Origin of the sequence: Vibrio sp. Vf1514 (assembly GCF_052076135.1) — a bacterium.
In the GTDB taxonomy this organism is placed as follows: Bacteria; Pseudomonadota; Gammaproteobacteria; order Enterobacterales; family Vibrionaceae; genus Vibrio; species Vibrio furnissii.
Window position 1 is genome coordinate 747,936 of sequence record NZ_CP197267.1, and the last position, 57,671, is coordinate 805,606.

Genomic DNA, 57,671 nt, shown 5'->3' on the forward strand with positions numbered 1-57,671 from the left:
CCGTCTGGACCGATGTAATAGGAGAGTTGGTTGTTGAGGGTGCCGACACGCAAGACACCGCGCGCGCGGATTTGCTCGAGTTCACTTTTCGGCTCAGAGTCGATTTGGCACCCAGCAAGCAGTAGAGCCAGCGCAGCCAAAAAGAGGGCGCGACTCGCAGCAGCGAAAGAAAGCTTGGTCATTAATTCGGGATCTCTTACATCAAGTAGTGTCTTTATATCAAACCCCACACACTTGGCAAAGTTTTGCGGCTGCATGTGAGGCGTGTTGTTGAATCTTTGAGCAAATGAGTTGTAATTCAAATTTAACGAAAAAAATGACGCAAACGGTTGCTTTTGGTGTTACGTCACAAAAAAAAATCATCTATAATGCGCACGCAATGGAGAGGTGAAATCGGTATAAGTTCGCAAATGACCATATAAATTGCTGTTATTTATGTGAATTTATTCCAATTACATCTTAATCACTTGTATATAGAGACCTAAGCACATGAGAATTTTGCGTGGCTCCCCAGCTCTTTCCGAGTTTCGTGTAAACAAACTACTTGAAACTTGTCGTGAACAACACCTGCCTGTAACCGGCATCTATGCTGAGTTCATGCACTTTGCAGATCTCAAAGCAGACTTGGACAGCCAGGAACTGGAAAAGTTAGAGAAGCTGCTGACTTACGGTCCAACCATTCAAGAACATGAACCTCAGGGATTCCTCCTGCTGGTCACGCCTCGTCCGGGCACCATTTCCCCTTGGTCATCCAAAGCGACTGATATTGCGCACAACTGTGGTCTGGCGTCGATCAAACGTCTGGAACGCGGCACGGCGTACTACGTCGAGAGCGAAACTGCGCTGACGGACGCGCAAGTGACGACTCTGAAAGCTCTGTTGCACGATCGCATGATGGAAGTGGTATTTGCGGAACTTGATGCGGCACAAGCGCTGTTTAGCGTGGCTGAGCCAGCGCCGCTGACGCAAGTGGATATCTTGGCAGGTGGCCGAACTGCGCTAGAAGAAGCAAACGTTTCCCTTGGCCTTGCGCTGGCGGAAGATGAAATTGATTACTTGGTGGAGAGTTTCATCAAGCTGGGTCGCAACCCCAATGACATCGAGCTAATGATGTTTGCTCAGGCGAACTCTGAGCACTGCCGTCACAAAATTTTCAATGCGGATTGGACCATCGACGGTGTGGATCAGGACAAATCGCTGTTCAAGATGATCAAGAACACCTTTGAAACCACACCGGATCACGTGCTGTCTGCCTACAAAGACAACGCGGCAGTCATGACGGGTTCGAAAGTGGGCCGTTTCTTCCCCAATCCAGAGTCTCGTCAATACACCTACCACCACGAAGATGCTCACATTCTGATGAAAGTGGAAACGCACAACCACCCGACGGCGATTTCACCATGGCCTGGTGCGTCAACCGGGAGCGGCGGCGAAATTCGTGATGAAGGCGCAACCGGTATCGGCGGTAAACCAAAAGCGGGTCTGGTTGGCTTTACGGTCTCGAACCTGCGCATTCCAGACTTTGTTCAGCCTTGGGAAAGTGATTTTGGTAAACCCAGCCGCATCGTGAGCGCGCTGGATATTATGCTGGAAGGCCCTCTGGGCGGCGCGGCATTTAACAACGAATTTGGTCGTCCAAATCTGCTGGGTTACTTCCGTACTTATGAAGAGAAAGTGACCTCACACGCGGGTGAAGAGATCCGCGGTTACCACAAGCCCATCATGATTGCTGGCGGCATGGGTAACATTCGTGACGAACACGTCCAGAAAAAAGAAATCCCGGTTGGCGCGAAACTGATCGTGCTGGGCGGCCCGGCGATGAACATCGGTCTGGGCGGTGGCGCAGCGTCTTCTATGGCGTCGGGTCAGTCGGCAGAAGATTTGGATTTTGCTTCCGTGCAGCGTGAAAACCCAGAAATGGAACGCCGCTGTCAAGAAGTGATTGACCGCTGTTGGCAAATGGGCGACGACAACCCGATTGCGTTTATCCACGATGTGGGCGCGGGCGGCATCTCCAACGCGCTGCCTGAGCTGGTGAACGATGGTGATCGCGGTGGTATTTTCCAACTGCGTGACGTGCCAAACGATGAACCGGGCATGAGCCCGCTGGAAATCTGGTGTAATGAATCGCAAGAGCGTTATGTACTGGCGGTTGCGCCGGAGCACATGGCGGAATTTGATGCTATTTGTCAGCGTGAGCGCGCACCTTATGCCGTCGTCGGGGTGGCAACGGAAGAGCGTCATCTGACGCTGGAAGACAGCCACTTTGACAACACGCCAATCGACATGCCGATGGACATTCTGCTTGGCAAGCCGCCGAAAATGCACCGTGAAGCGACCACGCTGAAAGTGACCAGCCCGGCGATTGACCGCAGCGGTATCGAACTCAATGACGCGGTGGATCGCGTGCTGCGTCTGCCGGCTGTGGCGGAGAAAACCTTCCTGATCACCATCGGTGACCGCACCGTGACGGGGCTGGTGGCGCGTGACCAGATGGTGGGTCCTTGGCAGGTGCCTGTAGCCAACTGCGCGGTCACAGCTGCAAGCTACGACACGTACCACGGTGAAGCGATGTCGATGGGCGAGCGCACACCGGTTGCTCTGCTGGACTTCGGCGCATCGGCACGTCTGGCGGTGGGTGAGTCACTGACCAACATCGCGGCCACCGATATCGGCGATATCAAACACATCAAACTGTCAGCGAACTGGATGTCTCCAGCCGGTCACCCGGGTGAAGATGCGGGTCTGTACGAAGCGGTGAAAGCTGTCGGTGAAGAGCTGTGTCCAGCGCTGGGTCTGACTATTCCGGTTGGTAAAGACTCGATGTCGATGAAGACCAAATGGCACGAGAATGGTGAAAACAAAGAAGTGACTTCGCCGCTGTCGCTCGTCATTACCGCGTTTGCGCGTGTGGAAGATGTGCGTAAGACCATCACACCACAACTACGTACGCCAGCGACCATGGAAGGACTGGGTGAAACGTCTCTGGTGCTGGTGGATCTGGGTAACGGTCAGAATCGTCTGGGTGCGACGGCTTTGGCGCAAGTGTACAAGCAGTTGGGTGATAAGCCGGCTGACGTGGATAACGCCGAGCAACTGAAAGGTTTCTTCGATGCGATGCAAACGCTGGTTCGCAACGACAAGCTGTTGGCTTACCACGATAAAGGCGACGGCGGTCTGTTTGTCACGCTGGCTGAAATGGCGTTTGCGGGTCACTGTGGCGTAAAAGCCAACATTGAAACCTTGGGTGATGACGCACTGGCAGCGCTGTTCAACGAAGAGTTGGGCGCGGTGATTCAGGTTAAGAACGATGAACTGAATGCGGTCTTGGCGACACTGGCGGCCCATGGCCTAGCAGCGTGTTCACACGTGATTGGTGACGTTGATGCATCGGATGACTTCGTGGTGACTTCGGGTGAACAAGTTCTTCTGCAGCGTTCACGTACCGAACTGCGTACCCTCTGGGCGGAAACGACGCACAAGATGCAAGCCATGCGCGACAACCCAGCATGTGCCGATCAAGAATTTGCAGCGAAAAAAGACAACTCAGACCCAGGTCTGAACGTGTCACTGAGCTTTGATGTCAACGAAGATGTTGCGGCACCTTACATCGCTGCGCCTATGGTCAATACCGGCGCGAAGCCGAAGATGGCGATTCTGCGTGAGCAGGGCGTGAACTCACACGTTGAAATGGCGGCAGCCTTTGACCGCGCCGGCTTTGACGCAGTCGACATTCACATGAGCGACATTCTGACCGGTCAAGCGGTACTGGATGCCTACCAAGGTCTGGTCGCGTGTGGTGGCTTCTCCTACGGTGACGTGCTGGGCGCGGGTGAAGGTTGGGCGAAATCGGTGCTGTTCAACGTGCAAGCTCGCGAACAGTTCGAGCAGTTCTTCAACCGTCAGGACACCTTCTCGCTGGGTGTGTGTAACGGCTGTCAAATGTTGTCTAACCTGAAAGATCTGATCCCAGGTGCAGACTTGTGGCCACGTTTCGTACGCAACGAATCGGAGCGTTTTGAAGCGCGCTTTAGCCTGGTTGAAGTGCAGAAGTCGGATTCTGTATTCTTCGATGGCATGGCGGGCTCGCGTATGCCGATTGCGGTCTCTCACGGTGAAGGTCGTGTGGAAGTTCGCGATGAAGCGCACCTCAATGCGATTGAACAATCTGGTACGGTTGCCGTGCGTTTCGTGGATAACTTCGGTCAGCCGACGCAGCAATATCCGAACAACCCGAACGGTTCACCAAATGCGATTACCGGTCTGACAACGCAAGATGGCCGTGTCACCATCATGATGCCGCACCCAGAGCGTGTCTTCCGCACTGTGGCGAACTCATGGCACCCAGACCACTGGGGCGAAAATGGTGCTTGGATGCGTATGTTCCAAAACGCGCGTAAGAACTTGGGTTAATCCCAAACCATGACGACACAAAGGCTCTGCTTCGGCAGGGCCTTTTTTATTTATGCATGCCATTTATCAGGCCTCCCTTGAGAGCGAATGAATTCATGTGAAATTTTATTGCTTGATAAACAAGACGTTAAAATTTTTCTTCTGCATGGCGAATTCGCGAATTTCACTTTCTTGCGCAAAGTCAAAGTAATCCGTCCTTGCTGTGCAAGAATGCTCGGATCAAAAAATTTGAGTCTCAGTCTGCATAGCAAATCACATCATGTCTCTCACTATGCAGTTGTTGATGGGAAATACCGAAAAATAACGCCTAAAGGGAGCCATCCCAAGATGAAAAGAAAGGATTCTTGTTCTCGCGAAAATCATATCAGTCCTTAGGTCGATACGGACTGCGGCTGTATTTCCCACTGTCAGTCTAAGTTGAGGATTGTTATGGTCTTAATTACCCTGAATGGAAAGCCTTGCCACGTTGACCCCCATCAAAGCTTATGGCTTGCTGCGCAGCAGTGTGGCGTGATCATTCCCTGTTTATGTGGTTCGGAAGGCATTCAACACCATTGCGGTTTGTGTGACGTCGAGGTGGACGGCGCAGGGATCGTGAGCGCCCGTGACTGCAAGCCGCGTGATGGAATGGTGGTGACCACCAACAGCACGGCACTGGAGCTGCGCCGCAAACATCGCCTCGAAACGTTGTTGGATAACCCCAATATCACTTGTAGTCTGCCGCCGTGTCAGGTGGCGTGCCCAGCCAAAGTCGACGTTCAGTTGTATCTGTCTCTGATTGCCAACAATGAGCTGCAACAGGCTGTTGACGTGATTAAAAACACCTTGCCCATGCCGCTGTCGATAGGCCGCGTGTGTCCGGCGTTTTGCGAGCACAAATGCTTGCGCCGCAATGTGGATGAACCTCTAGCCATTCGCCAGTTAAAACGATATGCCGCCGACTACGATGTCACGGCGGCGCCATCCCTGCAGCCCGAACGCAAACCGGCCAAAGGGCAGAAAATTGCCATTGTCGGTGCTGGCCCGGGGGGGCTGAGCTGCGGTTATTTTCTTGGTCGCGAAGGGTATGAGGTCGATATTTTTGAGGCCATGCCACAAGCGGGCGGGTGGTTGCGTTACGGTATTCCGGAGTTTCGGTTGCCCAAAGCCATTTTGGATCAAGAGATTGAGTTGCTGTGTCAGCATGGGGTGACGCTGCATACCGGCCAAGTGTTGGGCGAGGATTTCACGTTGTCGGCATTAAGTCAGCAGTACAGCGCGGTCTGTTTGGCTGTCGGTGCTTCTCAAGCCAGTGCGATGGCGTATGCAGGCAGCGATTTGGCCGGGTGTTTTCTGGGTGTGGATTTTCTAAAAGACCATGTGCTGGAGCGCAAACTGGCGCTGGGCAAGAAAGTGGCCGTGATTGGCGGTGGGAACACGGCGATCGACTGTGCACGCACTGCGTTGCGTCGTGGCGCGGAGGTGACGTTAATTTATCGCCGCACGCGGGAGGCAATGCCTGCCGAACCTTACGAAGTCGAAGAAGCGGAGCATGAAGGCATCGCGTTTCGTTTTCTCACCAACCCGATTGAAAACATCGCCGATGAGCATGGCCGAGTCAAACAGGTGGTGTTAGAGAAAATGGCCTTGGGTGAACCCGATGCGAGCGGCCGACGTTCACCAACCCCGACTGGCGAAACGGAGACATTGGCGTTTGATACTGTCATCGCTGCTGTCTCGCAGCAGACCGATACTCGCTTTTTAGAAGGCGAGGCGATGGCGTTGAATCTCAGCCGCCACAACACCATTGACGTGGATGAACACACCATGTTTTCAGGCGTGGGGAATATTTTTGCGATTGGTGATGTGCGCCGCGGACCGGCGACGGCGATTGAAGCGATTGCCGATGCGCGCGTGGCTGCGCAGAGCATTGATGCGTCGCTCGGTGGTGACATGGTGCCTTTGTATACGCGCTCTTTCCGCTCACGCAATGCGTCACGCTCCGCACATTTGGTGCGCCCTGATCATGCGCAGCGCGTGAAAGAGAGCTTGAAAACCATGGCACGCGGAAACAGTGATGCGGTCAAAGCGCAGCATTATCAGTGGGCGATGCAGGGGATCTTTCGCGCCAAAATGCCCGAAATCGACATGGCGCGCCGGGTGACCTCGTTCGACGAAGTTGAGACTGGGTTTAGCGCGGAGCAAGCATACCACGAGGCACGGCGCTGTATGAGTTGTGGTTGTCATGAGGGTAATCAGTGTAAATTGCGCCGCTATGCCACCGAGTACGACGTGCATTTGAGCTAAGCCATGAAAGGCGGCAAGTGCTGCGTCTAAATACACAACGAGCCCGTCATGACGGGCTCGTTGCTGTTTCGATGCTTCCCCGCTCGATGAAGCTTGGGGGGATCGGGCGGCTTGGTGGAAAAGCGCGCTTAACGAAATTGGCCAGCTTCTGGCAAAAACTCAAACCCGGCCGTCGCCAAGCGAGCTTCTAGCGCTGCACGATCAATCTCAAAATAGGCCACCAATTGGTTCAGATCGCCGCCGAAATCATCACGCAGCTTCATATTCACGATGCTCATCAGCATCACGGGATCCATGGTGGCAAAGTTCGCCAAATTCATGTTTAGTCCTCGAAATCAGAAATCAATAAGTTCGCCGCGGCAAACGCCGCTTTTTCGCGGGCTTCCTTGGGAAGGGAAGTGTCTGCAGCGATGTCATTGAGCGCACGTACGGCACAAGAAATCGCCTGCGGCACGTACCCTTGGTCGCCACTGCCAATTTGTGCGTACAGCTCACGCACCAAATCACAACACGCATAAACTTGCATGATTTTATCCTCTAAAAAAGTCTCTGCGTCCAATATACACACACCGCTCCCCGCTGACAAAACTGCGGTTTGCGTTGGCGCAAATTCCGCGTGCAATTGGCGATTTATTCTTCGCGGACTTGTTGATGGAGTTTGGCGACCAGCGCGTCGTCCAAGCGAAGCTGTTTCGCTAATTCGCTTAAGTACGCTTTTTCCATAAAGCTCTGCTCATCGACGATTAAGCACGATGCGAGGTAGAGTTCGGCGGCTTGAGCCGGCGTTTGCGCGAGGCGGGCGATGTCCGCCGGATCGAGCGGTTTCTTCAATTCCAGCTCAATCAAGGTTTGCACGCCAGCGTCGGCGCCCAATTGCTGCACGGCTTGATTGATGTGTGCCATTTCGTGCTCATCGACATGGCCGTCGGCTTTGGCCGCCGCGATCATTGCTTTGAGGATCAGTAACTCATGGCGGGGATTGTGTTCATCGAAGGTGGCTGCCGGTGGGGCAGAAGCTGGCTGTTTGGCTTGCCAATCGTTATATACCTTGTACGCCAAGGCACCCAAAGCCGCTGCGCCGCCGATTTTCAGTGCGTTTTTGCCCAACTTCTTGCTTTTCTTCGAGCCCATCAATACGCCAAGCAGGCCGCCACCAAGTGCGCCGGCGCCGAACGTGGCGAGTGTGCTTTTATCGCGGGTGAGGGATTGCGCGTGCTGGGTGCCTTTTTGCCCCCATTCTGAATTCAGCGCTTGATTGAGTAACGCTTTCAGATCCATAAGTCACCTCCTTGAGTGTCTAGACAGTCTAGAAAGGGGCAGATGAACCCACGATTAATCGCATAAAAAAAGCTGCCCGAAGGCAGCTTTTCAAACTCAGTTGGCGATTAAGCCAGTTGCGCTTTGATGTGCTCAACGATCTGGTCGATGGCAATCGCAGTTTTTTCACCGTTGCGACGGTTTTTGTATTCGAAGTTGCCTTCGTCCATGCTGCGGTCACCGATCACGATGGTGTGAGGAACACCGATCAGCTCCATATCTGAGAACATCACGCCTGGGCGCTCTTTACGATCATCAAACAGTACGTCGATGCCAGCGGCACTCAATTCAGCGTACAGTTTTTCTGCTGCTTGTTGAACGCGCTCTGATTTGTGCATGTTCATTGGCACGATCGCCACTTGGAACGGTGCAATCGCATCTGGCCAGATGATGCCGTATTTGTCGTTGTTCTGTTCAATCGCTGCAGCAACCACACGTGAAACACCGATGCCGTAACAGCCCATTTCCAGAATCACGTTTTTGCCGTCTGGACCAAGCACGCTACAGTTCATTTTTTCAGAGTAGTTGGTGCCCAGTTGGAAGATGTGACCCACTTCGATACCACGTTTTAGCATCAGGGTGCCTTTGCCACATGGGCTTGGATCGCCTTCCACGACGTTACGTAGGTCCGCCACTTTACCCAGTGCGACGTCACGACCCCAGTTGATGCCGAAGTAGTGTTTGCCGTCGATGTTGGCGCCAGCGCCAAAGTCGCTCATGACCGCGACAGTGCGGTCAACGATGAATGGCAGTTCCAGACCGACAGGACCCAGTGAACCAGGGCCTGCACCGATCAGGGCGCGAATTTCTTCTTCGCCAGCCATTTCTAGCGGCGCGGCCACTTCAGGCAGATTTTCTGCTTTGATTTCGTTCAGTTCGTGGTCACCGCGTACGATCAACGCAATGATCGCAGCATCGACCTCGTCAGACGCTTTTACAAACAGGGTTTTAACGGTTTTCTCGATTGGCAGACCGTGTTGCTCAACCAATTCCGCGATGGTTTTCGCGTTTGGCGTGTCAACCAGCGTCATCGCTTGGGTTGGTGCGTCAGCTGCGGCGGCTGGCGCTAAGGCTTCTGCTTTTTCGATGTTGGCTGCGTAATCGGATTCTGTTGAGAACACGATCAAATCTTCGCCGCTTTCCGCGAGGACGTGGAATTCTTGCGAACCGTTACCACCAATCGCGCCGCTGTCTGCCAGCACTGGGCGGTAATCCAGACCCATGCGATCAAACGCTTTGCAGTAAGCGGCATGCATGGCGTCGTAAGATTTTTGCAGGCCTTGTTTGTCAAGGTCGAAGCTGTACGCATCCATCATGGAGAATTCACGAGCACGCATCACGCCGAAACGTGGGCGGCGTTCATCACGGAATTTGGTTTGGATTTGGTACAGGTTCAGCGGCAACTGTTTGTAAGAGCTCACTTCGTTACGTACGAGCGCAGTGATCACTTCTTCTGCTGTTGGGCTAAGAACAAACGGACGAACGTGACGGTCAGTAAAGCGAAGCAGCTCAGGACCCATCTTCTCGCTGCGCCCTGTCTCTTCCCAAAGTTCAAACGGCTGAACAACGGGCATCAACGTTTCGATAGCACCTGCGCGATCGATTTCTTGACGAACGATGTTTTCGACTTTACGCAATACGCGCAGACCAGTAGGTAGCCAGGTGTAAAGACCTGAAGCTAGCTTACGGATCATACCTGCACGTAGCATGAGCTGGTGGCTCACGATTTCTGCGTCGTTTGGAGTCTCCTTCAGAGTAGAAAGAAGATAGTTACTGGTACGCATTTAAGTATCCGTTTTTCAAAGTTTTAAGGAATCGCAACGCCTTGGAGTGTTCAAGTCGGCCTTTCGGGCCGCTGAATGGATTCACAAGGGTATCGGTCGCGACTAAAAATAAATTAGCGGCTCATAATATCAGCCTATTGCTTTTGTCAAAAGCGTTCTATTGCGGTCACTGTCACTAAGTTACCGTTCACCGTGAATTTCACGTTCAAATCGTACAAATTGACCGCATATTCCTTCATGTCCGGTTTGTTTTTTTTGTACGCCGGACGTGGATCTTGAGCCAGCACTTCGTGAATCACGGCTTGCTGTTCTACGCCATGAGGCGAGCGATGCAACACCTCTAGCGCGGCCGGGGAAAAGGTCACTTGCGCGAGCTCGGGCTCGGCTTCCGCATAGCCGCCTTGCGCATCAGCAATCGCATCGGCGTAGGGAATATACGGTTTGATGTCGATGATCGGTGTGCCATTCACCAGATCGACGCTGCCGAGATCGAGATAGATCTGATCGCCCTGTTTGCTGACGCCACGCAAGGCAACCGCGGACATGCCAATGCCATTGGGGCGAAATGTTGAGCGTGAGGCCAACACCCCAATACGCTCATTGCCTCCGAGACGCGGCGGGCGTACGGTCGGTTTCCAACCCGCTTGCAGGTTCTGATCAAACAAGAACAACAACCACAGATGGCTGAATTGCTCAATGCCGCGCACGGCTTCTGGGCAGTTGATTTCGCCCAACAGTTTGACGCGGGCACGGGCGCTCGGCACCAAACGTGGCTGACGGGGCACGGCAAACTTTTCTTGATACGGGCTTTCGATAACCGCAATCGGATCGATGGTGTACATAACTTCCTACTTCACGCCGACCGATGATGGGCGGCAAATTTTGCGCGTCACGCGCCGAAAAAAATCACATCGTACCAGCGCGCTAAGTGGCTGTTTTACCGAAGCGGAGGGCTGGTATGCCGATGAACTTGGCAAAAAATAGCATATTCCTCTCGACAAATCGCTTGCAAAACTGCATAGGTGAGAATTACTATTATTTAAAATGTTATAACATAACAATTTAACCAAGGAGAAAAGTATGAAAGCAGGCATTCATCCGAACTATCGACCGGTGGTGTTCCACGACACCAGCATCGATCACTATTTTGTGATTGGTTCTGCGCTGCAAACCGATCAAACCATCGAATGGCAAGGTAAAACCTATCCCTACATGGCGATCGATGTGTCGTCGGAATCGCATTCGTTTTACACCGGTAAACAGCGAGCGGTACAGCAAGAGGGCCGAATCGCTAACTTCAATCGTCGTTTTTCCCGTTTTGGGGCGAAGGAGCAATAAATGAAAGTACTGAGTTCACTCAAAAGCGCAAAAAATCGCCATCCAGATTGCCAGATCGTCAAGCGTCGCGGGCGTTTGTATGTCATTTGCAAAACTAATCCGAGGTTTAAAGCCGTGCAACGCTAAGTGATTGGCATATTTAATAATGACGCCCATTGATATTATTTTATCTTATGTGTTGTTAATGGTTTTATAATCTGATTAATTAGCTTGTTTACGTTACATTATTCTTGTTTTGAAATCATTTGTAACATTTGTGATTTTAATCTGTTCCCTTCCTCAAGTACTCTGCGCCAGCTTTTGACATTTCCGTCACATTTGCTCAGGAATTACTACAAGGAGGGAACGGATGAGTTCATCTGCTTCAATAAACCAACCTGCACCAAAAAAGCCCTTTTTTACCCGCTTCTTAGATGGTGTTGAATATTTGGGGAACCTATTGCCCCATCCCATTACGCTGTTTGCGCTGTTCTGCTTAGCCATTTTGCTGGCATCTGGTGTGGCCGGTTACTTTGAATTGTCAGTCATGGATCCGCGTCCGGAAGGCGCCAAAGGGCGCGCGGCGGATGGCATGATTCACGTGGTCAGCTTGCTCAATGCGGAAGGCTTGCAGCTGATTGTCACCAATCTGGTGAAAAACTTTGTTGGCTTTGCGCCGTTGGGTACTGTGTTGGTGGCCATGTTGGGCGTGGCGATTGCGGAGTACTCTGGTCTGCTTTCTGCGGCCATGCGTGGCTTGGTGATGGGCGCGTCTCAGCGCATGGTCACCGTGACGGTGGTATTTGCCGGTATCATTTCCAATACTGCATCGGAGCTTGGTTATGTGGTGTTGATTCCTCTTGCGGCGATGCTGTTTCACTCTTTGGGTCGCCACCCGTTGGCCGGTTTGGCGGCGGCGTTTGCAGGGGTGTCTGGCGGCTATTCGGCCAACTTGCTGATCGGCACGGTGGATCCGCTGCTGTCGGGGATCACCGAAACCGCGGCGCAGATGATTGACCCGACATACACCGTAGGGCCTGAAGTGAACTGGTACTTCATGTTTGTGTCGACCTTCTTCATTGCCGCGATGGGCGCATTTGTGACCGAGAAAATCGTTGAGCCGAAACTGGGCGCATACAACGATGAAGAAGCGGCGGAAGATCTGTCGCACGACAAAATGGGCACCCTGACAGCGCTAGAGAAAAAAGCGCTGAAGTGGGCTGGCGTGGCGGTATTGGTGGTCAGCGCGTTGCTGGCGTGGACCGTGGTACCAGCCGATGGCATTCTGCGTTCGGCAGAGGGTCAAATTGCCGGTTCTCCGTTTCTGAAAAGTATCGTGGCATTCATCTTCGTCTTCTTCGCGATTCCTGGTTTTGTGTACGGCAAGATTGTGGGCACGATGAAAACCGACCGTGATGTGATTGATGCGATGGCGAAGTCGATGTCATCGATGGGCATGTACATCGTGTTGGTGTTCTTTGCGGCGCAGTTTGTTGCGTTTTTCAAGTGGACCAATTTCGGTCAAGTGTTTGCGGTTGCTGGCGCTGAATTCCTGCAAGACATTGGCTTGACGGGGCCGATGCTGTTCTTTGCTTTCATTTTGATGTGTGGCTTCATTAACTTGATGATTGGTTCTGCGTCGGCCCAGTGGGCGGTGACCGCACCGATCTTCGTGCCGATGCTGATGCTGGTGGGGTACGCACCCGAAGTGATTCAAGCGGCGTACCGCATTGGAGACTCGACCACCAACATCATCACGCCGATGATGAGCTACTTCGGCTTGATTTTGGCGGTCGCTACGCGCTACATGAAGAACTTGGGCATTGGTACGTTGATCGCCACCATGCTGCCGTACTCTGTGATGTTTATTGTTGGCTGGAGTCTGCTGTTCTACGTGTGGGTTTTTGTGTTCGGTTTGCCGGTGGGCCCGGGTGCCGCGACGTACTACACGCCATAAGCGATTGACCATAAACAAATGACGGTCAATGACAACGAAAACCTGCGCTCAGCGCAGGTTTTTTTAATTCCGCTTAGCGCGTCTGGTGCTTGGCCAAAATGCGGTCGAGGTGGTTAGCGAATTCACGTCGTTCCGTTTGCGACAGTGCGGCCGGGCCGCCGGTTTGAATACCGCTGGAGCGCATGGTGTCCATAAAGTCACGAATATTGAGGCGCGCTTTGATGGTTTCGCTGGTATAAAGCTCACCGCGAGGGCTGAGTGCCAGCGCGCCTTTGGTAATCACTTCATCGGCCAGCGGAATGTCGGATGTGATCACCAAATCGCCCGCCGCGACGCGTTGCACGATTTCGTTGTCGGCCACATCAAATCCGCTCGCCACTTGTAGGCTACGAATGTTGTCGCGCTTGGGCACCGGCACCAAATGGTTGGCCACAAACGTACATTCAATCCCCGTGCGTTCTGCGGCGCGAACCAGCGTCTCGCGAATCACTTTCGGACAGGCGTCCGCATCGACCCATAATTTCATCATGATTGACCTGCCAATTGTGCTTCCAACGCGTGCACACGCTGCGTCAGTTCGGCCACTTGTTGTTCCAGTGCGCTAAGACGATCGTTTTCCGCCGTCGACGGTGCAGCCACTTCCACTTTGGGCACGCGATGGGCGCTTTTCCAGCTTTTGATGATGGTGATCAGCGCGGGCATCGGCACCGAGGTCGACAAGCGGGCTTTCACTAAGGCCACGCTGGGCTCTTTGCCTTCGTGGTGGAGACTGGTCAGAATCGCTTCCAGCTCTTGAGTTACGTCTTTGGTGAGCATTGTTTGTCCCTTTTGAGTCATTGGGGTGATCTTACTGATATTTCATGGCGAGCAAAAGAGGGAATGCGTTGTAAGAGATCTCTTACATGATGTGTAAGATAATGGATTTTTGTGACGAGAAAAATGCGATGTAATCGTTTTAAGTGTTTGATTTTTAGTGTTTGTTTTTATGCGCTCTCTTTCAGGATGAAAATAATGTTTTGGGGGGCATTGCGAAAAAAACGCAGTGGCGTAAATTGAACCCTGTCGGAAGGGAACTGACACGGATTTGGATTCACCACTGGACGGTGGTTTCAGGATGAAGATGGCGATAACGGATACATCGTCACACGGATGGCAGGATTTCGAACGGAATCGACGGTTTACACGGAGTAAACTGGCAAGGACTGCACAGGACACCTCGGGATGAGGTCGGAACCCCATCAGGATGATGGCAAGGACACCGCTCAGGGAACAAGTGATGTGTGCTGATCAGGAAGGGTTGGCAATAGGGAATAACGGACACCGCTAGGACGGCGATGCGAGGACGAGGCAGAAGGATTCTGTCACTATTATGGATGATGCATGGAGCAATCATCAGTAGCCGGACTGCTGCGAGTAAGACTTAAGCCCCGATACCTCGTGTATCGGGGCTTTTCTTAATCTTTCCAAGCGTGATGTGCCACGCGCTATCCTGACGGTTGACGTCAGGCCATGCGATTCGTGCGAATCAATTTATAAAATAACGAACAAATCGCAATCCAGATCAATACGATGTCATCTCAGTTGGTTTAATTTTCGGCTACTTTCCTAGGGCTAGGAAGGGCCAATTTGGTTATTCGGAATTGCTGTAAACAAGGATTGTCAGTGACAATAGTGACACGCAGAACGCTTGTTATTCCTTACACAGAATCGTTTGAGTCTGATTTCCTCATGCTCAACTGCTGTGCGAAAAACCGCGCTCAGATGAACGGCCCGAAAACGGTCGCCTCCGCAAAACAACTCTTTCAACGTGTGCTGCACGACCCCACGCTCCATGCCATGGCGGTCCTGGACAATTACAACCGCGAATACATGGGCCATGTGTTTGTTTCCATAGAAGACGGGCAGGCTGAACTGGGGTATATCTTTGACAAAGCGTATTGGGGGCAAGGTTTAGCCAGTGAAGCGCTGTTGGCGTTTTTCCCCAAAATATGTCAACGACTCCATTTAGAGAAAGTCTCTGCGACCGTGAATTTGCAGCATTACCCCTCGATTGCGATTTTACACAAGCTCGGTTTTCACCTGCTGGGGGTGAATGAAGACGCATTTGGCCCGTATTACGAGTTTGCGTGGCTGAAAGAAGAAACGGCTACACCATACGATGCGGTGGCACATGGAATGCCTGCGGCGTAAAACCGCGCATGATCAAATGGCCCTGATAGCAGTCGTCACCGAGCGCTGAAAACTCAAAATAATACACGGTATGCCAACGCCAGCGATGATCGGGCGTTTTCCATTTGTGGTGCCCAAACGAAACACTCAGCAGTTGCAGCTCGAGTTCGTCGCACTTGCGCGCAATGCGGGCTTTGGCGAGTTCGGACTGGCGACGCTGTTGCCAGAATGCAAAGCAGACAAGGCTAAACAGCACAATGCTCAACAGGTCACCAATCATGCATTTACCCTTTCGTCGACTGTTGCAGGTTCATCAAAGCTTGGGCCAGTTCTGGGGACGGGCTGGTGTGCAGCAACGGCAGGAGCACGAGGCGCAGCTCAGGCAGCATCACCAAATCCGCAAACAACTGGTTGAACAACGACTGATTTCCGCTTTGTGCCAAACGCAGTAAAAAGCGCTGAGCGCGGCCGCTGTCGGCAAGCATCGACCAACTGCGGCCAGCAATCCCAATCAGCACTTCTGGGTGGCTCAAGCGCGGACTGTTTAACACTGCATCCAATACTTGACTTTGTATTGCCGCCGGAGCACCGGACAAGGCACGTACGAGGGCTGAAAGCAAAAACAGATCTGGCTCGTGAGCAGCGATTTGTGCCTCGGCATGCTCTTGAAGGCGTGCAGCCAGTTTTTCTGGCAGCGCGATGTGCTCCAACGCACCGAGCAATGCATACAGCGGCTGAGGCGGCAGGTGGTTGAGCGCTTTGCGCAGCAAAACACCATTTTGCTCTTGGCCTAAGCGGGCACAAATATCGGTGATTCCTTGTAAGCCAACGGTTTGCCAATTCTCCCATCCCAAATCGCCAGTAAAATAGTGCTGTGCATGTTCATAGTACTGGCTGCATGGTAGCCCCAATTGGGCGCGAATTTGGCTGTGGAACACCGCCATTTTGTCATCGGCAGGTTTGAAGGTGTAAGGGTTGTTGGCCAGCTTTTGTTGCTGCTCGTCGCTCATCTCCTGATTGAGTCGCGTGCCCATGGCTTCAATCACGTATTTGATGAATTGACCCACATCGGCTTGCGCCAACAAGCCACGCTCATCCAGCGTGAACTTCAAAAACCAGATCCAAGGTTGGTTGGATTCGTTCCAATACACAATCGCCAAATGCGCCGTGCGTTTTAGCGGGTAAGGGTAAGGTTGGTGGCCGAGTTCCACTTGTTCAAATTGCGCGGTATCAATCGCTTGAATGCGGCGTCCTAAGTCGAACACCTGATATTGGCAGCCGCTATTTTTTAGCAGCTCACTGAGAGTATGAATGGTATCCATGGGAGCAAATTGGTCCTAACTTTCTTTGTTCAATAGATGGTATCATTCGCCGCTAATTCAAGGCCAGGAAGTAAAGATAATGACCGCCGCCACAATTTTTACACTGTTGCAGCAACTGGAAGAGGCACTGCGTGCATCCGGAGCTTGGCAAGATTCGGCGCCCGATGTGCAGGCGTTGCAAAGCACTCAGCCGTTTGCGATCGATACGCTGGCGCCGCACGAATGGCTACAGTGGATTTTTGTGCCGCGTATGCAGCAGATGATTGAGCAGCAGATGACGTTGCCCGCAGGTTTTACGTTGTCGCCCTATTTTGAAGAGGCGTGGAAAGAGCGCCAAGAGTTTGCTGCCGTGATGCAGGTCTTATATCAACTCGATAAGGTATCGCAGTAATGCTGGAGATTATTTATCAGGACGACTACATCGTTGCCGTCAACAAGCCTGCGGGTATGTTGGTGCATCGCAGTTGGTTGGATAAACACGAAACGCAATTTGTGATGCAAACGCTGCGCGATCAGATTGGTCAGCATGTGTTCCCGTTGCATCGTTTGGATCGCCCTACCTCTGGGGTGTTGGTGTTTGCCTTGTCCAGTGAGATAGCGGCGAATATGATGCCCATGTTCGCCAACCATGAAATGGAAAAAACCTATCATGCGATTGTGCGTGGCTGGATTGAAGCAGGGGATGTGTTGGATTACCCACTCAAAGAAGAGCTGGATAAAATCGCCGACAAATTTGCCAAGCAAGATAAAGCGCCGCAAGACGCGGTCACAGCCTATCAACCGCTTGCTAAAGTGGAAGTGCCACATTCGACGGGCAAGTTTCCCACCACGCGCTATTGTCTGATGGAAATGAAGCCGAAAACTGGGCGCAAGCACCAGTTGCGTCGCCACATGGCGCATTTGCGTCATCCAATTGTTGGCGATACCACCCATGGTGATGGCAAACACAACCGCCTGTACCGCGAGGTGTATGACGCGCATCGCTTGATGCTACACGCCAGCGAACTGCGTTTCGTGCATCCGTATACCGAACAAGAACTGGTACTGCGCGCGGGGTTTGATGCCACTTGGCAGCGCTTGTTTGCCCTGTTTGACTGGTGTGCGCCGCAGCCATCCGCCTAGCAAGGTTTTGTCAGCGACGTCATTGATGTCGTTTCAGCCATAAAAAAGCCTTCTCTTGGAGAAGGCTTTTTTCATGCAGTCCGCATTTTATTTTGCGAGGTAATCGCGCACCGCGCGTTCAATGCCTTCGGCATCTAAGCCCAGTTCGTGATGCATCTCGTCTTGAGTGCCTTGCGGAACAAATTGATCCGGCAACCCTAAGTTGAGCACAGGCTTGATGAGCTTGTTTTTCATCATCCACTCCACCACGCCAGCACCGGCGCCGCCCGCAACCACGTTCTCTTCCAGCGTGACCAGCACATCGTGCGTGTTGGCCAGTTCGGTGATGAGGGCTTCATCCAGCGGTTTCACAAAACGCATGTCCGCCACGGTAGCATCGAGCGCTTCGGCGGCTTGCAGCGCGTGGGGCAGCAGGGTGCCAAAGCTCAGAATCGCCACTTTTTCACCTTGGCGCATGAGGCGACCTTTGCCCAGCTCAAGCGCGGTGAATGTCTCTTCCAGCGCGACGCCCATGCCATTGCCACGAGGGTAACGCACGGCGCTTGGGCCTTGATGCTGGTGGCCGGTGTAGAGCATTTGACGACACTCATTTTCATCGGCAGGCGCCATGATCACCATATTCGGAATGCAGCGCATAAAGCTCAGATCAAAGGCACCTTGGTGCGTTTGACCATCGGCTCCCACTAGGCCCGCGCGGTCAATGGCAAACATCACCGGCAGGTTCATGATCGCCACATCGTGGATCAGTTGATCATAACCACGTTGTAGGAAGGTGGAGTAAATCGCCACAATGGGGTGATGGCCAGCAATCGCCATGCCAGTCGCTAAGGTCACCGCATGTTGCTCAGCAATCGCCACATCAAAGTATTGCGATGGATACTCTTTTGAGAACCGCACCATGCCCGAGCCTTCGCGCATGGCAGGCGTGATCGCCATCAACTTGGGATCTTGCGCGGCCATGTCGCACAAAAAGTCACCGAAAATTTTCGAAAAAGTCGGTTTAGTACTGGTGCTTTTTGGCAGGCAGTCGTGGCTTGGGTCGAATTTTGGCACGCCATGGTAACCAATCGGATCTTTTTCCGCAGGCTCATACCCTTTGCCTTTTTTGGTCATCACGTGCAGGAACTGCGGGCCTTTCAGCTCACGCATGTTTTTCAGCGTCTTGGTCAGTTCCAGAACGTCATGGCCATCCACTGGGCCAATGTAGTTAAAGCCCAGCTCTTCAAACAGAGTGCCCGGAGCCACCATGCCTTTGAGGTGTTCTTCGGTGCGGCGAACCAACTCTTTGATGGGTGGAACGCCGGAGAGCACTTTCTTGCCGCCTTCGCGAATCGAGGTGTAGAGATTACCCGACAACAATTGCGCCAAATGGTTGTTCAGTGCGCCGACGTTTTCTGAAATCGACATTTCGTTGTCGTTCAGAATCACCAGCATGTCAGGGTGGACATCACCGGCGTGGTTCATGGCTTCAAACGCCATGCCGGCGGTAATCGCGCCATCGCCAATCACGCTCACCACTTTACGGTTTTCACCCTCTTGGCCTGCGCAAATCGCCATGCCCAGTGCCGCGCTGATCGACGTGGAGGAGTGGCCGACCGATAAAGTGTCGTATTCACTCTCTTCACGCCAAGGGAACGGGTGCAGGCCGCCTTTCTGACGAATGGTTGGCATCTGTTCGCGACGCCCCGTCAGAATTTTGTGCGGATAAGCCTGATGGCCGACATCCCAGATCAGTTGATCGAACGGGGTGTTATAGACGTAATGCAACGCAACGGTCAGTTCAACGGTGCCAAGACCAGAAGCCAAGTGGCCGCTGGATTGACTGACTGAGTTGAGCAAATAGGTTCTCAGTTCATCACAAAGCGTCGGCAGCACTTCTTTTGGCATGCTGCGTAATTCATCCGGCGAATTTGCCAGAGCCAGTGTCGGATATTTTGAAATATCAAGAGTCATAGTTATGCGCGCTTATAGTGTTAGTTTTTGCGCTCGATGACGTATCGGGCGAACTCTTCGAGATGCTCAGTGTTGTAAGGAATCGCTTGCAGTGCCTGAAGCGCTTCTTCATACAGCAGTTGAGCTTTATTCATCGCACCTTCTAGGCCCAGGAGCGCTGGGTAGGTGCTTTTATTGAGTTGTTGATCAGAACCTTGCGGTTTGCCCAACGTTTCGGTGTCACTGATGATATCGAGAATGTCATCTTGAACTTGGAAAGCCAGCCCAACCGCGTCAGCGTATCGGTCGAGATGTGGCAGCACATCCAACCCTTTGTGACCGGCAGCCATCGCACCCATTCGAATGGCGCAGCGCATCAGTGCGCCGGTTTTGTTGCGATGAATGTTTTCCAGCTCGTCGAGAGCCACCAAGCGGTTCTCCGCCGCTAAATCTAAAGCCTGACCCAAACACATGCCTTGCGCGCCTGACGCTTCTGCCAGTGCTTGAATCATCTTCACGCGGTTCATCTCACCCGCGTCAGACAACGTGCCTTCGGCGAGAATCGTGAATGCCAGCGTTTGCAGGGCATCGCCGGTTAAAATCGCGGTCGCTTCATCAAACTTGATGTGACAGGTGGGTTTGCCACGGCGCAGCTCATCGTCATCCATGGCCGGCAGATCGTCGTGAATAAGCGAATAGGCGTGAATGCATTCAATGGCCGAAGCCGGGGTATCAAGGTCGCTGGGTTCACAACCGAGCATTTGCCCGGTGATGTACACCAGATACGGGCGAGCGCGTTTGCCACCCAGGAGCAAGCCATACCGCATGGCTTCAATCAGAGGCAGATTCTGGTTGGGCAGACGATTTAACCACAGGTCAAGCTGCTCATTGTTTCGGTGTTGAAAAGAGGATAGAGCCTCAATCATAGGGCACTCTTTAGTCATCATTTATTCAGGCAGATCGGTAAATTCGCTCAGCGGCGCATCGTCGCTGTTGCTTAGCAAAATGCTAACACGTTGTTCCGCTTCATCGAGCTTAGTTTGTCCAGAGCGAGCAAGGGCAATGCCGCGCTCAAATTTTTTGAGGGCGTCATCCAGTGCCAAATCACCATTTTCCAGTTGATCAACCAGTTCATCTAACTCTTGAATGGTTGCTTCGAAGGACATGTTTTCAGGTTTCTTACTCGCCATAATCATTTTGCCTTGGGAAAGATGCACGAAAGTTACCTTAGGGCGTAGTGATGGTCAAATTTAACCAAGCAATTTTGTCAGAAATACGGCGCTTTTTACTGGATACGGATAACGAAACGTAAAAATGGCACCGGAGTCTGAAACTTGACTTGGATTTCTGTGCTGCCCGCAGGTGCATCTTAACAGGATTTGAGTATACACTGGGAAAAGCATATCACTGCCTGACAAGGCATGCAGACGTTTCAAGCGCATTTTTGCGCACCGGATCGGGTCAAGCCGTGGGGGATGGCCGCTTGCGGCTGGCGCGCGCTTTCGGGCAGACGTCGCCGCGGGCTGAGCAATCATCGGCTCATCACCGTTTGGCTCGGGCAGGGTGATGTGTCATCCGGATTGAGAAAAAAGTTAAAGAATTTATTCTCTTGCCGATAACGAGAGTAATCTCTAATCGCGAATGAACAGCAGAGGAGCGCTTCGTGGATTTAGCAACGCTAATAGGTCTGATTGGTGGCTTAGCATTTGTCGTGATGGCGATGGTCTTGGGCGGCAGCATTATGATGTTCGTCGACGTCACCTCTATTTTGATCGTAGTGGGTGGTTCACTGTTCGTTGTCCTGATGAAATTCACCATGGGACAGTTCTTCGGCGCCGCTAAAATTGCGGGGAAAGCGTTCATGTTCAAAGCCGATGAGCCGGAAGATTTGATCGCGAAAATCGTGGAAATGGCGGATGCAGCGCGTAAAGGTGGTTTCCTCGCCCTTGAAGAGATGGAGATCTCCAACTCCTTCATGCAAAAAGGCATCGATTTGCTGGTGGATGGTCACGACGCCGATGTGGTACGTGCAACACTACAAAAAGATATTTCCCTGACCGATGAACGTCATGAAGCCGGGACGGGCGTCTTTCGTGCGTTTGGTGACGTGGCTCCCGCGATGGGGATGATCGGGACACTGGTTGGTCTGGTGGCGATGCTGTCGAACATGGACGATCCAAAAGCGATCGGTCCGGCGATGGCGGTGGCGTTGTTGACGACCTTGTACGGTGCGGTGCTTTCCAACATGGTGTTTTTCCCGATTGCCGACAAGCTGTCGCTGCGCCGTGAACAAGAAACATTGAACCGTCGCCTGATCATGGACGGCGTCTTGGCCATTCAAGATGGTCAGAACCCACGTGTCATTGATAGTTACCTGAAAAACTACCTCAATGAAGGTAAACGTGTGCTTGATGTCGACAACGAATAAGCGGAGTGAGTGATGGAAGAGCAAAAGTGCAAATGTCCGCCACCTGGGCTTCCCGCCTGGTTAGGGACTTTTGCTGACCTGATGTCGCTCCTGATGTGCTTCTTCGTCCTGCTGCTGTCGTTTTCGGAAATGGACGTTCTGAAGTTCAAGCAGATCGCCGGGTCGATGAAATTTGCATTCGGGGTACAAAACCGCCTTGAGGTCAAAGACATTCCCAAAGGCACCAGCATCATTGCGCAAGAATTTCGTCCCGGTCGCCCTGAGCCGACCCCGATTGACGTCATCATGCAGCAAACCATGGACATCACTCAGCAAACGCTGGAATTTCATGAAGGCGATGCCGATCGCGCCGGGGGCACGCAGCGTGATGCGGGCCAGTTGACGGGCGGTCAATCGCCAGAAACCGCGACGCAAGATAACCAAAATACCGAAACGGAAATGCAACAGCAGCAGGCCCAATCTCAATCGATGTCGGAAGAGATGGAAACTGTGCTGGAAAGCATCAAGAAAGCGCTACAACGAGAAATTGAGCAAGGGGCGATTGAAGTTGAAAACCTCGGCCAGCAAATCGTCATTCGCATTCGTGAGAAGGGCGCTTTCCCTGAAGGCTCGGCGTTCTTGCAACCGAAATTCCGCCCATTGGTGCGCCAGATTGCTGATTTAGTGAAAGATGTGCCGGGGATCGTGCGCGTCTCGGGTCACACCGATAACCAACGTCTGGATTCTGAACTGTATCGTTCAAACTGGGATTTATCGGCGCAGCGGGCGGTGTCCGTGGCGCAAGAGATGGAAAAAGTGAAAGGCTTCAATCACCAACGCCTGCAAGTGCGTGGCATGGCCGATACCGATCCGCTCGGGCCGAACGATACCGAAGCGCAACGCTCGCGCAACCGCCGTGTTGAAATCAGCATTATGCAGGGCGAACCGCTGTACAGCGATGAAGTGCCGTCCGCGCAGCCTGCGAACGTCCAATAACGCGCCGTCGAAGTGACTCCCAAGGCAAGCCAACCGGCTTGCCTTTTTCATAAGCTTTTCTCTGTGGCGAGAGATCGTGTATAATCCCGCCCCCTTAGCGGTGCTGAGCGCCACACAGTCGTGCCTGCCAGTGAATGTTCTAATTAAATTGCGAATAACCTTATGAAATTTATAGTTAAGCCCCATCCAGAAATTTTCATTAAAAGTGAATCGGTGCGTAAGCGCTTCACTAAAATTCTTGAAAGCAACATTCGCAATATCATCAAAAGTCGCACGACAGGCGTCGCGGTGTTCAACCGTCGCGATCACATTGAAGTGTCGGCCAACAGCCGCGACTTCTTTGCCGAAACGCTTGAGATTCTGACCACCACACCGGGCATTCAACAAGTGCTGGAAGTGAAGCAGTCTGAATTTAAAGATCTGCATGATATTTACGAACAGGTGCTGCTGCAAAGCCGTCATCTGATCGAAGACAAAACCTTCGTTGTGCGCGCAAAACGTCGCGGTAAACACGAATTTACCTCGATTGAATTGGAACGTTATGTGGGTGGCGGCCTCAACCAAGCGGTTGCCAGCGCAAAAGTGCGCCTGAAAAACCCAGACGTGACCATTAACGTCGAAGTGAACGATGGCTTGCTGAACCAAGTGATCGCGCGCCACAAAGGCTTAGGCGGCTTCCCATTGGGAACGCAAGAAGATGTGTTGAGCCTGATTTCCGGTGGTTTCGATTCGGGCGTGTCCAGCTACCTGCACATCAAACGGGGTTCAAAGGTGCATTACTGCTTCTTTAACCTCGGCGGTCCGGCACACGAAATCGGCGTTAAACAGGTCGCTTACTACTTGTGGCACAAATACGGTTCTTCGGCCAAAGTGCGCTTTATCTCAGTTGATTTCGCTCCTGTGGTGGCAGAAATCCTTGAGAAAGTTGACGACGGCCAAATGGGCGTGATCCTCAAGCGCATGTTTATGCGTGCTGCGGGTCAGGTTGCGGAGAAATTTGGCATTCAAGCTTTGGTGACGGGCGAAGCGCTCGGCCAGGTGTCTAGCCAAACGCTGACCAACCTGCGTCATATCGACAACGTGACGGATACGCTGATCTTGCGTCCACTGATCAACTGGGACAAAGATGACATCATCAACGTCGCTCGTGAAATCGGTACGGAAGATTTTGCCAAGACCATGCCGGAATACTGCGGCGTGATCTCAAAGAGTCCAACCGTAAAAGCGGTCAAAGGCAAACTGGAAGCAGAAGAAGCCAAGTTCGACTTCTCGATTCTGGATCAAGTGGTGTACGACGCGCGTCAGATGGACATTCGTGATATCGAAAAAGAATCACAGCAACAAGCACCAGAAGTGGAACTGGTGACCGCGGTGCAAGACCAAGCGGTGGTGCTGGATATTCGTAGCCCGGATGAAGAAGATGAAAAGCCGCTGGTGATTGACGGCGTGGAAGTGAAACACGTGCCGTTCTACAAACTGGCGACTCAGTTTGGCGATCTGGATCAGTCAAAGACCTACTTGTTGTACTGCGAACGCGGTGTGATGAGCCGACTACAAGCGCTGTATCTGAAAGAGCAGGGCTTCGATAACATTAAAGTGTATCGCCCATAATTGAGCGCGCACTGAATGAAGAAACGCAAATCGCTGGTCGGTTTGCGTTTTTTTTTGCCTCGGCGCAGCATTAGATTTATTTACCTTTTGTTACACACTTGCGGCGCGTGTTCGAGAATGCGAGCAAGGTCACAATGCGCAATCGCAGGCATAAAAAAACACCGCCCTTGGGCGGTGCTAAAAATTTGACAGACAGGTCAAAAAATAAATACAGGAAGTATATGTTTTGCGGCAGGGGATAACTGCACAAAACAGGATGGTAGAAAAACTACCTCACTCGAAAATCGAGTTTGCAAACACAACATCGCAATAACTAAGCCCATTGATTCTCAATGAGAATCAAGCCGTTCAGGCCCGCATTGCGGGGTGAAATATAGATTTTCTCTGGCTGGTTAGCAACGGACAATTTATAATGTTTCAGATTAAAAAAACTAATCTGTTATAGAGTGTGCTCATGTCCAGAAGATTGCCACCCTTAAACTCGCTGAAAGTCTTTGAAGCCGCGGCTCGCCACCTGAGTTTTACTCGGGCGGCAGAAGAGCTGTTCGTGACTCAGGCTGCGGTGAGTCACCAAATTAAAGCGTTGGAAGAGTTTCTCGGGTTGAAACTATTTCGTCGTCGAAACCGTTCGCTGCTGCTCACTGAAGAGGGGCAAAGCTACTTCCTCGACATCAAAGACATCTTTGGTTCGTTGGCGGAAGCGACCGACAAGTTATTGGAACGCAGCGAGAAAGGTGCGTTAACCATCAGTTTGCCACCCAGCTTTGCGATTCAATGGTTGGTGCCGCGCTTGGCGGACTTTAACCAGCAAGAGCCAGATATCGATGTGCGCATCAAAGCGGTTGATATGGAAGAAGGCTCGCTGACGGATGATGTCGATGTCGCCATTTACTACGGCCGAGGCAATTGGCCGGGGCTGCGCGCCGACAAGTTGTATCAAGAGTTTTTGATCCCGCTCTGTTCGCCGTCGTTGCTGCTGGGCAGTAAACCGCTGGCGACGCTGAGTGACTTGTCGTATCACACGTTGCTGCACGACACCTCGCGCAAAGACTGGAAACAGTTCGCCAAAGAAAATGGCTTAGAGAGTGTCAATGTGAATCACGGGCCGATCTTCAGTCACTCGACCATGGTGTTGCAAGCTGCCGCGCATGGTCAAGGCGTCGCGCTGGGCAATAACGTGTTGGCACAACCCGAGCTTGATGCGGGGCGTTTGGTCGCGCCGTTCGATGAAGTGCTGATGACTAAAAATGCGTTCTACGTGGTGTGCCACGAGAAACAGGCGGACATGGGACGGATTGCAACGTTTCGTGATTGGATGCTGAAAAAAGCTCGCCGCGAACAGGAGGATATACTGGATGACAACAGTCTCAACCCCCGTGCGCATTGATGGCGGCTCGCAGCCGCTGACGTTTATTTTTGCCCATGGTGCCGGAGCTGATATGGACCACGAGTTTATGGCGGCGGTCGCCAAGGGCGTGGCTGAGCGCGGCATTCGTGTGGTGCGATTTAACTTTCCGTACATGGTCAAGCGTGCCGAAGATGGCAAGCGCCGTCCGCCGGATCGCGCGCCGAAACTGCTGGAAGCGTTTGAAGCGGTGATTGCCGAACACGTAACGGGGCCGGTGGTCATTGGGGGCAAATCGATGGGCGGGCGAATGGCGTCGCTGCTGAGTGCGCACCCGCAAGTGGCGGGTATTGCGTGTTTGGGCTTTCCCTTTCACCCGCCCGGCAAGCCGGAAAAATTCAAAGGGGATCACTTGGCAGACATCGACACGCCCACGCTGATCCTGCAAGGCGAACGTGACACGTTTGGTACGCAGTTGGAGTGTGCCACATTCTCATTCAGCCCAAGCGTTTCGCTTGCATTTTTGCCAGATGGCGATCACAGCTTCAAACCGCGCAAATCGTCAGGGCATGCCGAAACACAAAACATCGCCTTGGCGGTGGAACAATTGAGTCAGTTTATTCTCGAGGTGTACGATGCAAAGTAAGTTATTACTTACCTTAGGCGGCCTGTTTTCCGGGGTTGCCGTGGCGCTCGGCGCGTTTGCGGCGCACGGTTTAAAAGCCACGTTGAGTCCCTATTTGCTGGGTGTCTTTCAAACGGGTGTGCAGTATCAATTCATTCATGCGGCAGCGCTGATTGCCTGTGGCATTTTATTGCAGCTGTCGGGGACAGAAAAAGCGCGAAACTATTTTAGCCGCGCGGCGATTTGCTTTATCATCGGCATCTTTTGTTTTAGCGGCAGCCTGTACGCCTTAGCACTGACGGGTGTGAAATGGTTTGGTCCCATCACGCCGATGGGCGGTCTGCTGTTTATGATCGGCTGGGGATTATTTACCTTCGCGGCCATGAATATTAAAGAGGTCAAGCAGTGAAACAAGTCATGCTCTATTGCCGCGCAGGCTTTGAAAAAGAGTGCGCCGGTGAGATTCAGGACAAAGCCACGCAACTGGAAGTGTATGGTTTCCCGCGGATGCAGAAGAACAGCGGCTATGTACTGTTTGAATGCTATCAGGAAGGCGATGCGCAAAAGCTGATCAAAGAGCTGGATTTTCAGGCCTTGATTTTTGCCCGCCAGATGTTTGCGGTGGCGGCAGAGTTCACTGAACTGCCAAAAGATGACCGTATTTCGCCGATTTTGGCGCAGTTGTCTGAATACGAAGATTTTCCGCGCTGCGGCGATCTGCGCGTGGAAACGCCGGATACTAACGAAGCGAAAGAGCTGCTCAAGTTCTGCCGTAAATTCACCGTGCCATTGCGTCAAGCGCTGCGTGGCAAAGGGGTGTTGTTTGCGAAAGAGCATCCGAAAAAACCTGTGCTGCACGTGTGCTTTGTCGCGCCGGGCCACTGTTTTGCCGGTTACTCACTGAGTTCCAATAACTCGCAGTTCTTTATGGGCATTCCACGCCTGAAGTTTCCTACCGATGCGCCAAGCCGTTCAACCCTCAAACTGGAAGAAGCGTTCCACGTGTTTATTCCGCGCGAGGAGTGGGACACGCGTTTGGCGTCTGGCATGTGGGCGGTCGATCTGGGTGCTTGTCCGGGCGGTTGGACGTATCAGTTGGTGAAACGCTCGATGTTCGTGCACGCGATTGATAACGGCATGATGGCAGACAGCCTGATGGAAACCGGTCAGGTGAAACACCACATGGTCGACGGGTTTAAGTTTGAACCGCCGCGTAAGAACGTGACCTGGCTGGTGTGTGACATGATTGAAAAGCCATCACGCGTGGCACAACTGATGGGCGAATGGATCATCAGTGGCTGGGCGAAAGAGGCGATTTTCAACCTGAAACTGCCGATGAAAGGCCGCTACGATGAAGTGTTGGAAGATATCGAAAACCTGAAGGTTTTCCTCAAAGAGAATCACGTCAAGTTCCGTCTGCAAGCAAAACATTTGTACCACGATCGCGAAGAGATCACGGTGCACGTTCAATCACTGAGTAACATCTCGCCGCACTAAATGTGCCACGCGATGAACCGTGACCGATGTGATGTCGAAAAAAACGCTCCTTAAGGAGCGTTTTTTTATGCCGGCGATCCGCTGAAACGAATGTCCTGCAGATTAAAACCGAGTTCGATGTCGGTTTTCAGTCCGGCTACCTGCTTACACACCCGCGCCAGTTCAATGTGTTCATCGAGCTTTTTGCGATATTTCGCTGGCAGGTCGTCACTGGCGTATGCGCTGTCGATGTCCGGATATTGCGTCAGTATCTCTTTGGCCGCTTTGGGGCCAATCCCCGGGACACCCGGCACTTGGCTGGAGCTGATCCCCGTTAATCCCCAGTAATCGGCCAGCTGTGTCGGTTTGACGCCAAACTCATTTTCGATAAATGGTGCATCCAACCAACGCTGTTGGAAGTAATCGCGAATTTGTAGCGTGGGCGAGAGCAGTTGGCAGTAGCCTTTGTCGGTGGAAATGATGGTGACCTTTTCCTGATGCGCGGCCACTTTGGTGGCCAGTGTCGCGACCAAGTCATCGGCTTCATCGCCCTCGGAGAGCAGGGAATCGATGCCCAATTCCCACCATGCTTGCTGAATCTGGTCGAGCCCTTGTTGTAGCGGCTGCGGCATGGGTTTACGTCCGGCTTTGTAGCCAGGCAGCACCTCGGCGCGCCAGCCTCGATCTTGCAGGTGGTGATCAAACACCGCGATGATGTGGGTGGGGTCGGCTTCACCAATGATACGTTGCAGCGTACGGCTGGTGGTGTCTATGGTTCGGGCAATATCGGTTTCATCCGGCTGAGCGGAATGCACGCGGCGAATGAGGTTCAGAGCATCGATAATGACGAGATGGATAGACATAGCAATTCAAAAAATAAGGGCTGTTAGGCCCTTATTGTAATGAAATTCAATGGGATTGCTACCAAGCGTCAGGTGACGATGCGATAACACGGCACATAAGCCGAGCCGCCCGGTAGTTTCATGCGATGCTGTTCAACGAAATCTTTCAGCAGGCGGTCCATTTTCTTCATCAAGATCGGGTCGCCATGAATCTCAAACGGGCCATTGCGTTCAATCTCATGAATGCCTTCGGCTTTCACGTTCCCGGCCACAATGCCTGAGAAGGCGCGGCGCAGGTTCGCGGCCAGCACTTCCGGACGCTGATTGAGATGCAAGTCCAAATTGGCCATGCTTTCGTGGTTCGGCTCAAACGGCAGTTGGAATTCCGGCTCGATTTTGAGTGACCAGTTGAAGCTGTAGGCGTCATCGTTGTCTTTGCGATGCTGACGAACCGCTGGCATGGCATTTTTCATGATGCGCGCTGCTTCAGCGGGGTTGTCGATTACGATGGTGTAATGCTGACGCGCTTCGTCACCGAGTGTGTCGGCAATGAATTGATCGATGGAGCGGAAGTACGCTTCGCTCTCTTTCGGCCCGGTCAGGACGATTGGCATCGGTTGGTTGGCATTTTCTGGGTGCATCTTAATGCCCAGAATGTACAGCAACTCTTCTGCAGTCCCCGGACCGCCCGGGAAAATGATGATGCCGTGCGCCAAGCGGACAAACGCTTCCAGACGTTTTTCGATGTCGGGCATGATCACCAATTCGTTCACGATTGGGTTTGGCGGCTCAGCGGCAATGATCGACGGTTCGGTCAGGCCAAGGTAGCGCTGCTCGTGGTAGCGCTGTTTCGCGTGACCAATCGCTGCCCCTTTCATTGGGCCTTCCATCGCGCCCGGGCCACAGCCGGTACAGATATTGAGTTCACGCAGGCCCAGTTCGTGGCCCACTTCGCGGGTGTATTGGTACTCGATTTCATTGATCGAGTGACCTCCCCAGCACACCACCAAATTCGGAATGATGCCCGGGATCAGTGTGCCTGCGTTACGCAAAATGCCAAACACCAAGTTGGTAATGTGTGTGGCGTTGGTCAGATTCAGGCGTTGGCTGTCTGCCAAGTGCATATTGACGTAGACGATGTCACGCAATACCGAAAACAGGTGTTCCTGAATCCCTTTGATGATGTGTCCATCGACAAATGCATGCTCGGGTGGGTTGGTCAGTTCCAGCTTAATGCCGCGTTCACGGCGCAGCACGGTGACGTCAAAATTCTTATATAAATCGAGCAACTCTTTGGAGTTGTCGGTATGGCTGCCTGAGTTCAGCACCGCGAGGGTGCAGTTGCGGTACAGCTGATATAGATCACTGGACGCGGTTTTTTTCAATCGTTCGACTTCGAGCTGCGACAACAGATCCATACTGCCGGCAGGGCTGACTTGAGTGATCATGCTGACCTCCTTGCTTGAGAGGTTAATGATAGTCCACCTGCGCGGTTGGTTGATGAATGGTTGGCGTTATTGGTCGCTCGCGTCGCAGAGGTGGGGCAATCGTCCGGCGTGAACACAGATTCTGATGGGATGAACCTGAGGCAAAACCGGATGCATCAGGCTCGTGCGTTGCGGGCATGTTTGGCGCAACGTTCACGAGTCTGAACGTTTAACTAATTGATATTCCAGTTTCAATCTTGTTCGGTTCTGCTGAAATGGGAAATGTTGTGCGACATCAGATGTGAGATGAGTCACTAAAAACAGGTGTGTCAGATTAAAAAATAACCGAATGAGGCATGGGAAACGGACCGCGGGGCCGCGATCCGGCGGGGTTACTTCCAAGCGATTTGGTTTGGCCCGTATTTTTTCACTTCGACCAAGGCGCGGTGAACGCGCTCCAGCACCGTTTCTGGCGTGTCTGATTCTTTGAAACAGGTACTGGCTGCCGTCATGGTGATGGTGATGCTTTTATCGCGGAACTTGAACGGCAGTTTGGAGATATTCCGTTGGATTTGTTGAATGATTTGATAACACGCGTTGTCGGCGTGTTCTGGCAGCAGCAGAATGAACTCTTCACCGGAAAAACGCGCCACAGTGTCGGTGTCTTCAATCTCTTTACTGATGGTGCGCGCGATGATTTTCAGCGCTTTATCACCGGCCATGTAGCCGAAGCTGTCGTTGATGGTTTTGAACTTATCGATATCCAGCATCACCACACGCAGCGTGTGCTGAGTACGGATCCAACGGCGGTATTCGAGTTCCAACCGATCATTAAACGCGGTGCGGTTGTACACTTTGGTCAGTGGATCTTGCAGCATGCGCTGCGCCTGATCTTCCAAACGACGGCGGTAATCTTGGGTGAGTTCAAACAGGGCTTCCATTTGAGTGCGCGTGTATTGCATGCGTTCAATCAGCGCCTGTTCACGCTGCTCAGCGTGCGTGAGTCGCTCCGACAGCGAGGCCAGATCCGCCAACATCGGTTCAAGCTTGGCTTTGGTGCTGCTGAGCTCTTCACCATCTTTCAGGGCGGTTTGGCTACGACCCACCAGGGTGTTTAGCTCTTGATGCATCTCTTGACGATGCGTTTGATAATTGAGGCTTTGGTCGACGTTTTGATTGACGCTTTTGATGTTGTTCGCCAAGGAGCTGTTGACTTGCTCCAGGAATTTTTCTGAACTTTTGCGCTCGAAGTGAGTGCCGGCAATCACCAGCTTTAACACGTCCAGCGTCAGTTCCAATAAGGTCTGAGTCGTCACGCCGTTTAACAGCTTGGTGCGAATATCGGTCAGCAGATCGCCCGATTCCCCATCGAAATCCAGTTCGCAAATCAAGTTTTGCAGATCGTCACTCAGGCGTGCCAACAATTCGTTGTCGGCGCTTTGGCTGAGTTCGTCGGTCACCGACTGCGGATTGGCGGTGATGATTTTTACCGAGCGTTCGTAAATGCCCAGTAAGCGCATGGCTTGGTCCGCTTTGGGTAGTTGTTGGGCCGCAGAAAAACTGAGTAAATCACGCAGATCGCGTTTTAATTTTGAAGGCAGGCCGGGAACACGCAGCAATATTTCGCCACTGTGTTTGATTTGTGAGTCCAAATGGGAACTCTGCTTTTCCTTAATCAACGTGTGTTGCTTCAACATGCGCTCCAGTACGGCCAGACGAGGTATGAGCGAGCTTACATCTTTTTGTTGCTCGATGGCTTGACGCAGTTCAGCTAAATACCCATTCAATCGATGGTTCTCGCCTTGGCAAGCAAGACTTAAAGATGCGACGATACGTTTCAGGACTTTCTGTTCTCGATTAAATTTGAACGAAGTATCCCGTTGTGTCAAACGTGTCTGTTCCAACTGACTACGCAGCTGGTTTAACTGATTTTGGATATCTTGCTCGAGAACGCCCATCGACAACAAACTACAGCTTCGGATCAACCCTGATCCTATTTAGTGATTTATCGATAATAACAAAAAAAAATTATTCGTCACGATTTCAGTGCGTTAACCGTATAGCTTTTACCCATCTTTTAAAAGTTTTTTGATGTTCTCCTCATTCTTGTATGAGGAATGCACCTTGATCAATCCCTGATTGATGGCATGTTTGCACGATTTGCGAATGTTGTTGGACGCAAAACTGGCCGCTGGCGCATTGTCGATCGCGCGCAGGTAAACCCAGTGGCTGCTGTTCTCTTTGATGCTCAGATCGCGCGCCACACTGGCGGCCATGAGCAGAATGTCCAGTAACTCTTTGTCGTTGATTGCCGTGTATGCGCGAGGCAGGAACGGATAATCAGCGATGCCCATGCGAATGATGCGGTTGAGGCGACGTTCGGGCTGAAACTCTTCAATCCATGACTGTACTTTATTGAACAGATCTTCTGGCGGACGTTCGCGATCCGGACACGGTTCAATGTAGAGCAGGTTGGCATCGGAGAAATGGTACAGACGCGCTTTGTCGTCATCGATTTTCGATTTGAGGAAGGCGCCAAAGTCGTGTTCCAGTTCCAGACCAGCGCTGTAGCCGTGTTGCAAGTACATGTTGCGCAGGAACGGAATGTCGATCATCGCAAAGCGCAATCGATCGTTGAGTGGTTCATGGATCAATTCCCCCACGTGCCACTGTTCGTAGTTTTGACTGCTGCGTTCTAGTGAAGAGAGCAGCTTGGAGTTGAGCATACGCAGGTTGTGTAGGCGCGAGCGCGAGTGAGTGTAAAGGTTACTGCTGAGTTCATCGATTTCATCGCGCTGGCGCTGAATCACGTAACCGCGACGCAGTAGCAGTAAGAAGAAGATCGAACTGGCCACGAACAGCGCAAACGCGATTTTTTGGAACTTGCTGTATTCACGCTGAGTCTCTTGCAGCTCTTTTTCCTGACCGACCAAATGCAGTGTCTGCTCTACGAACTCTTTTTGCTGGCGGAATGCATCTTCACTGATCTGATTGAGTTTTTCTTGGCGGATCTGCGCAATGGCATTGCTCTGTTTGACGTTTTCCAGCGCATTGGCATAACGGCCTGTCTGTTCATAGCCGAGCGACAGCAGCCGGTAGGCGTTCTCTTCAATTGCTAAATCGCCCGTTGCTTGGCCGATGCTGAGGGCTTGTTGCGCTTGGGAAATCACTTGCTGGCCCTGATTCTGATGGTAAGCCAATCCAGCGTTCAACAAGCTAGCTCGCCCTTTGAGACGCGGAATGTCGGTGTAGCTGAGCAGCTCTTCTGCGCGCGCCAAATACTGCTCGGTCAGTGGGTAGTTGAACAGTTGCAAATAGGTCGCGGCAAGGCTGAGGCGCACTTCGATCACGCTTTCAATGTCGTTGCTGCTGCTCTCGTGGTCAATCACGTTGAAGTAGTGTACCAGCGCCAAATTGTACTTGCCTTGCTGGTAATAGACATCGCCCATGCGTTTTAACACCGCTGCCAGTGCCGGTGACTTGTCGTAGTTATCGTAAAAATCGGCGGCCTGCGAGAGATGAACCAGCGCTTTGTCCAGCACGCGGCGTTCAAAGAACAGTTGGGCCAGCAGGGTATTGGTTTTGGCCAGCAGGGCGCTGGCGTTACTTTCCACCGCGCCCCAGTAAGACATCAAAAGTTCGGACAAGGCAAGGTTGTAGAGTTCGTGATTGAGGTAATGTTTGCCGACCACCAAGTGGTATTCAATTTGCGGCTTTTTCGATTGCAAGGCATCGATGTAGGGTTTGACTTGCGCAAATAGGCGATTGGCCAATTCGAGGTCATTGGCTTGGGAGGCAATCTCGGCGCGCAGCATCGTCATTTTGTAATCGATGCCTTTGGCGAGGTGGTCGGAATTTTTGATCGCTTCGTATTCTTTGGCAATGTTGCGTAGCGCTTCGCGTGCTTCGCTGGTGTTGCCGTTGTAGCGCCATTGCAAGCGCACATCAAGGATCTCGACTTCCAGTTCCAAATACGGCAACTGGTATTTCTCCGCCAATTCCTGCGCTTCATCCAGCAACTTGAACGCTGTTTGTTGATACCCGAGGTTAAACTCGGCTTTGGCAAGAATCTTCAACGCATCAATCGTACTGCCGGGCGTGCGCACCCGGCTGTCGGTTTCATCGCGTGAAATGGTGGTTGGACTGGTCTCGGCTTTATCGGCCAACTTGCGTTGGGAGAGATATTCCGTGGCCAGCGCTTTGGCTTGCGCTGGAGAAATCTCAATCAAACCATCGGCTTCGTTCAGGGTAGGTGACGAATAGATGGTGGCGTAGGTCCAGGTTGAAAATGAGAGCAGAGCCAAACCAAGCCAGTGCTTCCAGCGAAGAAATGTCATCCTGTCGAGCATCCTTGTTATTGACGAGCCATACGTTGATTGTGGCTCGGAGCCGCCTGCTCAGTTGAGCGATACGGGTTGATATCCAGACCGCCGCGACGGGTGTAGCGAGCCAGCACCGTTAAGTGCTCTGGGTGGCAGTAGCGGGTGATGTCGGTAAAGATACGCTCAACGCACTGCTCATGGAACTCGTTGTGCTCACGGAATGACACAATGTAGCGCAGCAGCGCTTCGCGATTAATTTTCGGCCCACGGTAAGTGATTTCTACGCTGCCCCAGTCGGGCTGATTGGTTATCAGGCAGTTGGACTTCAGCAGGTGGCTGTGCAGCGTCTCTTCAACAACGTCATCGCTGGTGGCATCGGCAAGTAAGGTGTCGTCAAATGCGTAGCTGGTGATGGTGATGTCCTGATCGTCGATGCAGTCTCCTTGCATGGTCACAATCGGCTGCGCGGTATAGGCCGCTAGCGGCTTGACCTCGACATGCACGGTTTCACCGGCGCACGCGGACAAATCGTGTTGCAGGCGAGCCTGAACGTCTGCCCAGGTTGAGAAGCGCGTCTGGTTAAAACTATTGAGGTAAAGTTTGAACGATTTCGACTCGATCAGGTTGGCGCTGGTGGCTGGAATCGCGACTTCGCCGATCGCCACTTGTGGCAGGCCATTGTCGTTGAGCCACGACAGCTCATACAGCGTCCAGAGGTCACAGCCCAAAAACGGCAATGTGTCTCCCAAGTGCAGATCGTTGCGGTTTAGGCTACGTGGAACCGGCTGCAAAAGGGAAGGATCGTACTGGTTTGCGTACTCGGTTTTTTTCCCCAGGGTTAAACCCGCCAGCTCTTTTGCGTCAGAATATTTGCTCATACTTTACAGTGAATTCGATTAGAATAACCGGAATTCTACGCAATACCGTCGCGTGTGTCATCTGGCAGGCGCGACTAACCTAACTATGGAGAACGTCATGGCTCACTCAGTGGTTGAAGCCTTATTCTCATTCAGCCAGCGCTACTTAGATGCGGTTCAGCATGCCCATCAACAATTGCCGTATAACGATGAGTTGATCGACTGGCCATCACCATGTGTGGTCGAGGCGCTGGAGGACCGCGTGTTTTGGCAATCTGTGCCGCGTACCCCTGCTGCTGATTTGGCCAATGTGGAACAAGGGATTGAGCTGACGTTGCAGCAAGACATTGCCCCGTTTTATGGCGCACAATTTTCGGCAGACATGCCCGCGCGTTGGCGCGGCCGTGAGTTGACCTTGTTACAAGTGTGGAGTGATGCGGATTTTCAACGCCTGCAAGAGAACATTCTTGGCCATTTGGTGATGCAGCGCCGCCTCAAACACAAACCCACCGTGTTTATTGCGACAACGGCCGATGAGATGACGGTGATCTCGATCTGCAACCTGACGGGCAACGTGATTCTGGAAAAATTAGGCACCACGCAACGTGAAGTGCTGACCGCCGATGTGGTCGAGTTTTTGAATCAATTGGAACCGGTGGTGTAATCGATGTACGTGGTTGAACTTCAATTTGAGTGTTTTGACAACACCACCATCAGTGCCGTCGACAAAGCCATCAATGGGTTGATGGACGCGCTGCGTTACAACGGTCAAGTACTGGGACGCGAGTTTCCGATCATTTTGGGGGAGGGCGAGTTTTATGTGCGCGCTGTGTGCCCGGAAAAAGAGAGCTTGCACCCAAGCCATCACTCCGATTTTGTTCAGGTGTGCATCAATCGTTTAGCCGATGCGAGTCTGCTGGCGCCGAAAGTGCGTTTGCTGGGGCGTGATATTAACTCTGAAGAAGCGGCTGAAGTGGAAACACCAAGCTGGCAAGTGCTGTACACCACTTACGTGCACACCTGTTCGCCGCTGCGCAGTGGTGAGACGCTGCTGCCTATTCCGCTCTATCGCAATGAACCGACGCTCAACGGCGACCATAAATCCGTTATTAAATGGCAAACCGAGTGGCAAGCCTGTGACGAAATTCAGATGGCGGGCGGCTGCAAGGCCGAGTTCGCGGCGCTGCATGAAATTTGCGATGTCGATAGCGACTTGTTTCGTCGTGGCTGGGACTTGCGTGGTCGGGTGGAATATTTGACCAAGATTCCGACCTACTACTATCAATACCGCGTCGGCGGTACCAGCTTGGCGGATGAGCAAGCGCGCAAATGCCCGAAATGCGGTGGTGAATGGTTACTAGATGAGCCGCTGCATGACATCTTCCATTTCAAATGCGATACGTGCCGAATTGTCTCAAACATCTCTTGGGATCATTTGAAATAGCCGCGGTATTCGGCAGGGCATACGCCTAAAATGACCGCAACAAAAAAGGTTGGCCTAAGCCAACCTTTTTTATGGGTTTCACCGTGTCAAGGATGGGATTACCAACCTTTAACTGCGCCACCTTGGAAGATGTCTGCCGCGGCATTTGCCACTTCATCCGTTTGGTACGCTTTCAGGAAGTTTTGTACGTTTTCGGCGTTCACGTTGTCTTGACGCGCAACCAGCAGGTTCACGTATGGTGACTCTTTGTCTTCAACGAAGATGCCGTCTTTTTCTGGCGTCAGGTTGAGTGAGCTGGCGTACGTGGTGTTGATGATTGATAGAGCAACGTCATCCAGAGAACGTGGCAGTTGCGCTGCATCCAGTTCAACAATTTGGATTTTCTTTGGGTTTTCGACGATGTCACGAACGGTAGCCAGCAGGCCAGCATCAGCACGCAGTTTGATCAGGCCTTGTTTTTCCAGCAGGATCAGAGAACGACCAAGGTTGGTTGGATCGTTTGGTACTGCGATGCGCGCGCCATCTTGCAGCTCATCAACTGATTTGATCTGTTTGGAGTAACCTGCGATTGGGTACACGAAGGTGTTGCCCACGATCGCCAGTTTGTAGCCACGGTCAACGATTTGCTGATCGAGGTAAGGTTTGTGTTGGAATGCGTTAGCATCAATTGAACCATCATCCAGCGCGGCGTTCGGTGTAACGTAATCCGTGAACGTCACCAGTTCCACATTCAGGTTGTATTTCTCTTTCGCAACTTTCGCTGCGACTTCAGCAACCTGCGCTTCAGCACCGGCGATCACACCAATTTTTACTTTGCTGTTGTCAACGGCTTTGTCACCACAGCCAGCCAGCACAAGTGCAGAGGCAGCAGCGGCAATGGTTAGTAAACCTTTCAGGCTCAATTTCATGATATTCTCCTTGTTATCAAACTTCTAACGTATCTGTGTTGTATTTTTTAAAGATAATGAACGGGTTATTTGTGATCGACGCGACGAACAAACGCATCGCCGATCGATTGAATAATTTGTACCAGTACAATCAGCATCACCACGGTCACAGCCATGATGGTGACATCATAACGGTGGAAACCGTAACGAATTGCCACATCCCCTAGGCCGCCGCCACCAACGGTTCCCGCCATGGCTGAGTAACTCACGAGGGTCACCAAGGTGATGGTTACGGAGTTCAAAATGGTTGGCATTGCTTCTGGGAGCAGCACTTTGGTGATGATTTGCATTGGGGTTGCGCCCATCGATTGCGCCGCTTCAATCAAGCCGGTTGGGACTTCCAACAACGCCCCTTCAATGAGACGCGCCACAAATGGGATGGCGCCAATAGTCAGCGGTACGATCGCGGCGGTTGTCCCGATAAAGGTGCCCACCAACATTTTGGTGACAGGAATAATGGCCACCATCAAAACCAGGAACGGCACGGAGCGACCAATGTTCACAATCGCGCCCAATACGTTATTCAGTTGAGTGTTCTCCAACAAGCCACCTTTTTTGGTGGTGTGTAGAATCACGCCCAACGGAATGCCTAACGCAAAGCCGACAATACCAGCGACGGCAACCATGTAAACGGTTTGCCATGTGGCCATCAAAAGTAGGTCGCTGTTGAGTGATAACCAGCTGCTGATCGTATTAAAGGACATAACCAAGCACCTCGACTTTTACATTGTGGTCACGGAGATATTGCATTGCTGCGACGTCATCATTTTGATTGCCGTAGATTTCGGCCACCATCATCCCGAATTTCACGCCGCCGGCGTAATCGAGATCAGAACTCAGAATGCTGACATCAATATTGAATTTACGCGCGATTTGCGACATGAGCGGCGCATCAACGGTGGCGCCAGTAAACTCAAGGCGCACCAGCGGGTAGCTGCCTTCGACACGTTCTGCATTCAGGCGCGCTTGGTAATCATCGGGAATCGACAGATCCAAGGTTGAACGAATGAATTGATGCGCCAGTTGTGTTTTCGGGTGCGCAAAAATGTCGCCTACGCTGCCTTTTTCCACCAACTCACCGTCACCGATGATCGCCACTTCGTGACAGATGCTCTTCACCACGTCCATTTCGTGCGTGATCAACAGCATGGTGATGTTCAGCTTGCGGTTGATCTCTTTGAGCAGTTCCAAAATCGATTGTGTGGTTGCAGGATCCAGCGCACTGGTGGCTTCATCACACAGCAACACTTTGGGGTCAGACGCCAAGGCGCGCGCAATCGCCACGCGTTGTTTCTGGCCGCCACTCAAATTGGCCGGGTAGGTGTCGCGTTTGTCGGTCAGGCCTACCAGCGTTAGCAGCTCAGAGACTTTACGTTCAATGTGTTGATCATCTTTGCCTGCCAATTCCAATGGCAGCGCAATATTGCCAAATACGGTGCGAGACGAGAGCAAGTTAAAGTGTTGGAAAATCATGCCAATATTACGGCGAGTTTCCGACAATTGTTTGGACGTCAGTTGCGTCAGGTCAACCCCATCAACAATCACGCTACCGCTGGTTGGCGTTTCCAACATGTTGACACAACGAATGAGCGTACTTTTCCCTGCACCAGAAGAACCGATAACACCGAAAATCGTACCTTGTGGAATATGAAGATTGATGTCTTTCAGGGCATGAATTTCTTTGTGGCCTTGCAAGAACACCTTATTGACGTGACTAATTTCAATCATGTAATAACCTGTGCAGGGATAGCAGTATAAAATTTTGAACTCTCTCTCACTTAGTAGAGGATGCTATGGGTTATCGATGGGCAAGTCAATAGATATTTTTACGTCTAGACGTCTAAACGGGTTAAGTGATGAGGCGGTTAAGTAATTAGATAGTGATGAAAGAAATAAAGCGTGCAATAATTCTCGGCACACTACGTTATTTGAGAGCATTATTTTGGCTAAACCTGCTGTGTTTTTGGACCGTGACGGCGTGATCAACGTTGACCACGGCTATGTGCACGATGAGCACGATTTTGAGTTTATCGAAGGCGTTTTTGAAGCGACGAAAAAGCTGCAGGAGATGGGTTACCTGTTGGTTCTGGTGACCAACCAATCCGGCATTGCTCGCGGCATTTTCAGTGAGGATCGCTTTCTATCTCTGACACAATGGATGGACTGGAATTTTGAAGACAATGGCGTTGAGTTTGATGGCATTTACTATTGTCCGCACCACGCAGAGCACGGTGTGGGCAAGTACAAAGAAGATTGTGACTGCCGTAAGCCAAAACCGGGGATGTTTATCTCGGCGCGTGACTTCCTCAAAATCGACATGGCCAAATCGGTGATGGTCGGTGATAAAGCCGAAGATTTGATGGCGGCAGACGCTGCGGGCGTGGGCACCAAGATTCTGGTTCGTACTGGCAAACCGATCACCGAAAAAGGCGAAGCGCTGGCGACGACGATATTAGAGAGCCTGCGTGATGTGCCCGCCTATTTGAGCGCACATCGTTAATGTCTTCAAAAGGTCGCCATCGGCGGCCTTTTTCCTTTCTATCAATCGGCTGTCTATGCTTGTAAGAACGACTTAACCACCTGTGCGTCAGAAGCACCGCGCCACCTGCGCGCGACTGACGTATGGCCTCACGTGATGAAAAGGAGAGGGATATGTTGGTTCGATTGACGTTCGTATTACTTGGTTTGAGTGCGCTGCTGACCGGATGTTCTTCCTCAAGCGGCAGGGCAAACGATGACACCTATGGGGCTTTCTTTCATTATCAATGTGATGACGCCGCATCGTTTGATGTGGCTTACGCCGCCAAACAAAGTGCCATGTTGCGGTTGTCGGATCACAGTTATCGTCTGATGGAGGTTGCGGCAGGCTCCGGCACCAAGTACATTCTGGATGACCATTCGACCGAGGCCAACCCCATCACGCTGTTTACCAAAGGTGATGCGGCAAGGTTAGAGGCCAATGGGGTCATATACAAAAACTGCTGGCGATAACGCTCGCTGGTCAGTGCCACTTTTCGGTGTGCGGCGACGCTGCCGCACCCGCTCTCAACATTAGTAGTCGTTATGGGTAAGAAACTCACTATTCTGGATATTGCAAAGCTCTCGGGAGTCGGTAAATCGACGGTTTCACGGGTGCTGACCAACGATCCCAAAGTCAAACCAGAAACGCGCGCCAGAGTCGAGCAAGTGATTGCCGAGCATGGCTACGTGCCATCGAAATCGGCCCAGTCGATGCGCGGGGGCAGCCAGAAAGTGGTGGGCGTCATCATCTCACGTCTTGATTCTCCCTCAGAAAACCGTTCGGTCAGCAGCATGCTGCAAGTGCTCTACAGCCAGGGGTATGACGTGGTGATCATGGAGAGCCAGTTTGATCGCGATAAAACTCGCGATCACCTCGATGTGTTGGCGAAACGCCATGTCGATGGGGTGATTGTGTTCGGTTTTACTGGCCTTGATATGGCGGCGTTGGTGCCGTGGCAACACCGCGCGGTGGTGATTGCGATGGACTCGGCGTCGGTGTCATCCATCAACTACGATAACCGAGGGGTGATTCGTCAGGCGATTGCGTTTTTGCAGCAGCAACATCGAGTGAATATCGCGTTTATCGGCGTCAATCCGAGAGATAAAACCACCGGTGAGATGCGCCTGCAAGCCTACTTAGATTGGTGTGAGGAACAAGGAAAAACGCCGATTTATCAAACGGGTGAACTGCACCATGAGAGCGCCTATCGTTTGGTGGACGAGGTGCTGACCGACAGCACTCAAGCGATTGTGTGTGCCAGCGATACCATCGCTATGGGCGTCATCAAACGATTACAGGAACGCCAACGCGAAGATGTGATGGTGACTGGTGTCGGCGGTAATGAACTGTTGTCGTTTCTGTTTCCCAATGTCTACAGTGTCGATCCCGGATATCGCCAAGCGGGCGAACAGGCCGCGAAACTCCTTATTCAGCATTTGTGCGGTGAAATTGACGAATGCGTGCATCTGACCCAAAGCCCCGCGACTGCGGGTTAATCCGCGATGCGGTTGTGCTCGCGTCGTGAGCGGGCGAGCACAACCTAGATAAGTAAGGTCGCAAACCGCGGCGTTCTTTCGTCTTCCTTTCTGTCTTGGTCGTCCGTGGGTTGTTTCATTCAGCGGACGTTGCCAAGATCGCATTTTTCACTCGGATCACTGCGCGCTTTGTGATCATTTTCAACTTGTGGGACTGTTCCCATTTTTCGTCATGATGAAGTATGTCAGTATGCTCGCAATTGTATGGGAATGTTCCCATTTTAAATGAACTATGATAATAAATGGATCAATAGGGTGGACGAGGATATGAGTAAGATAGCGAAGCAAGACGTTGCGCGTCTTATTGAGCTGGTCGGTGGCAATGAGAACATTGCCAGCGTAACGCACTGCCTGACACGGCTGCGTTTTGTGCTGAATGAGCCGAGCAAAGCAGACATCAAGCAACTGGAAGCGATGAGTTTGGTGAAAGGCTGCTTTACCAATGCTGGCCAGTTTCAGGTGGTGATTGGCACCGAAGTCGATGCCGTCTACAAGGTACTGCTTGAACTGACGGGGAAAAGTGGTGCGTCTAAAGATGAAGCCAAGCTCGCGGCGCGTCAGAACATGAACATGCTGGAGCGTGGCATTTCCCATTTGGCTGAAATTTTTGTGCCGCTGCTGCCTGCCATCATTACCGGGGGGTTGATTCTCGGTTTTCGGAACGTCATCGGCGACATTCGCATGTTCGATGGCAAAACGCTGGTGGAAATCAGCCAGTTTTGGGCCAGTGTCCATTCCTTCCTGTGGTTGATTGGGGAAGCGATCTTCTTCTTCCTGCCGGTCGGCGTGTGTTGGTCGACGGTGAAAAAGCTCGGCGGAACGCCCATTCTGGGTATCACGCTGGGGATTACTTTGGTGTCACCACAACTGATGAATGCTTACCTGATTGGTAAGCAGGTGCCAGAAGCGTGGGATTTCGGCTGGTTCGTGATTGAAAAAGTCGGCTATCAGGCGCAGGTGATTCCGGCCATTTTGGCGGGTGTGGTATTGGCGTTTATCGAGACCAACCTGAAGCGCATCGTTCCGGCCTATTTATATCTGGTGGTGGTGCCGTTTGTGTCCATCATTCTTTCAGTCATTCTCGCCCATGCTTTTATCGGGCCATTTGGTCGCGTGCTGGGTGATGGCGTGGCGTTTGCGGCGAAAGCGGCCATGACCGGTGACTTTGCGGTGCTGGGTTCGATGGTGTTTGGTTTCCTGTATGCGCCACTGGTCATTACCGGGATTCACCACACCACCAACGCGGTGGATCTGCAATTGATGCAGGATTTGGGCGGCACGCCGATTTGGCCACTGATTGCGCTGTCGAATATTGCGCAGGCATCGGCGGTGGTTGGCATCATCTTGATCAGTAAAAAGGCAGGCGAGCGCGATATCTCGGTTCCGGCGGCGATTTCTGCGTATTTAGGCGTGACGGAACCGGCGATGTACGGCATCAACCTCAAATACAAATTCCCGATGCTGAGCGCCATGATTGGTAGCGCGCTGGCGGCGGCCATCTGTGGCAGCTTTGGCGTGATGGCGAACGGGATCGGGGTCGGTGGTCTGCCGGGGATTTTGTCGATTCAACCGCAGTACTGGATGGTGTTTTTGATGGCGATGTTGGTGGCGATGGTTGTACCGATTGTGCTGACGCTGTTCATGTACAAGCGCGCGCAAGCCAAAGGCCAGCTGACCGCGGCTGAAGCCTAACCCTTTCTTTTTCAGAGTGGCCGTTGGCCGCTCTGCGATTTCTGATTTCAGGTAAGTGAGTTTACGTCATGACGACACAATTAACGGACGCCAACTGGTGGAAGACCGCGGCGATTTATCAAATTTATCCGAAAAGTTTCTGTGACAGTGCAGACAAAGGCACGGGTGATCTTCCGGGCATCATCAGCAAGCTGGATTACCTCAAAACGCTGGGCATTGACGCGATTTGGCTGACGCCGGTATACCAGTCGCCGATGATCGACAATGGCTATGATATTTCCGACTATTACGCGATTAATCCTGAGTTTGGCACCATGGCGGATTTTGACTGCCTGCTGGCGCAAGCGCACGCTCGTGGCATTCGCATCATCATGGACATTGTGGTCAACCACACGTCAACCGAGCACGCCTGGTTCCAGTCGGCGCTGGGGGATAAAGCCAGTCCGTATCGCGATTACTACATTTGGAAATCACCGGTCAATGGTGCCGAGCCGAACAATTGGCAGTCCAAGTTTGGCGGCAGTGCTTGGGCGCTGGATGAAGCGACCAACGAATATTATCTGCATCTGTTTGCCAAAGAGCAGGCGGATCTGAACTGGGAAAACCCGCAAGTTCGTCAGGAAGTGAAAGACATTATTTCATTCTGGGCGGAAAAAGGCGTGGACGGGTTTCGCCTCGATGTGATTAACCTGATTTCCAAGCAACAAGATTTTGCCAACGATGACCTTGGTGATGGCCGCCGTTTTTACACCGATGGCCCGCGCGTACATGAGTATCTGCAAGAGATCAGCCGCGATGTGTTCCAGCGTTACGGCAGCGTGACGGTGGGAGAAATGTCGTCAACCACCTTAGCACACTGCCAGCAATATTCGTCGCTGGACGGCAAAGAGCTGTCGATGGTGTTTAACTTCCACCATCTCAAAGTCGACTATACCCACGGTGATAAGTGGACTCGTGCGCCATTTGATTTTCTGCAGCTTAAGCAGATTTTCAATCATTGGCAGACGGGCCTTCATGGGAAAGGGTGGGGCGCATTGTTCTGGTGTAACCACGATCAGCCTCGTGTGGTCAGCCGCTTGGGCAATGACAAAGCCTACCGTGAACTGTCGGCCAAAATGCTGGCAGCGTCCGTGCACATGATGCAAGGCACGCCATACATCTATCAGGGGGAAGAAATTGGCATGACCAACCCCGGTTACACGTCCATTGAGCAGTATCGCGATGTGGAAAGCATCAACATGTACGACATCATGGTCAATCAGGGCACGACTTCCCATGAAGAGATGATGGCGATTTTGGCGCAGAAATCGCGGGATAATTCACGCACGCCGATGCAGTGGAATGCCAAGTCTCAAGCGGGCTTTACGCAAGGCACGCCTTGGCTTGCGGTGGCAGACAACTATCGCGACATTAACGCTGAGCAGGCGGTCGCTGATCCCGAATCGGTATTTTATTTTTACCAACGCCTGATTGCGTTGAGAAAAGAAGTGGCGGTGATTACGCACGGTGATTATCGCGATCTGTTGCCCGAGCATCGCGAGATCTTTGCCTATCAGCGCCAATCCGCGACGCAAACTTTAGTCTGTCTGAACAACTATTACGGACAAGAGAGTGAATGCGTGCTGCCCGCTGAGCTGGATGTCAGCCAAGCCCGTTATCTACTCGGCAACTATGCCGGCATCACAGAGCAACATGTGTCAGTTCATCAGATCCTTCGGCCGTACGAAACCCGCATCATCCTGATTGAATCTTCTCAATAAAATGTAACCGAGATACGCCCCGCAATGCGGGGCTTTTTAGTGAGGATGTTCGGGGGTTGCCGAGGTGCTTTCCTTGGGAAACTGCGCTTGAAGGAAAGGCAGCAGCAGTAAGCCGATGATGGCTGCGCAGACGGAAATCACAATGAAGAATCCTTTCCAATGAAAGGCCTCGAGCACTAAGGCCAGTGGGTAACCCGCCAACGCTGCGCCCATATAAGCAAACAGGCCTACAAATCCGGTTGCTGCGCCCGCAGAGTCTTTATGCGAGCACTCTGCCGCCGCCATGCCGATCAGCATTTGTGGTCCAAACACAAAGAAGCCGATCGCAAACAAGCCCGCCGCCTGAAATGCAAAATTGGTCACGGGCATCAGCCATAAGGCGGCGACCGATAAAAAAATGCCGATAGCAAACAACAGGTTCATGGGGCCACGGTTTCCGGCAAATAAACGGTCTGACCCCCATCCCGCGACTAGTGAACCGATAAACCCGCCGACTTCAAACAGTGATACGGCCGTATTGGCATCAATCAATGTGTAATGGTGTTGTTCGGTGAGATAGAGGTTGCCCCAGTCATTGATGGCGGTACGCACGATGTAAACCAGTACATAACTGAAGGCGAGTAACCAGATGTATTTGTTGTTGAATACATAGGTTTTGAGTATCTCGCGATAACTGAGACCACGGCCTTCGTTTTCCTGAGCTTTCTCTAGCGGATCATTGCGCCACTGACCAATACTTGGCAGCCCCAATGTGGTCGGGCGATCTCGCAGCCGCCAACAGAGAAACAGACCGATCACCACGCCGGTGATGCCAGGAACAACAAAGCCATGTCGCCAACTGTAATGCAGCGTAAGATAACCGACCACGATGGGAATCAGCGCGCCACCCACGTTATGGGCGGTATTCCACAGCGCCCAGCAAAAGCCGCGTTCTGAGCGGGAATACCAAGTGGTCAACAATTTGGAGCACGAGGGCCATCCCCAACCTTGAAACCAAGCGTTGAGGATCCACAGCAGCATAAATATTGTCACTGAACTGGCAAAGCCAAAGGCGATGTTAATCAGACCTGTTGCAATTAAGCCCAATCCCATAAAAAAACGTGGGTTGGAACGGTCAGAGATCGTGCCGGACAGAAACTTAGAGCAGCCGTATGTGATGTAAAACAGCGTGCCAATGAGGCCTAAATCGCCTTTATCCAGTCCCAAATCGGCAACAATCGCCGGTGCCGCATAGTTGAAGGTCTTTCGTGTGAAGTAGAAACCAGCATAGCCGATATACATCCCCAGCATGATATGCCATCGCCAATAGTGATAGGTTTGGTTCACCTGCGTTTGGCTCAGGGGGCGCGGTGATGTTTTAGCACTTAAAAATCCGAACATAGAACCTCACAATACCGGCAATTGAATATCGATACGGGTGCCTCGATATTGTTCGTGAATCGACTGAAGCTGGAATCGGCCTCCAAGGGCTTGGACTCGTTCTTTCATACCACGCAGCCCCATGCCCTTCATGCACTCTTCGAGTTTGAAGCCAACACCATTGTCTGCAATGGTCAACTTGACATGCTCATGGACTTCCAAACGTATTTGAATGCGAGTTGCGTGAGCATATTTGCAAGCATTGTTGAGCGATTCCTGACACAGTCGAAACAGTGTGACATTGAGGGTGTCGCTAAGGGTGTGAATGTCACCTTGCCAGTCAAAGCGAATGTCCACGCCTTGCACATCAAACTCCATCTCGCGTACCAGTTGCTCGACGGCATCTGTAAGGTTTAAATCATCGAGTGTTTTGGGCCTGAGTTTGGTCAGCAAGCTTTTGGTGGTGTCATACACATTGAGTGATAAGTTTTCAATCGTGTCAGCGCAATGAAAGCTGAGCGCTTCTGGCTCGCTGCGCTTGATGATGCTGGCTTGCGTGCGAATTGCAGTAATGTTTTGACCGATTTCATCGTGCAATTCACGTGCAATCTCTTTACGTACGGACTCTTCAGCAGTAATTAATTGACGGGCCAAATTTTGGTTGCGAGTCAACTCACTGCGTAGCTTCAGGTTAAGATCTTTTTGCCTTTGAACGGCCATGCCAAGCAGGATACCGGTCAGGCTTTGAGCGGTTAACGACAACAATAGATCGGTAATCTCCAAATTGGACACACCGCTTCTTGCTGCGATCAGTGCCACACTGTTGAGTAGGGTTGCCAACAGCGCGCCTTGCCAACCGTATCGAAACGCGAGCAGGATAATCGGTATGGCGAGGCAAAACGGTGCGAAGCGCCGCAGTTCATCGGGTAAGCTGGTTTGAAGCAAAATACTGGCAATAAACAACGAGCTATACAGTAGAATATGACGAACTTTAAATTCGATTTTGCGCGTCACCAAATTGGAGGTCAGTGGCATCCAGACACTCTGAAAGAGGTAGTTCCAGAGCAGATAACAACTGGGGACTAGCATCAATCCCCCCGTGATGCTGACGAGTCCAGTCATGTAAATCGAGCTCACATGCGCACTGATGGCAAGCACGTTAATCAGGCTCGTGAGTAGGATCAACGCGCCCATGACGCTCAAACGACGCCACTGTTCGCCATAATAATAGCGTTTGAAAAACCAAGTGACGGGCAGGCTAGATACACTGGCAAATAGAACCATCGACCATTGAGGTTGTTCCAATAACACGGCCAGAGCAATGGTTAACACCCATTCCGAAGCGTACAGCGCGGGCCAATATGAATTGCGAGTGTGCAGGGCTAAACCCAAACGCAGCGCGAAGGGGAAAAAGACAATTGCCAGTTCAGGGTCGTTGACAAAGTAGTAAGCGATCACCCACAAACAGAACCAAGCACAGCAGCTCATGAAAAAGCCGCATAGTGAAGTCAGCAGATAGTGACGCATTAAACGAGTTCATCCGGGAATAGTTTGGCCAACTCGACATTGTTTTTGACCCCAAGCTTGTCCATGGCATTGGCGCGATGAACGTGAACCGTTTTGTAGCTGAGTCCCAATTGAGCGGCGACTGTTTTAACGTCCAATCCTTCAGCCAGCATGCGGCAGACTTCTTTTTCGCGTTTGGTCAATTGATCGGCTTGGACGGCGGCTTTCTTCGGGGTGGCAAGACGAAGGGCAATGTCTGGGGTGAGATAGCAGCCGCCATTGGCACTGGTTCTGACGGCTTGTACCAACTCTTCTGGGCTGCAGCGTTTGCTAAGGTAACCTCGGGCGCCAAGTTCCAATGCTTTTTCCACCATCGCTGGCGAATCATGCACGCTAAGCATCACCACAGCTATGGCGGATGGGATCTCGGCCATCAGCGTTAAACCGCTCTCGTCGGGCATTGATATATCCAGAATGACAACATCAGCATGGCATCCGGGAAGGTGGCGACGCGCTTCTGCGACAGAGCCATATTCACCGACGATCTGAATGTCACTTTCCAAATTGAGAAGCTGAGCAAAGCCAGAACGAACGATGACGTGATCATCAACAAGCACAACATTAATCATGGTAGCCACCAGTGTGGGTCAGAACAGAGAGGCGGGTAAGTTTACGAGAAATGACAAGAAGCACAATGAGTATGCTTTTTTACGATAAAAAGAAGAGTTGTTATGCGCGCCCATTGTGAGCGCGCATGATGTCGTTAAGCGTCGGCGTTCGCTAGAGATAGTTTTTTCTGCTTGCGGATTTTCTTTTCTTCCGCAATGGCAACGAAGACCAGCAACGCAATACAGATAAAGGCTGATGTATCCAAAGCGGCGAAGGTACCTTTCCAGCCCGTCAGGCCAAAAATGGGGGTGCCATCGGCGATCATGCCCAAACCTAGTTTCGCGAAGCTGTCACCGATCAGGTAAGCAAATGTCCCTTTCACGCCATCGGCGACAGAGATGGCTTTCTTCGGTACGAAGCCCACTGCAGCAACACCAATCAGAAGTTGAGGGCCAAAGACCAAGAAGCCAAGCACAAACAGCGATGCCAGATACATAAACTCGCTGGTGGCGTGTTGGTAGAATTCCAACGAGACGATGATTAATCCCAATGAAATACAGGCAACCAAAGCGCGACGTCCATTGGCGAGATCAGACAGATAACCCCACATCAAGGTGCCGACCAAAGCACCGACTTCGAACAACGTAAAACCGGAAATAGCCGCTTCTTTGGACAAGCCCAGCTCTTGATAAGCGTACACGGTTGACCACTGGTCTATACCGATACGTACGATGTAGAGGAAAATGTTGGCAAAGCACAGTAACCAGATCACTTTGTTTTTCAGGACGTATTCCACAAAGATTTCGCGCTTGGTCATGTGGTTTTCTTCTGCAGCGGTGTCTTCTTCGCTGATCGCTTCATCAAATAACTCTTCTACTTTACCCAAACCATAAGACTCTGGTGAGTCACTACCGTAGCGTAAACCGATGAAGCCGACGATCAATGCAATGATTGATGGGAAAATAAACATGCCGATCACGTGGCCATTAAACAGATAGTTGGCACCGAATAAGGCGACACCTGCTGCGCCTGCGCCCCCAACGTTGTGTGACATGTTCCACAAGCCAAGGTAGGAGCCACGCTTGTTACGCGGGGTCCATTTGGTGATGGTTGAGTAACTTGATGGGCCGCCAGTACTTTGGAAAAAGCCACTTAAGCCGTAAAACGCGATCATCAAGAAGAGACTGACGCTGCCGCCACCCATGCTGAAGCTAAAGCCCAGCATCGCAAGGCCAGATAAGATCAGCATGAACGGCAGGAACTGTTTGGTGTTTTTGCCATCGGCGTAATAGGACACCACAGTTTTACCAATGCCGTATGTGATGGAGAAGCCCAAACCGATCAACCCCAGCTCAGTCATGGAGAGACCGTAGGTTGAAATCATGTCGTTTTGTGCAACGTTGAAGTTTTTACGAATCAGATACATGGTCATGTAACCGATAAATACAACCAGATAAGATTGCATGAACGGTTTGAACCACATTTTTCTTCTGACGTCGACGGGTAAGTCCAAAGTTGGCTTACGTACCTGTTCGAGGAAATTTAGCATAGAAGATTCTCGTTTCAGAAAGTACAAAAATAAAAAGGGGGTAGTACAGGAACTGACTGTCTGAAAATCATTCTAGGGATTGCCTTGGTGTGTCACATGAGAGCTTGTCTTAAGCCGAATAGGAAATATTCCTAGATTAGCTAATATGACTATCAAAACGTGAATGTAATCACACAGGAGCGGCAGGGGTAATGGGGCGGTTGCTATGACGTTGGAGACATCTCAAGCGTTTGAAATGGTCAAATCACAGGCAACAAAAAAGCCAGCTCAATGAGCTGGCTTTTCGTGTATGGTGGAGGGGGACGGATTCGAACCATCGAAGGCGGAGCCGGCAGATTTACAGTCTGCTCCCTTTGGCCACTCGGGAACCCCTCCAGGGGATTTTTATACTTAGAAAGTGTTTTCCCAACACGGCTTTCCAAGTGCTTTCTTATGAGAATGTCACAAGAAATAATATGGTGGAGGGGGACGGATTCGAACCATCGAAGGCGGAGCCGGCAGATTTACAGTCTGCTCCCTTTGGCCACTCGGGAACCCCTCCAGGGGATTTTTATACTTAGAAAGTGTTTTCCCAACACAGCTTTCCAAGTGCTTTCTTATGAGCATGTCACAAGAAATAATATGGTGGAGGGGGACGGATTCGAACCATCGAAGGCGGAGCCGGCAGATTTACAGTCTGCTCCCTTTGGCCACTCGGGAACCCCTCCAAGGGGTTTTTATACTTAACTGACGTTTTCCCAACGCATCAATCAAGTGTTTCTCACGACAGCTAATGCTCTCACGAGAAGAATATGGTGGAGGGGGACGGATTCGAACCATCGAAGGCGGAGCCGGCAGATTTACAGTCTGCTCCCTTTGGCCACTCGGGAACCCCTCCAGGGCTTTTTATACTTAACTGATGTTTTCCCAACGCATCACTCAAGTGCGGAGCGCATCTTATCAAACTCGCTCCCTCTGTAAACCCTTTTTTTGTCTTTTTGAATTGAATGCTGTCTTTTTCGTCAAAGAAGCCAATAAATTACCGTTTTGTAGGAATAAATCACAGTGTTACTTACAGTTTCATTCTGATCTTTACGTTCCTTGACGTTCAAAAAAATGATTAACGGTTACAATGTAAAAAGTGACCTATTCTCTGACCCTTATTATGAAAAAAACGACTCTTCTTTGTTTGACGCTGGCGGCAACGTTCTATTATCCGTCGGCGTTTGCCGCTGGTGCTGCGAAAGCGATTCCCGTGGTGATCGAACCTGTACAAAATCATCAAGTTTCGCAAACCCTGTCTTTGGTGGGCAAATTGAAAGCCGATCAATCGGTTTATATCGCTTCGGAAGTTTCCGGTAAAGTGGATGTGATTGCGGTCAAGGCCAATCAACAGGTGAAAAAAGGCCAACTGCTCGTGCAGTTAAATGATGACAAAATTCGCGCCGCGGTGAATGAGGCCAATGCTTATCTGCGAGATGAGCAGCGCAAGCTGACTGAGTTTGAACGGTTGGTGAAACGCAACGCGATCACGCAAACTGAAATCGACGCACAAAAAGCCAGTGTGGAAATTGCCCAAGCCCGTCTCGATGCTGCCAAAGCCAATCTAGGCGATTTACGGATTACCGCACCATTTGATGGCACGGTCGGATTCATCGATTTTAGCCGCGGCAAAATGGTCAGCGCGGGCAATGACTTGCTGACACTAGATAACCTGTCTTTAATGCAGTTGGATTTGCAAGTGCCAGAGCGCTATCTATCAAAGATTAAACGCGGCATGACGGTGATCGGCCAAACCGGTGCATGGCCCGGTCGTAGCTTTGAAGGCAAAGTGGTTGGCATCGATTCGCGCATCAATCAAGAAACGCTCAACTTGCGCGTCCGTATTCACTTTAGTAATCAAGAGCGTTTGCTCAAACCGGGCATGTTGATTTCCGCCAAACTCGACTTTGAGCCGATCAGCGCGCCCATCATTCCCGTGCAAGCGTTGGAATACTCAGGCACCAAGCGTTTTGTTTATGTGGTCAATGACGATCGTATCGCCCAGCGAACGGAAGTGCATTTGGGCGCCCGGATTGAGAACGAAGTTGTGATTGAGGATGGCCTCGCAATTGGTCAACGTATTGTGGTGCAGGGCATTGTGAATATGCGCGACGGTGTGGCTGTGACAGAAGTGAACGCGTCGGGTCAGCCGATTGAACAAGGTGCGCAATAATGTGGTTGTCTGATGTCTCGGTCAAAAGGCCGGTGGCCGCTGTCGTGCTCAGTTTGTTGCTGTGTGTGTTTGGCTTCGTCTCTTTTTCTAAATTGTCGGTACGCGAAATGCCGGACATTGAAAGTCCGGTGGTCTCGGTCACCACGCGTTACGATGGTGCATCCGCAACCATCATCGAAAACCAGATCACCTCGGTGTTGGAAGACCAACTGGCCGGGATCAGTGGCATTGATGAGATCACCTCCGTCACTCGAAACGGCAGTTCGCGGATCACCATTACCTTTGAGCTCGGTTATGACCTTAATACAGGGGTGAGTGATGTGCGTGATGCGGTCGCAAGAGCGCAGCGCAACCTGCCTGATGCGGCGGACGATCCGCAGGTATTCAAAAACAATGGATCGGGTGAAGCGTCGGTGTACATCAACCTCAGCTCTTCGGTCATGGACCGCACGCAGCTCACCGATTACATCGAACGTGTGCTTTCAGACCGGTTTAGCCTGATTTCCGGCGTGAGCTCGGTTGATATTTCTGGCGGTTTGTACAAAGTGATGTACGTGCGCCTCAAGCCGGAGTTGATGGCGGGGCGGGGCGTGACCACATCGGATATTTCCGATGCGTTGCGCCGTGAAAACATCGAAAGCCCAGGCGGAGAAGTGCGCAACGATTCCACCGTGATGTCCGTGCGCACCGCACGCACCTATCGCACACCTGAGGATTTTCAATATCTGGTGGTGAAACACGCCAGCGATCGCACGCCGATTTATCTCAAAGATGTGGCTGATGTCTTCATTGGGGCTGAGAACGAGAACTCGACCTTCAAAAGTGATGGCGTGGTCAACGTGAGCATGGGCATTGTGCCGCAGTCGGATGCAAACCCATTGGATGTGGCGAAACGCGTGCATCAGGAAGTGGATCAGATTCAAAAATTCTTGCCTGAGGGGACGCGTCTGGCGATCGACTACGATTCCACTGTGTTTATTGAACGTTCGATCAAAGAGGTCTACAGCACGCTGTTTATCACTGGCGGTCTGGTGATTTTGGTGTTGTATATTTTTATCGGTCAAGCCCGCGCCACCATCATCCCGGCGATTACGGTGCCGGTGTCCCTGATTTCCTCCTTTATTGCCGCGTATTACCTTGGATTTTCCATCAACCTGATCACGCTGATGGCGTTGATCCTGTCGATTGGTTTGGTGGTCGATGATGCCATTGTGGTGATGGAAAACATTTATCACCATATCGAACACGGTGAAAAGCCACTGATGGCAGCCTATAAAGGCGCGCGCGAAGTAGGCTTTGCCGTGATTGCCACCACCTTGGTGTTGGTGATGGTGTTTCTGCCGATTTCGTTTATGGACGGCATGGTCGGCTTGTTGTTTACCGAGTTCTCGGTATTGCTGGCGATGGCGGTGATTTTCTCATCCTTGATTGCGCTGACGCTAACGCCTGTGCTGAGTAGCAAAATTCTCAAAGCCCATGTGAAACCGAACCGTTTCAACAACGCGGTCGATTTTCTATTCGGCAAATTAGAAAGCGGCTATCGCGCGGCGCTGAAAAAAGCGCTGCATTGGAAATGGGCGGCGCCCGTGGTGATTTTGGCATGTATCGGTGGCAGTTACGGTTTGAATCAAAGTGTGCCGGCGCAACTTACGCCATCGGAAGACCGCGGCGTGATCTTTGCGTTTGTGCGTGGCGCTGATGCAACCAGTTACAACCGCATGTCGGCCAATATGGATTTGGTGGAAGAGCGTTTGATGCCGCTGCTGGGGCAAGGCTTTTTGAAGTCGTTCAGCATTCAGTCGCCTGCGTTTGGAGGCAGTGCGGGCGACCAAACCGGCTTTGTGATCATGATTCTCGACGACTGGAACGATCGCAGCATCACCGCTCAGGATGCGCTGGGACAAGTGCGCAAAGTGCTGACGGGCATTCCTGATGTGCGTGTGATTCCGTTTATGCCCGGTTTCCGTGGCGGATCCAATGAACCGGTGCAGTTTGTGCTGGGGGGCTCGGATTATGCGGAGTTGAGACATTGGGCAGAACTGTTGGAAGCGGAAGCCGCTCAATCGCCGATGATGACGGGTGTGGATATCAACTACTCGGAAAAAACGCCAGAGTTGGTGGTGACGGTGGACCGTCAGCGCGCAGCGGAACTCGGCATCAGCGTGCAAGATATCTCTGATACGTTGGAAGTGATGCTAGGCGGTAAAAGCGTGACGACATTCGTTGACCGAGGGGAAGAGTACGATGTGTACCTGCGCGGAGATGAAAACAGCTTTAATAATGCTGCGGATCTGACGCAGATATACATGCGCACGTCGTCTGGCGATCTGGTGACGCTTGATACGGTAACCAAGATTGAGGAAGTGGCCTCGTCGATTCGTTTGGCACACTACAACAAGCAAAAGGCGATCACCATTACCGCCAGCCTTGCGGATGGGTACACCTTAGGGCAAGCGCTGGATTTCTTGGATCAGAAAGCGCTGGAGATGCTGCCGAGTGATGTGTCGGTGAGCTATTCCGGTGAGTCGAAAGATTTCAAAGAGAACCAGTCGAGTGTGGCGATTGTGTTTGCGCTCGCATTGCTGGTGGCTTATTTGGTGTTGGCGGCGCAGTTTGAAAGCTTCATTAACCCTTTGGTGGTGATGTTTACCGTACCCATGGGTGTATTTGGCGGGTTTATTGGCTTGTACTTGATGGGGCAAGGCATGAACATCTACAGCCAAATTGGCATGATCATGTTGATTGGGATGGTGACCAAAAACGGCATTTTGATCGTCGAGTTTGCCAACCAGTTACGTGACCGCGGCTTGGCGTTTGAAACTGCGATTGTCGATGCGTCCGCGCGCCGGTTGCGTCCGATTCTGATGACGGCGTTTACCACGCTGGCCGGGTCAGTGCCGCTGATCCTCTCCACGGGCGCGGGCTATGAAAGCCGCGTGTCAGTCGGGACAGTGATTTTCTTTGGCATGGGCTTTTCGACCTTGGTCACGCTGTTTGTGATTCCGGCGATGTATCAGTTGATCTCGCGCTCGACGCAGGCGCCGGGTCACGTCGAAGCCGAGCTGCATCGCGAACTGGGCTACGATGTTCAGTCGCGACAGACTCACGAATAGCAAAAAGCCCGCTTCGGCGGGCTTTTTTGTGTCTTGTTCGCGGCTCAGCGATGATAGGTGACGGTATAGCGGGTGGGTTTATGGTTCATCGCCAATACCAGATTGAGCGCGATGGCCCCAAAAATCGACAGCAGAATCGTCCACGGGGATACAAAAAAGAACGACACCAACAGGATCAAGCAATCGATGGCCATTTGGCTTTTGCCCACGGAGAGGCCGAATTTGTCCTGAATGAACAGACACAATACGTTGAAACCGCCTAAACTGGAGCGATGGCGGAATAGGATCAGCATCCCTAATCCCATCAACAGACCTCCGGCCAACGCGCAATACACGTCATTGACGTTGTCAAAAGTGATGAACATCGCCAGATGATCGGTAAACAGCGAGACTAAAGCGCCGGAAATTGCACTGTTGATCGCGAAATGATGCCCAAAGCGTTTCCACGCCAATAAATAGAACGGGCAGTTGGCAATAAAATAGAGCCAACCAAAAGACCAAGGCAGAAAATGAGTCATCAGCAGCGCGAGGCCCGCTGTACCGCCCGTCAGTAATTGACCGGCCTGAAGAAAGAAGACGCCTTGTGCGACTAAGAAGGTTCCGGTCAGGATCGCAATCCAGTCCTCTTTGCGTGTGTGTTTTTCCATCAATCAATATTTTAAAGGCTGAGAATGGCGCGCATAGTAATGAAAAGCGGACATTTTCGGTAGCTCGCGAGGCGAATTTGAGGTAAACCTATGTAATTGCCGCTTTACAGGGTGTAAAGCATCAAATTGACACCAAGATGAGGTCGGATCAGCCTGAACCCTTCGGGATGAAATACTTCGTCAGTCACTATGAAAAAACTGCATGATATTTTCTTCAATTTGGGCTTTATGATAAAGATCAAATTATGTAGAATGCGCGCCAAAGAGGTGACGAAAACGTTTGCGTTGGGTCATTGTGTGGTTTTTTGCTAATTTCAGATAAATCTGAGTCAGGAGATACAGATGCTAAAGCGTGATATGAACATCGCTGATTACGATGCGGAGCTATTCGCAGCAATCCAAGAAGAAACTCTTCGCCAAGAGGAACACATTGAGCTTATCGCTTCAGAAAACTACACCAGCCCACGTGTGATGGAAGCGCAAGGCTCTCAGCTGACCAACAAATACGCTGAAGGTTACCCAGGCAAGCGTTACTACGGCGGCTGTGAGTACGTCGACAAAGCTGAATCTCTGGCAATCGACCGTGCGTGCCAACTGTTTGGTTGTGAATACGCAAACGTACAGCCACACTCTGGCTCTCAAGCAAACAGCGCTGTGTACATGGCACTGCTGAATCCTGGCGACACGGTTCTGGGTATGAGCCTGGCACACGGTGGTCACCTGACGCACGGTTCACCAGTGAACTTCTCTGGTAAACACTACAATGTGATTCCTTACGGCATCGATGAAGCGGGCCAAATCAACTACGACGAAATGGAAGCGCTGGCACTTGAGCACAAACCAAAGATGATCATCGGTGGTTTCTCAGCGTACTCGCAAATCGTTGATTGGAAACGCATGCGTGAAATCGCAGACAAAGTAGACGCGTACCTGTTCGTTGACATGGCGCACGTTGCGGGCCTGATCGCTGCGGGTGTTTACCCAACGCCAATCCCACACGCACACGTTGTTACGACAACCACGCACAAAACGTTGGCCGGTCCACGCGGTGGCCTGATCCTGTCGAACGCTGGCGAAGAGATGTACAAAAAGCTGAACTCAGCTGTATTCCCTGGCGGCCAAGGTGGTCCTCTGATGCACGTGATCGCGGGTAAAGCGGTGGCGTTCAAAGAAGCGATGGAGCCTGAATTCAAAGCGTATCAAGAGCGCGTGGTGAAGAACGCCAAAGCGATGGTGGCTCAGTTCCAAGAACGCGGCTACAAAATTGT

Annotated in this window: 51 protein-coding genes and 4 tRNA genes (2 of these 55 cut by a window edge); 25 read left to right on the forward strand and 30 right to left on the reverse strand. The window is 51.8% G+C overall.

Annotation, left to right across the window (positions count from 1 at the left end; all coding sequences use genetic code 11):
- Positions 1–182, reverse strand: partial view of a membrane-bound lytic murein transglycosylase MltF gene (mltF, locus tag ACS18Q_RS03520; RefSeq protein WP_004729238.1) — the beginning only. Its footprint begins 1,378 nt before the window's first position; only the first 182 of its 1,560 coding nucleotides appear in the window; the start codon lies at positions 180–182; the stop codon falls past the left edge of the window.
- A gap of 307 nt (positions 183–489) precedes the next feature.
- Between mltF and purL the strand changes: the two genes are divergently transcribed.
- A complete protein-coding gene (purL, locus tag ACS18Q_RS03525) occupies positions 490–4,413 on the forward strand; it encodes a phosphoribosylformylglycinamidine synthase (RefSeq protein ID WP_441257387.1) in 3,924 nt (1,307 codons plus the stop codon).
- 429 nt (positions 4,414–4,842) lie between these two features.
- On the forward strand, positions 4,843–6,699 hold the full coding sequence (locus ACS18Q_RS03530; protein ID WP_441257388.1) for an FAD-dependent oxidoreductase: 1,857 nt from the start codon (positions 4,843–4,845) through the stop codon (positions 6,697–6,699).
- Positions 6,700–6,827: 128 nt separating this feature from the next.
- Here the strand turns inward: ACS18Q_RS03530 and ACS18Q_RS03535 are convergent, their stop codons facing one another.
- The 5 genes from ACS18Q_RS03535 to tsaA all read right to left on the reverse strand — a co-directional run bounded on the left by ACS18Q_RS03535 (position 6,828) and on the right by tsaA (position 10,642).
- Positions 6,828–7,019, reverse strand: a complete 192-nt coding sequence (locus tag ACS18Q_RS03535) for a DUF4250 domain-containing protein (RefSeq protein WP_004729232.1) — start codon at positions 7,017–7,019, stop codon at positions 6,828–6,830.
- 2 nt (positions 7,020–7,021) lie between these two features.
- Positions 7,022–7,225: a YaeP family protein gene (locus ACS18Q_RS03540; RefSeq protein WP_004729231.1), complete on the reverse strand. Its 204-nt coding sequence runs from the start codon at positions 7,223–7,225 to the stop codon at positions 7,022–7,024.
- Between the two features lie 104 nt (positions 7,226–7,329).
- Positions 7,330–7,977 carry a tellurite resistance TerB family protein gene (locus tag ACS18Q_RS03545; RefSeq protein WP_014205599.1) on the reverse strand — a complete coding sequence of 216 codons (648 nt, stop codon included), beginning with the start codon at positions 7,975–7,977 and terminating at the stop codon, positions 7,330–7,332.
- A 107-nt stretch (positions 7,978–8,084) separates the two neighbouring features.
- Positions 8,085–9,800 carry a proline--tRNA ligase gene (locus tag ACS18Q_RS03550; RefSeq protein WP_038152724.1) on the reverse strand — a complete coding sequence of 572 codons (1,716 nt, stop codon included), beginning with the start codon at positions 9,798–9,800 and terminating at the stop codon, positions 8,085–8,087.
- A 146-nt stretch (positions 9,801–9,946) separates the two neighbouring features.
- Positions 9,947–10,642 carry a tRNA (N6-threonylcarbamoyladenosine(37)-N6)-methyltransferase TrmO gene (gene tsaA, locus ACS18Q_RS03555; protein ID WP_154180845.1) on the reverse strand — a complete coding sequence of 232 codons (696 nt, stop codon included), beginning with the start codon at positions 10,640–10,642 and terminating at the stop codon, positions 9,947–9,949.
- A 238-nt stretch (positions 10,643–10,880) separates the two neighbouring features.
- On the opposite strand from tsaA, the gene ACS18Q_RS03560 reads away from it, so the two are divergent.
- The 3 genes from ACS18Q_RS03560 (at position 10,881) to ACS18Q_RS03570 (ending at position 13,074) form a co-directional block, all read left to right on the forward strand.
- A complete protein-coding gene (locus ACS18Q_RS03560) occupies positions 10,881–11,138 on the forward strand; it encodes a type B 50S ribosomal protein L31 (RefSeq protein WP_004729223.1) in 258 nt (85 codons plus the stop codon).
- The gene (gene ykgO, locus ACS18Q_RS03565) at positions 11,139–11,264 is read left to right on the forward strand and encodes a type B 50S ribosomal protein L36 (RefSeq protein WP_038152722.1); all 126 of its coding nucleotides are present in this window, start codon (positions 11,139–11,141) and stop codon (positions 11,262–11,264) included.
- Between the two features lie 223 nt (positions 11,265–11,487).
- The gene (locus ACS18Q_RS03570; protein ID WP_143679307.1) at positions 11,488–13,074 is read left to right on the forward strand and encodes an AbgT family transporter; all 1,587 of its coding nucleotides are present in this window, start codon (positions 11,488–11,490) and stop codon (positions 13,072–13,074) included.
- A gap of 73 nt (positions 13,075–13,147) precedes the next feature.
- Here the strand turns inward: ACS18Q_RS03570 and ACS18Q_RS03575 are convergent, their stop codons facing one another.
- Both ACS18Q_RS03575 and ACS18Q_RS03580 read right to left on the reverse strand, forming a co-directional pair.
- On the reverse strand, positions 13,148–13,600 hold the full coding sequence (locus ACS18Q_RS03575; protein ID WP_143679386.1) for a YaiI/YqxD family protein: 453 nt from the start codon (positions 13,598–13,600) through the stop codon (positions 13,148–13,150).
- The gene (locus tag ACS18Q_RS03580) at positions 13,600–13,890 is read right to left on the reverse strand and encodes a hypothetical protein (protein WP_014205595.1); all 291 of its coding nucleotides are present in this window, start codon (positions 13,888–13,890) and stop codon (positions 13,600–13,602) included. Before ACS18Q_RS03580 ends, ACS18Q_RS03575 begins: the two co-directional genes overlap by 1 nt.
- Positions 13,891–14,736: 846 nt before the next feature.
- Here ACS18Q_RS03580 and ACS18Q_RS03585 point away from each other — a divergent pair.
- Entirely contained in the window at positions 14,737–15,264 is a 528-nt protein-coding gene (locus ACS18Q_RS03585; protein WP_172475402.1) for a GNAT family N-acetyltransferase, read from the forward strand.
- Here the strand turns inward: ACS18Q_RS03585 and ACS18Q_RS03590 are convergent.
- Positions 15,221–15,523 (reverse strand): DUF3301 domain-containing protein, encoded by a 303-nt coding sequence (locus ACS18Q_RS03590; RefSeq protein WP_041942608.1) that lies wholly within the window; start codon positions 15,521–15,523, stop codon positions 15,221–15,223. The two genes, ACS18Q_RS03585 and ACS18Q_RS03590, sit on opposite strands and share 44 nt — an antisense overlap.
- A gap of 4 nt (positions 15,524–15,527) precedes the next feature.
- The gene (locus ACS18Q_RS03595; protein WP_004723997.1) at positions 15,528–16,565 is read right to left on the reverse strand and encodes a DUF3549 family protein; all 1,038 of its coding nucleotides are present in this window, start codon (positions 16,563–16,565) and stop codon (positions 15,528–15,530) included.
- Between the two features lie 79 nt (positions 16,566–16,644).
- Here ACS18Q_RS03595 and ACS18Q_RS03600 point away from each other — a divergent pair, with 79 nt between their 5' ends.
- Together ACS18Q_RS03600 and truC are read left to right on the forward strand one after the other, a co-directional pair.
- Positions 16,645–16,956, forward strand: a complete 312-nt coding sequence (locus tag ACS18Q_RS03600) for a YqcC family protein (protein WP_143679305.1) — start codon at positions 16,645–16,647, stop codon at positions 16,954–16,956.
- Positions 16,956–17,687 (forward strand): tRNA pseudouridine(65) synthase TruC, encoded by a 732-nt coding sequence (gene truC, locus ACS18Q_RS03605; protein WP_143679304.1) that lies wholly within the window; start codon positions 16,956–16,958, stop codon positions 17,685–17,687. The genes ACS18Q_RS03600 and truC overlap by 1 nt, the downstream gene beginning before the upstream one ends.
- An 87-nt stretch (positions 17,688–17,774) precedes the next feature.
- Here the strand turns inward: truC and dxs are convergent, their stop codons facing one another.
- Genes dxs through xseB form a run of 3 tightly spaced genes read right to left on the reverse strand, consistent with a single transcriptional unit; the run spans position 17,775 to position 20,809 of the window.
- Entirely contained in the window at positions 17,775–19,640 is a 1,866-nt protein-coding gene (gene dxs / locus ACS18Q_RS03610) for a 1-deoxy-D-xylulose-5-phosphate synthase (protein ID WP_004723992.1), read from the reverse strand.
- Positions 19,641–19,660: 20 nt separating this feature from the next.
- Positions 19,661–20,545, reverse strand: a complete 885-nt coding sequence (gene ispA, locus ACS18Q_RS03615; RefSeq protein ID WP_004723990.1) for a (2E,6E)-farnesyl diphosphate synthase — start codon at positions 20,543–20,545, stop codon at positions 19,661–19,663.
- Between the two features lie 21 nt (positions 20,546–20,566).
- On the reverse strand, positions 20,567–20,809 hold the full coding sequence (gene xseB, locus ACS18Q_RS03620) for an exodeoxyribonuclease VII small subunit (RefSeq protein ID WP_004723988.1): 243 nt from the start codon (positions 20,807–20,809) through the stop codon (positions 20,567–20,569).
- Between the two features lie 473 nt (positions 20,810–21,282).
- Between xseB and pomA the strand changes: the two genes are divergently transcribed.
- The 7 genes from pomA (at position 21,283) to rlmM (ending at position 28,100) form a co-directional block, all read left to right on the forward strand.
- A complete protein-coding gene (pomA, locus tag ACS18Q_RS03625) occupies positions 21,283–22,047 on the forward strand; it encodes a flagellar motor protein PomA (RefSeq protein WP_004723987.1) in 765 nt (254 codons plus the stop codon).
- Positions 22,048–22,059: 12 nt separating this feature from the next.
- Positions 22,060–23,022 carry a flagellar motor protein MotB gene (locus ACS18Q_RS03630; RefSeq protein ID WP_242536224.1) on the forward strand — a complete coding sequence of 321 codons (963 nt, stop codon included), beginning with the start codon at positions 22,060–22,062 and terminating at the stop codon, positions 23,020–23,022.
- A gap of 162 nt (positions 23,023–23,184) precedes the next feature.
- Positions 23,185–24,633, forward strand: coding sequence for a tRNA uracil 4-sulfurtransferase ThiI (gene thiI / locus ACS18Q_RS03635; protein ID WP_004723983.1), 1,449 nt, complete (start codon positions 23,185–23,187; stop codon positions 24,631–24,633).
- 454 nt (positions 24,634–25,087) lie between these two features.
- Complete coding sequence (locus ACS18Q_RS03640) at positions 25,088–26,020, forward strand: transcriptional regulator GcvA (RefSeq protein WP_004723982.1); 933 nt, start codon at positions 25,088–25,090, stop codon at positions 26,018–26,020.
- On the forward strand, positions 25,989–26,624 hold the full coding sequence (locus tag ACS18Q_RS03645; RefSeq protein ID WP_441257389.1) for an alpha/beta fold hydrolase: 636 nt from the start codon (positions 25,989–25,991) through the stop codon (positions 26,622–26,624). Before ACS18Q_RS03640 ends, ACS18Q_RS03645 begins: the two co-directional genes overlap by 32 nt.
- Positions 26,614–27,012, forward strand: a complete 399-nt coding sequence (locus ACS18Q_RS03650) for a DUF423 domain-containing protein (RefSeq protein ID WP_441257390.1) — start codon at positions 26,614–26,616, stop codon at positions 27,010–27,012. The genes ACS18Q_RS03645 and ACS18Q_RS03650 overlap by 11 nt, the downstream gene beginning before the upstream one ends.
- Positions 27,009–28,100: a 23S rRNA (cytidine(2498)-2'-O)-methyltransferase RlmM gene (gene rlmM, locus ACS18Q_RS03655; RefSeq protein WP_441257391.1), complete on the forward strand. Its 1,092-nt coding sequence runs from the start codon at positions 27,009–27,011 to the stop codon at positions 28,098–28,100. The genes ACS18Q_RS03650 and rlmM overlap by 4 nt, the downstream gene beginning before the upstream one ends.
- A gap of 65 nt (positions 28,101–28,165) precedes the next feature.
- Here the strand turns inward: rlmM and xni are convergent, their stop codons facing one another.
- The 5 genes from xni to queF all read right to left on the reverse strand — a co-directional run bounded on the left by xni (position 28,166) and on the right by queF (position 35,548).
- Positions 28,166–28,942: a flap endonuclease Xni gene (gene xni / locus ACS18Q_RS03660; RefSeq protein ID WP_004723972.1), complete on the reverse strand. Its 777-nt coding sequence runs from the start codon at positions 28,940–28,942 to the stop codon at positions 28,166–28,168.
- A 68-nt stretch (positions 28,943–29,010) separates the two neighbouring features.
- Positions 29,011–30,369 carry a nucleotide 5'-monophosphate nucleosidase PpnN gene (gene ppnN / locus ACS18Q_RS03665; RefSeq protein WP_004723970.1) on the reverse strand — a complete coding sequence of 453 codons (1,359 nt, stop codon included), beginning with the start codon at positions 30,367–30,369 and terminating at the stop codon, positions 29,011–29,013.
- Positions 30,370–30,740: 371 nt separating this feature from the next.
- Positions 30,741–32,306, reverse strand: a complete 1,566-nt coding sequence (locus ACS18Q_RS03670; RefSeq protein ID WP_041942605.1) for a GGDEF domain-containing protein — start codon at positions 32,304–32,306, stop codon at positions 30,741–30,743.
- Positions 32,307–32,414: 108 nt separating this feature from the next.
- Positions 32,415–34,685: a tetratricopeptide repeat protein gene (locus ACS18Q_RS03675; RefSeq protein WP_441257392.1), complete on the reverse strand. Its 2,271-nt coding sequence runs from the start codon at positions 34,683–34,685 to the stop codon at positions 32,415–32,417.
- A gap of 17 nt (positions 34,686–34,702) precedes the next feature.
- Positions 34,703–35,548, reverse strand: a complete 846-nt coding sequence (gene queF, locus ACS18Q_RS03680; RefSeq protein ID WP_004723965.1) for an NADPH-dependent 7-cyano-7-deazaguanine reductase QueF — start codon at positions 35,546–35,548, stop codon at positions 34,703–34,705.
- A 97-nt stretch (positions 35,549–35,645) separates the two neighbouring features.
- Between queF and syd the strand changes: the two genes are divergently transcribed.
- Both syd and ACS18Q_RS03690 read left to right on the forward strand, forming a co-directional pair.
- Positions 35,646–36,191: a SecY-interacting protein gene (syd, locus tag ACS18Q_RS03685; RefSeq protein ID WP_441257393.1), complete on the forward strand. Its 546-nt coding sequence runs from the start codon at positions 35,646–35,648 to the stop codon at positions 36,189–36,191.
- Positions 36,192–36,194: 3 nt separating this feature from the next.
- Complete coding sequence (locus ACS18Q_RS03690; protein ID WP_154180854.1) at positions 36,195–36,971, forward strand: Zn-ribbon-containing protein; 777 nt, start codon at positions 36,195–36,197, stop codon at positions 36,969–36,971.
- A gap of 98 nt (positions 36,972–37,069) precedes the next feature.
- Here the strand turns inward: ACS18Q_RS03690 and ACS18Q_RS03695 are convergent, their stop codons facing one another.
- From ACS18Q_RS03695 to metN, 3 genes are all read right to left on the reverse strand, one after another.
- Positions 37,070–37,879 (reverse strand): MetQ/NlpA family lipoprotein, encoded by an 810-nt coding sequence (locus ACS18Q_RS03695; RefSeq protein WP_004723959.1) that lies wholly within the window; start codon positions 37,877–37,879, stop codon positions 37,070–37,072.
- Between the two features lie 65 nt (positions 37,880–37,944).
- The gene (locus ACS18Q_RS03700) at positions 37,945–38,622 is read right to left on the reverse strand and encodes a methionine ABC transporter permease (RefSeq protein WP_441257394.1); all 678 of its coding nucleotides are present in this window, start codon (positions 38,620–38,622) and stop codon (positions 37,945–37,947) included.
- Positions 38,612–39,646, reverse strand: coding sequence for a methionine ABC transporter ATP-binding protein MetN (gene metN, locus ACS18Q_RS03705; protein ID WP_004723956.1), 1,035 nt, complete (start codon positions 39,644–39,646; stop codon positions 38,612–38,614). The genes ACS18Q_RS03700 and metN overlap by 11 nt, the downstream gene beginning before the upstream one ends.
- A gap of 214 nt (positions 39,647–39,860) precedes the next feature.
- Between metN and gmhB the strand changes: the two genes are divergently transcribed.
- The 5 genes from gmhB to treC all read left to right on the forward strand — a co-directional run bounded on the left by gmhB (position 39,861) and on the right by treC (position 45,426).
- Positions 39,861–40,418, forward strand: coding sequence for a D-glycero-beta-D-manno-heptose 1,7-bisphosphate 7-phosphatase (gmhB, locus tag ACS18Q_RS03710; RefSeq protein ID WP_014205579.1), 558 nt, complete (start codon positions 39,861–39,863; stop codon positions 40,416–40,418).
- A 152-nt stretch (positions 40,419–40,570) separates the two neighbouring features.
- Positions 40,571–40,909 (forward strand): MliC family protein, encoded by a 339-nt coding sequence (locus tag ACS18Q_RS03715; protein ID WP_441257395.1) that lies wholly within the window; start codon positions 40,571–40,573, stop codon positions 40,907–40,909.
- A gap of 72 nt (positions 40,910–40,981) precedes the next feature.
- The gene (gene treR, locus ACS18Q_RS03720; protein WP_055467139.1) at positions 40,982–41,935 is read left to right on the forward strand and encodes a trehalose operon repressor TreR; all 954 of its coding nucleotides are present in this window, start codon (positions 40,982–40,984) and stop codon (positions 41,933–41,935) included.
- 306 nt (positions 41,936–42,241) lie between these two features.
- Positions 42,242–43,666 (forward strand): PTS trehalose transporter subunit IIBC, encoded by a 1,425-nt coding sequence (treB, locus tag ACS18Q_RS03725; RefSeq protein WP_172475403.1) that lies wholly within the window; start codon positions 42,242–42,244, stop codon positions 43,664–43,666.
- A gap of 68 nt (positions 43,667–43,734) precedes the next feature.
- A complete protein-coding gene (treC, locus tag ACS18Q_RS03730) occupies positions 43,735–45,426 on the forward strand; it encodes an alpha,alpha-phosphotrehalase (protein WP_441257396.1) in 1,692 nt (563 codons plus the stop codon).
- 36 nt (positions 45,427–45,462) lie between these two features.
- Here the strand turns inward: treC and ACS18Q_RS03735 are convergent, their stop codons facing one another.
- From ACS18Q_RS03735 to ACS18Q_RS03770, 8 genes are all read right to left on the reverse strand, one after another.
- Entirely contained in the window at positions 45,463–46,806 is a 1,344-nt protein-coding gene (locus ACS18Q_RS03735) for an MFS transporter (RefSeq protein ID WP_392443012.1), read from the reverse strand.
- Positions 46,807–46,812: 6 nt separating this feature from the next.
- Entirely contained in the window at positions 46,813–48,312 is a 1,500-nt protein-coding gene (gene uhpB / locus ACS18Q_RS03740; protein ID WP_055467142.1) for a signal transduction histidine-protein kinase/phosphatase UhpB, read from the reverse strand.
- Positions 48,312–48,920, reverse strand: a complete 609-nt coding sequence (uhpA, locus tag ACS18Q_RS03745) for a transcriptional regulator UhpA (RefSeq protein ID WP_014205572.1) — start codon at positions 48,918–48,920, stop codon at positions 48,312–48,314. The genes uhpB and uhpA overlap by 1 nt, the downstream gene beginning before the upstream one ends.
- Positions 48,921–49,054: 134 nt before the next feature.
- Positions 49,055–50,449, reverse strand: a complete 1,395-nt coding sequence (uhpT, locus tag ACS18Q_RS03750; protein WP_432583229.1) for a hexose-6-phosphate:phosphate antiporter — start codon at positions 50,447–50,449, stop codon at positions 49,055–49,057.
- A gap of 290 nt (positions 50,450–50,739) precedes the next feature.
- Positions 50,740–50,824, reverse strand: a tRNA-Tyr gene (locus ACS18Q_RS03755).
- Positions 50,825–50,905: 81 nt separating this feature from the next.
- Positions 50,906–50,990: transfer RNA gene (locus ACS18Q_RS03760), tRNA-Tyr, on the reverse strand.
- Positions 50,991–51,071: 81 nt separating this feature from the next.
- Positions 51,072–51,156, reverse strand: a tRNA-Tyr gene (locus ACS18Q_RS03765).
- Positions 51,157–51,241: 85 nt separating this feature from the next.
- A tRNA-Tyr gene (locus ACS18Q_RS03770) sits at positions 51,242–51,326 on the reverse strand.
- Positions 51,327–51,593: 267 nt separating this feature from the next.
- On the opposite strand from ACS18Q_RS03770, the gene ACS18Q_RS03775 reads away from it, so the two are divergent.
- Positions 51,594–52,643 carry an efflux RND transporter periplasmic adaptor subunit gene (locus ACS18Q_RS03775; protein WP_041942604.1) on the forward strand — a complete coding sequence of 350 codons (1,050 nt, stop codon included), beginning with the start codon at positions 51,594–51,596 and terminating at the stop codon, positions 52,641–52,643.
- Positions 52,643–55,756, forward strand: a complete 3,114-nt coding sequence (vexH, locus tag ACS18Q_RS03780) for a vibriobactin export RND transporter permease subunit VexH (protein WP_441257397.1) — start codon at positions 52,643–52,645, stop codon at positions 55,754–55,756. Before ACS18Q_RS03775 ends, vexH begins: the two co-directional genes overlap by 1 nt.
- 44 nt (positions 55,757–55,800) lie before the next feature.
- Here vexH and ACS18Q_RS03785 read toward each other — a convergent pair whose 3' ends face one another.
- Entirely contained in the window at positions 55,801–56,403 is a 603-nt protein-coding gene (locus ACS18Q_RS03785) for a YitT family protein (protein ID WP_004723939.1), read from the reverse strand.
- A gap of 342 nt (positions 56,404–56,745) precedes the next feature.
- On the opposite strand from ACS18Q_RS03785, the gene glyA reads away from it, so the two are divergent.
- Positions 56,746–57,671, forward strand: the 5' portion of a protein-coding gene (gene glyA, locus ACS18Q_RS03790; protein WP_004723937.1) for a serine hydroxymethyltransferase. 325 nt of this gene lie beyond the right edge of the window; only the first 926 of its 1,251 coding nucleotides appear in the window; it begins with the start codon at positions 56,746–56,748; its stop codon lies beyond the right edge, outside the window.

Bases quoted from the DNA above. Each gene is read 5' to 3' on its own strand.
- purL (WP_441257387.1), top strand. From the start codon at position 490: ATGAGAATTTTGCGTGGCTCCCCAGCTCTTTCCGAGTTTCGTGTAAAC.
- ACS18Q_RS03530 (WP_441257388.1), top strand. From the start codon at position 4,843: ATGGTCTTAATTACCCTGAATGGAAAGCCTTGCCACGTTGACCCCCAT.
- ACS18Q_RS03535 (WP_004729232.1), bottom strand. From the start codon at position 7,019: ATGAATTTGGCGAACTTTGCCACCATGGATCCCGTGATGCTGATGAGC.
- ACS18Q_RS03540 (WP_004729231.1), bottom strand. From the start codon at position 7,225: ATGCAAGTTTATGCGTGTTGTGATTTGGTGCGTGAGCTGTACGCACAA.
- ACS18Q_RS03545 (WP_014205599.1), bottom strand. From the start codon at position 7,977: ATGGATCTGAAAGCGTTACTCAATCAAGCGCTGAATTCAGAATGGGGG.
- ACS18Q_RS03550 (WP_038152724.1), bottom strand. From the start codon at position 9,800: ATGCGTACCAGTAACTATCTTCTTTCTACTCTGAAGGAGACTCCAAAC.
- tsaA (WP_154180845.1), bottom strand. From the start codon at position 10,642: ATGTACACCATCGATCCGATTGCGGTTATCGAAAGCCCGTATCAAGAA.
- ACS18Q_RS03560 (WP_004729223.1), top strand. From the start codon at position 10,881: ATGAAAGCAGGCATTCATCCGAACTATCGACCGGTGGTGTTCCACGAC.
- ykgO (WP_038152722.1), top strand. From the start codon at position 11,139: ATGAAAGTACTGAGTTCACTCAAAAGCGCAAAAAATCGCCATCCAGAT.
- ACS18Q_RS03570 (WP_143679307.1), top strand. From the start codon at position 11,488: ATGAGTTCATCTGCTTCAATAAACCAACCTGCACCAAAAAAGCCCTTT.
- ACS18Q_RS03575 (WP_143679386.1), bottom strand. From the start codon at position 13,600: ATGAAATTATGGGTCGATGCGGACGCCTGTCCGAAAGTGATTCGCGAG.
- ACS18Q_RS03580 (WP_014205595.1), bottom strand. From the start codon at position 13,890: ATGCTCACCAAAGACGTAACTCAAGAGCTGGAAGCGATTCTGACCAGT.
- ACS18Q_RS03590 (WP_041942608.1), bottom strand. From the start codon at position 15,523: ATGATTGGTGACCTGTTGAGCATTGTGCTGTTTAGCCTTGTCTGCTTT.
- ACS18Q_RS03595 (WP_004723997.1), bottom strand. From the start codon at position 16,565: ATGGATACCATTCATACTCTCAGTGAGCTGCTAAAAAATAGCGGCTGC.
- ACS18Q_RS03600 (WP_143679305.1), top strand. From the start codon at position 16,645: ATGACCGCCGCCACAATTTTTACACTGTTGCAGCAACTGGAAGAGGCA.
- truC (WP_143679304.1), top strand. From the start codon at position 16,956: ATGCTGGAGATTATTTATCAGGACGACTACATCGTTGCCGTCAACAAG.
- dxs (WP_004723992.1), bottom strand. From the start codon at position 19,640: ATGACTCTTGATATTTCAAAATATCCGACACTGGCTCTGGCAAATTCG.
- ispA (WP_004723990.1), bottom strand. From the start codon at position 20,545: ATGATTGAGGCTCTATCCTCTTTTCAACACCGAAACAATGAGCAGCTT.
- xseB (WP_004723988.1), bottom strand. From the start codon at position 20,809: ATGGCGAGTAAGAAACCTGAAAACATGTCCTTCGAAGCAACCATTCAA.
- ACS18Q_RS03630 (WP_242536224.1), top strand. From the start codon at position 22,060: ATGGAAGAGCAAAAGTGCAAATGTCCGCCACCTGGGCTTCCCGCCTGG.
- thiI (WP_004723983.1), top strand. From the start codon at position 23,185: ATGAAATTTATAGTTAAGCCCCATCCAGAAATTTTCATTAAAAGTGAA.
- ACS18Q_RS03640 (WP_004723982.1), top strand. From the start codon at position 25,088: ATGTCCAGAAGATTGCCACCCTTAAACTCGCTGAAAGTCTTTGAAGCC.
- ACS18Q_RS03645 (WP_441257389.1), top strand. From the start codon at position 25,989: ATGACAACAGTCTCAACCCCCGTGCGCATTGATGGCGGCTCGCAGCCG.
- ACS18Q_RS03650 (WP_441257390.1), top strand. From the start codon at position 26,614: ATGCAAAGTAAGTTATTACTTACCTTAGGCGGCCTGTTTTCCGGGGTT.
- xni (WP_004723972.1), bottom strand. From the start codon at position 28,942: ATGTCTATCCATCTCGTCATTATCGATGCTCTGAACCTCATTCGCCGC.
- ppnN (WP_004723970.1), bottom strand. From the start codon at position 30,369: ATGATCACTCAAGTCAGCCCTGCCGGCAGTATGGATCTGTTGTCGCAG.
- ACS18Q_RS03670 (WP_041942605.1), bottom strand. From the start codon at position 32,306: ATGGGCGTTCTCGAGCAAGATATCCAAAATCAGTTAAACCAGCTGCGT.
- ACS18Q_RS03675 (WP_441257392.1), bottom strand. From the start codon at position 34,685: ATGACATTTCTTCGCTGGAAGCACTGGCTTGGTTTGGCTCTGCTCTCA.
- queF (WP_004723965.1), bottom strand. From the start codon at position 35,548: ATGAGCAAATATTCTGACGCAAAAGAGCTGGCGGGTTTAACCCTGGGG.
- syd (WP_441257393.1), top strand. From the start codon at position 35,646: ATGGCTCACTCAGTGGTTGAAGCCTTATTCTCATTCAGCCAGCGCTAC.
- ACS18Q_RS03690 (WP_154180854.1), top strand. From the start codon at position 36,195: ATGTACGTGGTTGAACTTCAATTTGAGTGTTTTGACAACACCACCATC.
- ACS18Q_RS03695 (WP_004723959.1), bottom strand. From the start codon at position 37,879: ATGAAATTGAGCCTGAAAGGTTTACTAACCATTGCCGCTGCTGCCTCT.
- ACS18Q_RS03700 (WP_441257394.1), bottom strand. From the start codon at position 38,622: ATGTCCTTTAATACGATCAGCAGCTGGTTATCACTCAACAGCGACCTA.
- metN (WP_004723956.1), bottom strand. From the start codon at position 39,646: ATGATTGAAATTAGTCACGTCAATAAGGTGTTCTTGCAAGGCCACAAA.
- ACS18Q_RS03715 (WP_441257395.1), top strand. From the start codon at position 40,571: ATGTTGGTTCGATTGACGTTCGTATTACTTGGTTTGAGTGCGCTGCTG.
- treR (WP_055467139.1), top strand. From the start codon at position 40,982: ATGGGTAAGAAACTCACTATTCTGGATATTGCAAAGCTCTCGGGAGTC.
- treB (WP_172475403.1), top strand. From the start codon at position 42,242: ATGAGTAAGATAGCGAAGCAAGACGTTGCGCGTCTTATTGAGCTGGTC.
- treC (WP_441257396.1), top strand. From the start codon at position 43,735: ATGACGACACAATTAACGGACGCCAACTGGTGGAAGACCGCGGCGATT.
- ACS18Q_RS03735 (WP_392443012.1), bottom strand. From the start codon at position 46,806: ATGTTCGGATTTTTAAGTGCTAAAACATCACCGCGCCCCCTGAGCCAA.
- uhpB (WP_055467142.1), bottom strand. From the start codon at position 48,312: ATGCGTCACTATCTGCTGACTTCACTATGCGGCTTTTTCATGAGCTGC.
- uhpA (WP_014205572.1), bottom strand. From the start codon at position 48,920: ATGATTAATGTTGTGCTTGTTGATGATCACGTCATCGTTCGTTCTGGC.
- uhpT (WP_432583229.1), bottom strand. From the start codon at position 50,449: ATGCTAAATTTCCTCGAACAGGTACGTAAGCCAACTTTGGACTTACCC.
- ACS18Q_RS03775 (WP_041942604.1), top strand. From the start codon at position 51,594: ATGAAAAAAACGACTCTTCTTTGTTTGACGCTGGCGGCAACGTTCTAT.
- vexH (WP_441257397.1), top strand. From the start codon at position 52,643: ATGTGGTTGTCTGATGTCTCGGTCAAAAGGCCGGTGGCCGCTGTCGTG.
- ACS18Q_RS03785 (WP_004723939.1), bottom strand. From the start codon at position 56,403: ATGGAAAAACACACACGCAAAGAGGACTGGATTGCGATCCTGACCGGA.